This is a genomic window from Enterobacter cloacae complex sp. ECL411, from assembly GCF_021869665.1.
GTDB lineage: Bacteria > Pseudomonadota > Gammaproteobacteria > Enterobacterales > Enterobacteriaceae > Enterobacter > Enterobacter intestinihominis.
This window is the reverse complement of the sequence record NZ_CP091486.1, coordinates 2,235,733-2,292,817: the sequence shown is the minus strand read 5'-3', so window position 1 is coordinate 2,292,817 and position 57,085 is coordinate 2,235,733. Positions and strand designations below refer to the sequence as shown.

The following is a 57,085-nucleotide window of genomic DNA, read 5'->3' as shown; positions in this document are numbered from 1 at the left end:
CCAGGGCGCGATTGTCGATAACAAGCGTCTTGGCCGAACCCTGGAGTTTATCAGTCTGGTGCAGAGCAAGCGGGATAACACGCGCTCTCAGTCAATTCCCGCTGGAGATGGCCCTTCCCGACGACGGCCAAAGCAGGAAGGGAAGAAATCCCAGCGCTCACTGGATAATGATGACATGCTCGAAGCACTCAAACAGCTTCAGTCACGTTCAGAGGACATTTTTGGTAAAAGAGCCCGCTGATGGTACTCACTGGCCGGACAGTGGTTGCTCACCAGTTGATATTGTCCGGCCAGACCCATGATGTATTATTCATTTCGTTCAGCATCTTTATGTCCTGCTTTTCACGGGCATACTTACCCCATAATGAATGAAAAGAACGAACAATACTGATTAACTGCTTTTTTCTTTGCTCCGGAGATAGGCTGATAAAATAGCAGCACCTGCTGTCAATATTATCCTCAATGAAATTAAAATCAGAGTCTGATGCATATTTTACTGTTAGCATAATATCATTCGACGTTGTTCTCTCAGACTCTGTTAATGCTGATTCTATCAGGTATTCAAAGGCATACATGACAGACAGCTGGTTTTTGTCTGTCTGAATATAACCCATTGAGTTTCTGAGTATTGAGGACTGTACCAGGACCAGAGGCCATAAAAGCTCAACACCATAAAGCTTATATGTATCATGTTGATCATACTGATGTTGCTCAACACGACGATTACCTTCCCGTGCTTTACGAATATCATAGGCAAGGGATAACATAAATCCGTCTTTAACTTTAATCAGTGGGCTTTCATCCACGATGTAATGAATGAGTTCATGTAATTCATTCAGGGCTTCTGAATCTCCCCACAGTATAAAACCTGCATTGTTCGGCGTTAACTCGTATCGAAGCATGGGCTCAATCATCCTGTTGTTTCAGTCGGAGGAAAGTCTATCGGCTTTGTTGAATAAATCGAACTTTTGCTGAGTTGAAGGATCAGATCACGCATCTTCCCGACAACGCAGACCGTTCCGTGGCAAAGCAAAAGTTCAAAATCACCAACTGGCCCACCTACAATAAAGCCCTCATCAACCGTGGCTCCATAACTTTCTGGCTGGATGATGAAGCTATTCAGGCCTGGTATGAGTCAGCAACACCTTCTTCACGAGGCAGACCTCAGCGCTATTCTGACCTTGCCATCACGACTGTGCTGGTCATTAAACGCGTATTCAGGCTGACCCTGCGCGCTGCGCAGGGCTTTATTGATTCCATTTTTTCTCTGATGAACGTTCCGCTACGCTGCCCGGATTACAGCTGTGTCAGCAGGCGGGCAAAGTCGGTTAACGTCAGTTTCAAAACGGCTTTGTTGAATAAATCGAACTTTTGCTGAGTTGAAGGATCAGATCACGTATCTTCCCGACAACGCAGACCGTTCCGTGGCAAAGCAAAAGTTCAAAATCACCAACTGGCCCACCTACAATAAAGCCCTCATCAACCGTGGCTCCATAACTTTCTGGCTGGATGATGAAGCTATTCAGGCCTGGTATGAGTCAGCAACACCTTCTTCACGAGGCAGACCTCAGCGCTATTCTGACCTTGCCATCACGACTGTGCTGGTCATTAAACGCGTGTTCAGGCTGACCCTGCGCGCTGCGCAGGGCTTTATTGATTCCATTTTTTCTCTGATGAACGTTCCGCTACGCTGCCCGGATTACAGCTGTGTCAGCAGGCGGGCAAAGTCGGTTAATGTCAGTTTCAAAACGCCCACCCGGGGTGAAATCGCGCATCTGGTGATTGATTCCACCGGGCTGAAGGTCTTCGGTGAAGGCGAGTGGAAAGTCAAAAAGCATGGCCAGGAACGCCGCCGTATCTGGCGTAAGCTGCATCTCGCCGTTGACAGTAAAACACATGAAATCATCTGTGCAGACCTGTCGCTGAACAATGTGACGGACTCAGAAGCCTTCCCGGGTCTTATCCGGCAGACTCACAGAAAAATCAGGGCAGCATCGGCAGACGGCGCTTACGACACCCGGCTCTGTCACGATGAACTGCGGCGTAAGAAAATCAGCGCGCTTATCCCGCCCCGAAAAGGCGCGGGTTACTGGCCCGGTGAATATGCAGACCGTAACCGTGCAGTGGCTAATCAGCGAATGACCGGGAGTAATGCGCGGTGGAAATGGACAACAGATTACAACCGTCGCTCGATAGCGGAAACGGCGATGTACCGGGTAAAACAGCTGTTCGGGGGTTCACTGACGCTGCGTGACTACGATGGTCAGGTTGCGGAGGCTATGGCCCTGGTACGAGCGCTGAACAAAATGACGAAAGCAGGTATGCCTGAAAGCGTGCGTATTGCCTGAAAACACAACCCGCTACGGGGGAGACTTACCCGAAATCTGATTTATTCAACAAAGCCACGTTGTGTCTCAAAATCTCTGATGTTACATTGCACAAGATAAAAATATATCATCATGAACAATAAAACTGTCTGCTTACATAAACAGTAATACAAGGGGTGTTATGAGCCATATTCAACGGGAAACGTCTTGCTCGAGGCCGCGATTAAATTCCAACCTGGATGTTGATTTATATGGGTATAGATGGGCTCGCGATAATGTCGGGCAATCAGGTGCGACAATCTATCGATTGTATGGGAAGCCCGATGCGCCAGAGTTGTTTCTGAAACATGGCAAAGGTAGCGTTGCCAATGATGTTACAGATGAGATGGTCAGACTAAACTGGCTGACGGCATTTATGCCTCTTCCGACCATCAAGCATTTTATCCGTACTCCTGATGATGCATGGTTACTCACCACTGCGATCCCCGGGAAAACAGCATTCCAGGTATTAGAAGAATATCCTGATTCAGGTGAAAATATTGTTGATGCGCTGGCAGCGTTCCTGCGCCGGTTGCATTCGATTCCTGTTTGTAATTGTCCTTTTAACAGCGATCGCGTATTTCGTCTCGCTCAGGCGCAATCACGAATGAATAACGGTTTGGTTGATGCGAGTGATTTTGATGACGAGCGTAATGGCTGGCCTGTTGAACAAGTCTGGAAAGAAATGCATAAGCTTTTGCCATTCTCACCGGATTCAGTCGTCACTCATGGTGATTTCTCACTTGATAACCTTATTTTTGACGAGGGGAAATTAATAGGTTGTATTGATGTTGGACGAGTCGGAATCGCAGACCGATACCAGGATCTTGCCATCCTATGGAACTGCCTCGGTGAGTTTTCTCCTTCATTACAGAAACGGCTTTTTCAAAAATATGGTATTGATAATCCTGATATGAATAAATTGCAGTTTCATTTGATGCTCGATGAGTTTTTCTAATCAGAATTGGTTAATTGGTTGTAACACTGGCAGAGCATTACGCTGACTTGACGGGACGGCGCTTCCCTACCCTCATGGCCGCCTCCCAGGAATCGACCCAGGTGCTTATCGTGGACATAATCCTTTACTCATAAATTTATCTTATTCCATTATTGTACCTGTCGCGCAAAAGTTGCAGAAAAGCCATAAACGCAGGAGAATCCTGTCGGCGGTGAGGATAATAAATATGGTAGCCGTCAAAATATGGACACCACTCGGTCAGAACAGCAATCAGCTTGCCGCTTTTGATATATCCATCTGCAACATACTCGGGAATATAGGCAATCCCCAGCCCGTCTAATGCTGCATCGAGCTGATGAATCGTGCTGTTCGCAATATATTGCCCTTTGACTTTCAGACTGAATTTCTGAGCATCTTTCTCGAATTCCCAGGCGTACAATCCACTCGTATCAGAATAGCGGACGTTAATGCAGTTGTGGTTCAAAAGATCCTGCGGCTTCCTGGGCTTAGCATAACGCTTAAAATAATCTGGTGCAGCAACAACAAGCTGGCGCCAGTTCTGGCTTATTTTTGCGGCAATCATATCATTATTCAGAACATCGCCCGGACGAATCCCGGCATCAAAACGCTGATCAACAATATCTGTAAATCCATAGTCAATGCCGATTTCAATCTGAATATCTGGGTAGCGACTCAGAAAGTCCGGTAATACAGGACGGATCAAATACTGGATAACATCATCTGCCGCCGTGAGGCGTATGACGCCAGTGGGTTTTTCCCTAAGCTCACTCAACCGACTAATAGCATCATCAACCTGTTCCATTAACGGGCCAACTTCGTTAATGAGCCTTTCACCTGCTTCCGTAGTGGAGATACTGCGGGTGGTTCTGGCCAGCAGGCGGATCCCAAGCCTTTCCTCAAGAGATTTCACCGTGTGGCTGATGGCTGAGGGTGTCACACCTATTTCAGCTGCGGCTTTGGTAAAGCTTTTCAGCCTGGCCACTGTTAAAAAAACCTTTAATTCATCCACACGATTCCTCCTCCTCGGTCCCTACTGGAGACGTCAGCGTACCAGTCTGTCATTAATTATCAAATAAATTTCACAAGTAAGTGAAATTTATGTTGATTAATAAATAAAATTCAAAATGGTACTTTATATTCCACGACGTGAATATGTCCTCGTTGTAGTGACGGCTTTTAATTCTGAAAATGAGGTAATCATTATGCAAGATTTTATCTATCATAATCCGGTAAAAATTCTTTTTGGTCGCGATCAAATTTCTGCGTTAGCACAAGAAGTCCCGCAGGGTAAAAAGGTCATGATTGTCTATGGCGGGGGCAGCGTTATAAAACACGGTATATTGAAACGCGTAAAAGAGTCCCTGACAAACACCCTGGTTTATGAGTTTGGCGGTGTAGAAGCAAACCCTCATTATGAAACCCTGATGAAAGCCGTTGAGATTGTCAGAACAGAAAAAATTGATTTTCTTCTGGCCGTGGGCGGCGGTTCAGTGATCGACGGGACTAAATTTATTGCCGCCGCAGCCCTCTACGAAAATGATCCATGGGAGATCGTCAAGAGTTATGGCGGCGTGGTGAAACAAGCTCTCCCTTTTGGATGCGTGCTGACCCTGGCGGCCACGGGTTCAGAGATGAATAACACGGCGGTGATTAATCGGGTGACCACCCAGGATAAACTCTTTTTCACCTCCCCTTACGTTATGCCGAAATTTTCAGTGCTCGAACCGGAAATGACCTACACGCTGCCTGAACAACAAACCGCAAACGGGGTTGTTGATGCCTTTGTCCACGTTCTTGAGCAATACATTACTTACCCGGTTAACGCTAAGGTGCAGGATCGCCTGGCGGAAGGACTGCTGAGCACGCTGAAAGAAGAAGGCCCAGTAGCCCTTAAAAATCCACAGAACTACGACGCCAGAGCTAACATCATGTGGGCTGCGACGATGGCCCTGAATGGAATGTTGAGCGCAGGTGTCCCAACTGACTGGGCTTCTCACATGATTGGCCAGGAAATTACTGCATTATACGGAATCGACCACGCCCGTACCCTCGCTATCGTTATGCCTGCACTATGGCGCTTGTGCAAAAAGGAAAAAGCAGAAAAGCTGGCTCAGTACGGTGCGCGTGTCTGGAATATTCCTGAGTCTGATAGCGAAAAAATGGCCGATGAGGCTATCAATGCCACCGTGGAATTTTTTGAACTGATGGGCGTTAAAACCCGACTTTCTGATTATGGTCTGGGCGCGGAAGATATTTCAGCTGTTATCGGCAAGTTAAAAGAACATGGGCACATCGCATTAGGTGAACATGGAAAAATTACTGCTGAAGTGGCGGAAACAATACTGAACATGGCACTTTAATTGACTAACGATCTACTCTATTAGGCGCTAAGCCTGCGCACCTGGCAGGCTTAATTAAACATTAACGGTATTGCAAAATGCAGAAAATGAATGACACATTTCCCTATATGCCATTAATGGCTTTTGCGATGACCGGATTTATTTGCATCATGACGGAAACTATTCCAGCAGGATTATTGCCAGAAATCAGTAAGGGAATGAATATTTCGCTGGCTAGCGCAGGCCAGTGGGTCACCGTCTACGCCCTCGGGTCATTATTTGCCGCTATTCCGTTAACTATCGTTACCCGGTCGTGGAATCGGAAATATGTCTTATTAATGACCGTAGCGGGATTCTTCATTTTTAATACCATTACCGCACTTTCATCAAATGTTTACCTGACCCTGTTAGCGCGTTTGGGGGCCGGGGCGGCTGCGGGACTGGCGTGGAGCCTGCTGGCGGGGTTTTCACGCCGAATTGTTGAGCCGCTTCATCAGGGTCGGGCTATGGCGATAGCCATGGCTGGGACACCGCTGGCGCTCTCACTAGGCGTTCCGCTGGGAACCTGGCTTGGGCATTATCTTGGCTGGCGCCTGACGTTCGGTATTATGTCAGTACTTTCGCTGTTACTAATGATATGGATCCGTATCAGCGTTCCGGACTCTGCGGGGCGGCTTTGTTGAATAAATCGAACTTTTGCTGAGTTGAAGGATCAGATCACGCATCTTCCCGACAACGCAGACCGTTCCGTGGCAAAGCAAAAGTTCAAAATCACCAACTGGCCCACCTACAATAAAGCCCTCATCAACCGTGGCTCCATAACTTTCTGGCTGGATGATGAAGCTATTCAGGCCTGGTATGAGTCAGCAACACCTTCTTCACGAGGCAGACCTCAGCGCTATTCTGACCTTGCCATCACGACTGTGCTGGTCATTAAACGCGTATTCAGGCTGACCCTGCGCGCTGCGCAGGGCTTTATTGATTCCATTTTTTCTCTGATGAACGTTCCGCTACGCTGCCCGGATTACAGCTGTGTCAGCAGGCGGGCAAAGTCGGTTAACGTCAGTTTCAAAACGTTCACCCGGGGTGAAATCGCGCATCTGGTGATTGATTCCACCGGGCTGAAGGTCTTTGGTGAAGGCGAGTGGAAAGTCAAAAAGCATGGCCAGGAACGCCGTCGTATATGGCGAAAGTTGCATCTGGCAGTTGACAGCAACACACATGAAATCATCTGTGCAGACCTGTCGCTGAACAATGTGACGGACTCAGAAGCCTTCCCGGGTCTTATCCGGCAGACTCACAGAAAAATCAGGGCAGCATCGGCAGACGGCGCTTACGACACCCGGCTCTGTCACGATGAACTGCGGCGTAAGAAAATCAGCGCGCTTATCCCACCCCGAAAAGGTGCGGGTTACTGGCCCGGTGAATATGCAGACCGTAACCGTGCAGTGGCTAATCAGCGAATGACCGGGAGTAATGCGCGGTGGAAATGGACAACAGATTACAACCGTCGCTCGATAGCGGAAACGGCGATGTACCGGGTAAAACAGCTGTTCGGGGGTTCACTGACGCTGCGTGACTACGATGGTCAGGTTGCGGAGGCTATGGCCCTGGTACGAGCGCTGAACAAAATGACGAAAGCAGGTATGCCTGAAAGCGTGCGTATTGCCTGAAAACACAACCCGCTACGGGGGAGACTTACCCGAAATCTGATTTATTCAACAAAGCCAAGTCTATCAGTAAAGAGAATGAGAGATCAAAGTGGTCATTTTAATTGAGCTGGATAACGGACATTTCAATTGAGCCTTGACATAGATTGAATACGAGTAAATCCAGCCAGTTCAGACCCATCCTTGTTCTACTCATTCCGCGCATCATGTCCCTCTGTTCTATGCCATCAACGTTCATAACAGTCGTTACGGTCTTGCGTGATCTCCACGGCAGTCACCTGTACATCCTTAAAGCGCAGCCCATCCACACCAGAAATTTTCCCGAACTCTGACGCGTCAATCAAAATCCCCTCCAGCGTTAACCCAACCACAGGACGCTCCGGATATCCCTCGATGAAAAATGCCCGCGAAAAGCATTTGCTGTCTGATCGACGCGCCGTCATATTTTTAATCGTCAGTCCGCTGACCGCAGTAAGACCGGCTTCGCCCTCAACACCTTCAGCCAGTTTGCGCCAGTGTTCTGGTTTATCAGATAAATTGCTCTGGTCGCCATAGCTATACTGCGGAAACCAGTTCAGCTGGATCAGCACCGGAAAACGCACGTCCGTAAGCCGTAGATTTTGTACGGTGATATCACGGATAAATCCGCCCCGGTTGCGAGCAGATTTAATGCGAAACCCGACGCCCGTTCCGTTAAACGCGTTATCTTCTATCAGGACGCGTTCAATGCCACCTGAAGTTTCACTCCCCAGTGTGATCCCGGATACCTTATTCAGCGTACATCCTCGAATCACTATATCCCGCGCGGCACGAGCTTTTTGCGCCGCTTCGCGTCCTCGTCCTGATTTGATGCAGATATTGTCGTCATTGCAGGACACAATGCAGCGTTCAATCCGCACCTGTTCGCAGGAGTCGACGTCAATCCCGTCGGTGCTCGGCCCCGCAGAATTGCTGATTTGCACGCCCTCAACCGCGATATGGCGCGAATAACAGAGGTGCATGTTCCAGAATCCGGACTCCCGACTGGTAAAATCACGCAGCAGAATGCTCTGGCTTTCAAAGACCAGAATATTGCGCGGGCGCTGACAGTCATAATCAACAACCCAGCGCAATCCTCTTGCGCTGTAATCGCCGACCATGCCGCTGCGCTCGTCATCGCCCCAGTAGCGTTGCCACCAAATTGCACCCTGCCCGTCTATCGTGCCTGTACCGGTAATGCTGACGTTTTCACAATCGATGATATTAATAATGCCTGCCGGCCAACGCATATCAATGCCGGCTACCCGGGTATTTATCAGGGGATAATCAGCCAGATCCTGGCTTCCAACGAGCTGTGCGCCAGCGTCCAGGCGAAGTGAAACACCGCTTTTCAGAAACAACGCTCCGGTCAGAAAACGGCCTTGCGGAATAACGATGACATCGTTCTGTTGAGCACTTTTTATGGCCTGCTGAATGGCGGACGTTGCCAGGCGTTGAGCGGTTGGGTCCGCGCCATACGCCAGAATGGAGATCGCTTTCATGGCTTTTCCTTAAACAGATGAAAGCCTTAGTCTAGGAATCCGCGTGATGGATAACCTTTGTCTGTTTGACAGCCACGCAGGCAGGCTGGCAAAAAAGCGGATATTTACTGGCTGGCGATCACCGCAACGCCCTTTTCTTTCATAGCGTTGACCCAGCGTTCATCCGTTGTGTTTTCAACAACGAGCGTATTCACCAGCGACAAATCGCCAATCACAAACGCCGAGGCCGTGTTGATCTTTTCCGGTGAGGCCAATACCACCGTTTCCGCCGCTCTGCCGGAAAATGCACGTTTGATGCATGCTTCTTCATAATCTCCGGTGGTCAGCCCGGCCTCAGGATGCACGCCGGTGACACCCATGAAAAACAGATCCGCATGAATATTGTTGATGCCTTCAATAGCGGCCGCGCCGACCGTGACGATGGAGTGTTTATACAAACGACCGCCAATCAGGATCACCTCTATGCACGGATGGTTGACCAGCCCCAATGCAATACCCGGGCTGTGCGTCACCACGGTTACCCGCAAATCTGGCGGCAAGAAGGTAATAAGTTCTGAGGTGGTCGTCCCGCCATCAATGATCACCACCTGCCCCGGTGAAATGAGCTGCGCGCCCCGACGTGCCACGCGTTTTTTTGCATCCATTTTAACGGACTGACGCTCGGCAAAAGGCGCAATCGCTGAAGATGCCGGAAGCGCGCCGCCGTGGACACGCTGCAAACGCCCTTCTGCCGCCAGTTCACGTAGATCCCGGCGGATAGTGTCCTCAGACACCGAGAAAAAGAGGCTGAGCGCAGTTGACTGGACCTGGCCTTCCGCCTCCAGCTTTTCCAGAATCAACTGTTTACGCTGACTTGTGAGCATGAATTAGTCCTGATGTTGCACGATAATTATTGTAATTACACGAAAATGCTGTTTATGATGCATACTCTACGAGAGGAGAGCCAAACGTGCAATCAAAACGTGCAGATATACGCATCATCAACAGCGAAACGTTGTCCGACAACTGGTATAACCTGAAAAAATACACTTTTGACCTCCAGCGCAGCGATGGTGACTGGCAGCGGCAAGAGCGTGAAGTGTATGACCGCGGGAATGGCGCGACGATCCTGCTCTATAATCGCGACAGCAAAACAGTCATTCTTACACGTCAGTTTCGTTTCCCTGTGTTTATCAATGGTCACGAAGAGGATCTCATTGAGGCGGCTGCCGGGTTGCTCGATAACCTTGACCCGGAAAGCCGGATTAAGGCCGAAGCGGAAGAGGAAACCGGGTATAAGGTGACGCGCGTAGAGAAAATTTTTGAGGCCTATATGAGCCCGGGCTCCGTTACCGAAAAACTCTACTTCTATCTGGCGGAATATCACCCGCAGGATCGGACCAGCGCGGGCGGCGGCGTTAAAGCAGAGGGGGAAGATATCGACGTGCTGGAAATGACGCTGGACGACGCGCTTCGTGGCATCGAGAATGGCCAGATCGTCGACGGTAAAACCATCATGCTGCTTTATCACGTGGCCCTGAAAGGCATTTTATAATCTCACGTTTATCCGGATACCTGCCCCTGCGCAGGTATTTGCCTGTGCTATTCTTGCTGAACACCTCAACATGGAGATGCGAAAATGGCCGACTGGGATCCTTCTCTGTATCTACAATACAGCGCAGAACGCACACGTCCCGCCGCTGAGTTACTGGCCCGGGTGCCGCTTGCTGACATAACCTCTGGCGTGGATTTGGGCTGCGGGCCAGGCAACAGCACCGCGCTGCTGAAACAACGCTGGCCTTCAGCGCAGATAGCCGGTGTGGATAACTCCCCGGCGATGCTGGAGGAAGCCCGACAGGCCCTGCCAGACTGCCACTTTGTTGAATCGGATATCCGTCACTACAAACCTGACCAGCCTCTCAGCCTGATCTACGCCAACGCTTCCCTGCAATGGATCCCGGACCATTACCACCTTCTGCCGCATCTGGTTTCACTGCTCCAGTTAAACGGCGTGCTGGCGATACAAATGCCTGACAACTGGCTTGAGCCGACGCACGCCCTGATGCGTGAAGTTGCCTGGGAACAGGGCTACCCCGATCGTGGCCGCGAGCAGCTGCCGGGTATTCATGCCTACTATGATATTCTGACGGACGCGGGATGCGACGTGGATATCTGGCGCACCACCTACTTTCATCAGATGAGCTCTCATCAGGCGATTATTGACTGGGTCAGCGCGACGGGGTTACGGCCGTGGCTACAGGATCTCAACGAGAGCGAGCAGCAAAACTTTCTGAAACGCTACCTCGAGCTGCTGGAAGAGCAGTATCCGCTCCAGGAGAACGGGCAGATACTGCTGGCTTTTCCGCGCCTGTTTATGGTTGCTCAGCGGGTTCCGTAAGCCGAATCAGGAACGCGCTTCCTTGAGCAAATGCTGAATTACAGCCTCCTGCTTGTCGTAGTTGCCTTCGCCAAACGAGGTGTAACGCAGTTGTCCTTTCGCATCGAAATAGTAATGTGCTGGCCAGTACTGATTACCGAACGCGCTCCAGATTTTGTAGTTATTATCCGTCACTACGCGGTACGGCAACTGCCATTCGTTGACCGCGTTTTTCACCGATGATAACGGCTTTTCCCAGGGGTATTCAGGGGTGTGGACGCCAATCACCACCAGACCTTGTGACTCATATTTCTTCGCCCAGTCTCGAACATGCGGAAGGGTATGCTGGCAGTTGATACAGTCCCAGGTCCAGAAATCGATAAGCACAACTTTCCCCCGCAAGGCCTTAGACGTGACAGGGTCACCGTTTACCCAGCCCGTACCGCCGCTTAATGTCGGTAGCTGGCTGCTCGGCATTGCGTCAGCGATCGGTCGCAGTTTCACCTGCGTGGAGGTTGGTTGCGCAAGGCTCAAGAGAGCGTTTTCCAGCTGGTCGGTAATACCGCTGGCGCCTTTCAGGACTGACGTCATTCCTGAGGCGTTGAAAGCCACGGCGGCTAACATCATCACCCCTGCGCCCTGACGCAGACGCTCCATCAATGCGGATTTGGCTCTCAGAGGGGTTATCAGCTTACGGCCACCCGCGACAAGCAGCCCCAGCATCAACGCGCACCCACTGCCGTAAGCGGCTAACAGCGCTCCGGTTGCGATGGCCGAGTGGCCAGTAATGTTAATGCCGAAGATCGCCCCGAGAATCGGTCCTGCACAGGGGGACCACAGAAGTCCAACGGCCAGCCCTGCCAGAAAAGCCGAAAACATGCCGTGTCGCTGAACGCTGTGGGTGTTAAGAACGTTCCCCGCGCTGACCGCCGGGCTGGCAATGCGCTGAGCGAACTGCGGGAAGATCAGGGCCAGGGCGGCAATGCTCAGTACCAGCAGCGCAATCCAGCGACCGATAACGGTGGCGTCAGCGATCCAGTCACTGGCAACCGTTACTACCATCGCCACAAACGTGAACATCACTATCATTCCCGCCAGAAGCGCCAGAATGTGTTTGCGCTGCCCCTGAAAGCCGGCGAACAGCAGAGGAATAACGGGAAGCGTGCACGGACTGAGCAGGCTAATCATGCCGCCTAAAAAAGCGATTATCAGAAACATAACGACCTCACGATACAGTTGCTGCGAAGGTGCAGTGAGGTCATTTCACCCTGCGAATGTGTTCAGGCCGTGTGCAAAAAACTGAATTTTGTCTGCCTTCATATCCGCACGGCGCGCAGATACACAGGCGTACAATTAAACGCGCGGAAGAGTCACGCTTACGGCTAGCCCGCCCTCTGCCCGGTTTGCAAGATGCAATTTCCCGTCAAGCTGGGCGGTGAGCTGCGCGGCAATGGCGAGGCCTAACCCGGTGCCGCCCGTTTCGCGGTTGCGCGAAGTTTCAACCCGGTAGAACGGCTGTAACACCGCCCCCAGTTCTGCCTCCGGGATGCCGGGGCCGTTATCCATAATGCGGATCGCTACATGCCTTTCATCTTCATCAATCTCTATTACCGCGCTATGGCCAAACTTGAGCGCATTATCCAGCAGATTGGTCATTACCCGGCGCAATGCCTGGGGGCGGGTGACGATCGGCAGACGTGTACTGCGTGCATGAAACTGCACGTTTTTACCAATGTCCTGATAATCACTGGCGATGCTGTTAACCCACGCGTTTAGCTCCAGCTTGAGCGTGGTCTCTTTCAGTGATTCTGATGACCGGGCATAGGCAATACCTTCTCGTACCAGGCGCGACATATTATCCAGGTCGCTCAACAACTTATCGTGGAGTTCGGGCTGATCCGCCATTTCGACCCGCAGCTTCATACGCGTGATGGGCGTCTGAAGATCGTGAGAAATGGACGCCAGAATCTGCGCGCGTTCACGCAGATAAGTTTGTATCCGCGACTGCATCTCATTAAAAGCCTGCGCCGCCTGTCGCACCTCAACCGGACCTTTTTCAGTCATAGGAGAATGGGCCGCAGGATCGAGGGAATCAACCGCGCGCGTGAATTGCAGGAAAGGCCGGACAACCTGGCGCACGGCAATCCAGGAGCAGAGCGCGACAAGTAACAACTGAAGAACCAGCACCACGGGTAACCAGCTGGCGACTGGCGGCATGCGCGGGATCAGATCGATAGTGAGCGGTGCGCCGTCGCGGAGCGTCAGATGGGCCTGAATGTGGGAAACAGGCCCCGGCACTGCCGTAAACTGGAGCGGATATTGAACTGAAAGCGTCTCTTTCAGGGTGCGAATCGCATCCCGCGAGCGCTTGTCCATTGGCGCAGCGCCTGCCTCGCCGGGACCAAGGATATAACGATAATTACCGCGACCGAGCCGTTCCAGCCACTCTGGCCGCTCTTTGGCCGGAAGCCGGTCGAGAATGGCCACGCTGGTCGCCACGTCATTCTCAAGATTGCCCAGCATAACCGTGCGCGCGCTGTGCATTCGCTCAACCATGACCAGCGTCAGGCTGAGCGCGTTAGCCAGCAAGAGTCCAAGCAGCACAATGATCAGCAGCCGGGCCAGTAAGGTGCGGGGCCACAGCGTCATTCATTGGCCTCGACGATGGTCACCGGCATAGTAAAAACGTAGCCTTCGCTGCGAACGGTTTTAATGTAGGCTGGCGAGCGGGCATCTTCATTCAGGCGCTGTCGCACGCGGCTCACCAGGAGATCAATCGAACGCTCAAACAGCTCGGCATCACGTCCCTGCGTCAGGTTCAGCAGTTGATCGCGGGTCAGCACCCGTTGAGGATGATCGAGAAATACACGCAGAAGGCGATATTCCGCCCCGCTGAGCGCCACAACCATCCCCTCGTTATCAATCAGATGACGCGCCACGGTATCCAGCTGCCATTCACCGAACACCACCAGGCGCCCTGCCTCGGTCACCTGAAGATTAGGCGGCATAGTACGAAAACGGCGCAGGATAGTTTTGATACGCGCCAGCAGTTCGCGGGCCACAAACGGTTTTACCACATAATCGTCGGCGCCCATCTCCAGCCCCAGGATCCGGTCCATGTCCTCGTTGCGCGCGGTGAGCATCAGGATCGGCAGATCCTTATGCCTGCTGCTGCGCAGCTGTCGACACACCGTCAGGCCATCATCACCGGGCATCATCACGTCCAGCACCACCAGGTCGATATGCTGTTTGTCGAGCACCATGCGCATCTCTTTTCCGTTCGCCGCACCAGAGGCGTGATAGCCGGATTTCACGAGGTAATCGACAATCAGTTCACGAATATCCCTGTCGTCATCGACGACAAGGATGTGATTAATATGCTCCACCGCAGGCTCCTGATTAAGAGGTAACGGATTGAAAATAGCACATATCAGAGCTTATCCGCGTCGACAACGGCTTTAACAAAGTCCTGCGGATCTTCTTGCGGCGGGTTGTGGCCCACCGTTGCGCCGAAAGTACGGTGCTCATATTTTCCGGTAAATTTCCCGGCATAGGCCGCAGGTGCAGGGTGTGGCGCCCCGTTATTACCGCCTTCGATGGTGATGGTCGGCACCGTAATGTTCGGCAGCGTCGCCAGTTTTTGTTCATAGGCGTCATATTTAGGCTCCCCTTTTTCCAGACCCAGACGCCAGCGGTAATTACTGAGCGTGACGGCAACGTGGTCCGGGTTATCGAGGGATTTGGCGCTGGCATTGAAGGTGGCATCGCTGAATTTCCAGTCCGGCGAAGCCTGGGACCAGATCAGCCGGGCAAAATCGTGCGTATTTTTAGCATAGCCTTCCGCCCCGCGCGGCGTGGCGAAATAGAACTGATACCACCACTGAACTTCTGCCTTCGGCGGTAAAGGCTGTTTGCCAATCGCCTGGCTGCTGATCAGGTAGCCACTTACCGAGACCAGCGATTTCACCCGTTCCGGCCAGAGCGCCGCAACGATATCCGCCGTACGTGCACCCCAGTCATAACCGGCAAACACCGCCTGTTTGATATCCAGGGCGTCCATCAGGTTGACGATGTCTTTCGCCATTGCCGAAGGCTGGCCGTTTCGCGGCGTTTTATCAGAAATAAAGCGCGTGGTGCCGTACCCGCGCAGGGACGGCACAATGACACGATACCCTTTCGCGGCCAGCGCGGGGGCCACTTCAGCGTAGCTGTGAATGTCGTACGGCCAGCCATGCAGCAGGATCACCGGTTGCCCCTCTTTCGGCCCGATATCGACATAACCGACGTTAAGATCGCCAGCGTTAATCTGTTTTACCTGGTTGAAGGCCGACGCGTAATCCTTGCCCATCGCTTCCGCCTGACAGGACATCACGGTGCCAAGCGAAACGGTCAGGGCGACTGCTGAGTATGCGAGTTTGTTAAACATGATGTTATCTCCGGGTGAGTTCAGTTGACGGAGATATAACACCATGCGTTTGTATAAAGGATGTGTGCAGATGCGGTTTTATTGCATACCTGTGTATGTATCACAGACGCAGATACAGTGTGATACAAACCCGGTTAAGGGGTGATTCGGTACCGGACGTAATCGTCGGCTTCACCATAGTGGTCATACAGCTTACGCGCCGGATTGTGCATGCGGGTTACCCAGTAGAGTTTTGACCACCCTTCCCGCTTACCCTCATCGATCAGGGCGTCGATAAGCGCTTTACCCGCCCCTGCGCCACGTTCGGCAGCGTCAACAAATAGATCTTCCAGATAGGGGTAAGTTTGGATATCGAAAATTATGTACGTTAAGGTTAATTTTTTGCCATCACGTCATTAGTATATTCACAAACAGACTCGCCATTATTGACTGTATGCTGGAGATTCAGCTCCGTTAAGTAGCCGTCTGCCAGATACAAAACCCGATCTGCAGAGGCTATGGTTTCCGGGCGATGGGCTATCAGCAGAACAGGAAGCCCCAGTTGACGTAAGGTCTGGCTTATCCGGATTTCACTCTCAACATCAAGGTGGCTGGTCGCTTCATCCAGTAACAGGAATCCCGGTTTCTTGTACAACGCCCTTGCCAGCAGAATGCGTTGTTTTTGTCCTCCGGAAAGCCCTCCGCCGGTTTCACCAATCAGCGTCTGATACCCCATCGGCATTGCCATAACATCGCTGTCGATAAGTGCCAGTCTTGCGCACTGGATCATTCGTTTATAATTTCGGTCATCACTGAAAAAAATAATGTTATCTGCTACAGAACCTTTGAAAAGATGGTCATCCTGCAGTACGGTACCGATACGCTGACGAACCTGAAAATAATCCGGATGCGTATGCAATATGCCAAATGCCCTGATCCTGCCCTCATCAGGGATGTGGATCCCAAGGATAAGCTTCACCAGTGTCGTTTTCCCGCATCCGGATTTACCTGTAATGGCAACGACTTCTCCGGGATTGAGTGTCAGCGACACCCCGCCGATTATCGGATTTTCCCCTCCCTTGTGGCTGAAGATGATGTGCTCAAGTACTAGAGGAGCATGAGCATATTCATCCATCTCCCTGCGGGATACAGAAGGAATGTGCGAAGCGTTGTTATGCTCACGAAAAGGCTGTTGCTGAAGGCCTTCTGTCGGGGTCAGTACAATATCAGCCAGTCGTTCGTTGTAAACATCGAGCATACGCCAGGAAAAAAACTTATCAGTCATGCTACTGATACTGGAAGAAAAACGCGTCTGATAGGATAAATAAGCAACCAGCATGCCGACGGTGAAGGTACCATTCAATACCTCCCCGGCGCCTTTCCACAAAATGATTGCTGATACCACGCTGCCGGTAAGAGTGTGAGCAATGTCATAGCACATCAGCAGACGGCTCTGACGCAACTGCGTATTTCTGCGGGCAACGTTGAGATTCAGCCAGGCGGCCTCACGATGTGCCGTCACACCGTTAATTCTCAGGCTGAGGATCCCGTTGAGTGTTTCAAGAAAATGCCCGGACTCCTTGGCACCTGCATCCCAGGCATCTTCTGCCGACTGTCGAAGGGACGGATACCACAGTGCCCTCAACACACCATAGAAAATGGCTGCAAGTACGGCGATCAATGTCATTTCAGGACTGTACAGCAGCATCATGCAAAGCGCAGTCACCACGAGCAACACATCCAGAATACCTTCCAGCACTTGCGTAGTCAGCGCCTGCTGGATGGTATCTACCGCCTCAAAACGAGCATTAATACTCCCCTTACTGCGTGCATCAAACCAGGCCAGAGGAAGATGGACCAGATGATGGAAAACCCGTGCTGTCCACTGCATGTTAAAATTGACGGACAGTGTAATACTCGCCCACTGGCGGGCCAGTGACAGCAGCATCTGGGTCAGTGACATCAGCAGAAGCGCAATAATAATGACGGTCAACAAACTCTGGTCGGCAGCCACCAGGACTTCATCAATCACCAGCTGGTTGAGAAGCGGGCTTCCCAGTGTCAGGATTTCGAGTGCCACGGCAAAAACGATAATTCGCGACATTGCCGACAACAGACCCGGTGTTTTACCTGTCAGTTGGCGCAGATGGATTTTTTTCCTTTCATCCCGAGCGGTAAAATCACTGGCTGGCATCAGCTCCAGCGCGACGCCGGTGAAATGTTTTCCAGCATCCTGTAGGGAGAGCGTTACTTTTCCCTTTTCCGGATCATGAATAACCAGCCTGCTTCCGCGAACTTTATGTAGCACAACAAAATGATTCATGTTCCAGTGGAGAATACACGGGAGAGAAAGGGATCTTAGGTCCTCAAGCTCCAGCCGAACTGCCCGGCTGGATAATCCGATACCGGCCGCACATTCAGTCAGTCTCTGCAGGGTCATCCCTTGTGAGCTGATACTGAAACGTTCGCGCAGTGTGGGTAAGTCTGTTTGCAGACCATGCCAGCAGGCCATCATGACCAGGCATGCCAGACCACATTCCGCTGACTCTGTCTGTCGGGTGAGAGGAAGCTGTTTTCTCCCGGTCCATTTGAGTGTATCCATCACAGCTTTCCTTTCAGGCTCCAGAGCGGCTCAGTCAGCCACTCCCACAAATTGCGGGTATCCAGGCTGACATCCCCCTCAAGAACCATGCCGGGGCGCAGGGCTTCCTGTTTCCCATAAGCCAGAATAAAAGTATTTTCAGGTTCAACGATGACGCGGTAATGACCTTCATTCTCCTTCCAGGTCACAGGAGATACGGAGAGTAAATCAGAAGATGTCAGCGTTGTATGGCTTATTTCACGGATAGTCCCGTACTGCACACCAAACTTCTGATAGGGGAAGGCAGAGAACCGCAGGGCAACACGCTGCCCCGCCTGAATAAAGCCAGCATTCTGACTGGTAGCATAGAGTTCTATCTGCAAACGGGCATTGTCGGGAATGAGGGTCATGACAGGTTCAGATGCCCTGACAGACTGTCCCTGTCTGACCAGCACGGCAGCAACGGTTCCGGATACCGGTGAAGTCAGCGTGAAATTTTCCTTACCTGCCAGTTCGTCCTGCTGTTGCCTGATAACCTGCAACTGCCTGTCCATTTCAGCCTTCCGGCTTTCACCCTGAACGATGAGATGGTCAAGGTCGTCTTTAGCAGCCTCCATCGCGGTGTGCAGTTGCAGAAGCCCCTGACGCTGATCCTCAACGTTTTGCTGTGACGTTGAAACGTCAATCTGCTTCTGCTGGTATTCGATATCTGATACGTAATGCGTATCAGCAAGTTTCTTATAGCGCTCCATAACAGACACGGCCAGCGCAGCCTGATGCACGGCAAGTGACAGACGCTTTTCTGCACTTTTAACCTGAGGTTTCAGGGAAACTATTCGCTGTTGTATGGCATGCTGCTGCTGACTGTTGTCACGCAATTCCAGGGTCTGTTGAGAAGTCAGCATTGTAAACTGAGTTTGTAGGGAAAGTCTTATAGCAGCGAGTGTACCTGCCCCCTGTTCGTTGAAATGTTCACCGCTGATATGATAAAGAGTCTCACCGGCAATAATGTGTTGACCTTCTGAGGCGGTCAATTTGGTTACGTAGCCAGCATATTGAGGAGTGATTTTTACCAGCCCGGATGAGGGCATAACGATTCCGGAAAGGTGAGCCTTACGTGTATAGCTACCATAAAGAATAAAGAGTATCAGGCACAGAAATATGAATAACGTTGTGAGTGCGCTTACTGATAAACCGAATGACGCAGGTAAGACAATCTAACCATAATCAGAATCTGTTTGATGATTTAAAGCCTCTTCCCTGAAGATATTCATATCCCAAATACCCTTCAAAAATTTAACGACAAAACAAAAGCATTCATGCACGAATGAATTATAATAGGATAAAAAAGCCCTCTGCTTCTTATTCTAACTATTAATAGCAATATTGACACCAAAAAAAGAATGGATTGATCTAAAATGTTATAATACTGTCCATGCATCAGACAAAAAGACAATGAAGTCAATATACATGGGATAATATACTTTTTATTAAAAATTGAGTGGAAAACACCGAAGATACAGCCCCTGTATATAATCTCCTCATAATATGGGACTACGAAGGTGGCTATTATAAATGCTATAAAACTAATATGGGAAGGTCCATAATGATATAAATTATCCCTGTAAAGATAAACATTATACTGAACCAGCAAAATGACAAACAACACAACAATAGAAAATTTTATTGAAGTTAAATCTCTACTTGGGCGTAATTTAAAACCATCCAACTTCCTTAAGTAAAAAATATACAAGAAAAATGCAATTGAAAATTCCGCAATAAACAATAAGAAAAATGACACATCGAGAGTAAGATAGCGGAGGGTTATGGATGGCGATAACGTAATTATTATTGAGATAACAGACGCAATAAAAAGAACAATTACGTTTTTCTTACTATAAATGAATGGATAGACATGCCTAAAGATTATCATGTTCAACCTATTATTAATTCATATTTTATATAAGAATCAACAAATATGGTTATGATATCGTAATCATTTTTTGATATCATGCACTTTAACTTCAGTGAACATTTGTAATGATTCCATTCTGCAACACAACAATTTTTATCGGAGTGTACTTTATTTACTTTTAAACCTATTCATCAAGTTAACGCCCCATCGAGTTACTGCTATTAATACAATCAACGCAATAAGAAACCTTGATATAATCCCTGGCCGTGATACTTCGTCAAACTCAAGAACTTCAGCGTATTTCAAAAGGGTAAATGCGATAATGAAAAAAAATAAGTAAATTAGGAAATTTAAAAATTGTTTCATGCTTAACCCGATACTTGTGATTACATTAACTTTATCAAAAATAATAGCTCATCATGACTACTTCGAATAATCATTAAATATCGAAACACCTAGAATAACATTCAGTTATAATGAGCTTTTAAATTATTATCACACACAACTCAAATTACTTACCAACGGCATTGTCCGGGGCCGTTGTAATTATTACTTTTATCTTTACTACCACGATCTGAAAAACTATCTTTTGTGCACTGGCCAGCTATAGCTCCACCAATTACCCCAGCGGTCATACCCACTGGCCCCCCAGGAGAGCCGGCGATTAGACCACCGATGATTCCTGCGCCGCATGAGTCAACGCCCTTGTAAATAGAGCCATTGTTTCCTTTTGAATTACCAGATTTAGAGCTGGTGTTACGACTACCGGCACCTTCATAATTACCGCTTCCATTGCCGCCACTTACTAATGCTATCTCATTAAGGCTTAATGCTCTTATATTCGACATAAATCATCTCCATTTAATTTAGTTTTGCATTTTGTGCTAAAAAAATATCTTACATTACTTAATGTAAAGAAAGTGTATTTATGTAAGCAAATGTAAATAAGCTATTGAATTTCGTAAACCGTAGCTCCATTTGGGAGCAGTTCAGCTCCTGCATGGGCAGGCCTATAACACGAAATCGACCTGGAGGTACGGTAATGTTCAGGCATCTTTTCTGACGTCCAGCGCGCAATCACTTCTGCGTCGTAACAGATTTTACAGCCATGGCGCATCGCTTCGTTACGGACGTGCCAGAGTGTTTCGGCTTCTTCGGGCCTGGCTTTTCTTGGCATTACATACTCCTTTATGGATAAATCTGAATAACAAAAGCACGACCAACTGGAATGTGATATTGATGAAATATCAGAACCCAAACAAATGATAACGCTCAAATATGGAGATCACCGGATGACGATACCCACGCTTACGACAGAACGCTTATTACTTAAACCCCTTGTTGCCGCCGATGCCGTCCAGATCCAGCAACGCTATCCGCGCTGGGAAATTGTCCGCTATATGGTGGCTTCAGTCCCCTGGCCCTACCCGGAAAACGGTGCAGAAAATTATGTCAACAACGTTGCACTGCCCGACATGGCCAAAGGGATTGCGTGGTTCTGGACGATTCGCCGTCGCGAAGCGCCTGATGAACTGATGGGGTTAATTTGCCTGTACGACGTCGAAGACAACAACCGGGGCTTCTGGCTCGCGCCGGAATTTCAGGGACAGGGATATATGCGTGAGGCGAGTATCGCGGCAACGGATTACTGGTTCAATACGCTTAACAAAGCGGTGTTACGCGCGCCGAAAGCGGCGGCCAACAGCCGCTCCCGACGTATTTCAGACAGCAGCGGCATGCGACTCATCAGGACAGAGAAGAAAGCCTATGTCAGCGGCCTGCTGGATTCGGAGCTGTGGGAAATCACCCGCGACGAGTGGAATGCCCGTCAGGTCAGCTGATAATGCTTATCCGGCATTAGCCTTTCAGGGATGTTCTCTTCATCGTTCATCTGCAACAGATCGCGCTCCATCATGTTGCAGATGGCGTCCAGCGGCAGATCGTTATCTTCCGTCCCAAACGGATCTTCCAGCTCTTCCGCCAGCGTATCAAGTGAGATAAAAGTGTAGGAAATCAGCGCAGAGACAAAGGGCGTCATGTAATGCAGATCAACAACCAGCGCAAACGGCAGCATGATGCAGAACAAATACACCGTCCGGTGCAGGATCAGCGTATAGGCAAACGGGACTGGCGTATTAGCGATACGCTCACAGCCTGCCAGCACGATGGACATATCGTTCAGGCGGTTGTTGAGGCTGTGAAACAGGATGTCTGAAAGGTGCCCGCTGCGCCGCCGCACGGCCAGCCACTCCCCCATGATCAGCAGGATACGGTTCGCCGGCGAGTTGGCATCCATCACTTTGCGTAAATCGTCTGGAGCCAGATAGCGGGACAGTTGATCGGCATTGGTTTCTCTGCGCAGTGTCATACGCAGACAGTTAGCAAACGCGATTTGCAGGCGTACAAACTCTCCAAGATGTTTATCATCCGACAAGGTGTTTTTTACCTCGCGAAACAGCGAGCGCGCCGCTATCATCAACTGCCCCCAAAGCAGACGCGCCTCAACGTAGCGCGAATAACAGGCGTTATTGCGAAATCCCAGGAAGATGGCGATAGCCACGCCCAGAATGCTGAACGGCGCGACGGTAAAGCGGATACCCAGCGAGGTGTACCACGGCAGCATGACAATCACGGCGATGGAAAGCAGGAAGTTAAGCAGCAGTCGGGTATAAATTTTGGGAAGTACCGAACCATGCCAGACAAAAATCAGTTGCAGCCAGTGCTGTTGAGGACGAACAATCATAATCAGCTTCAGAAAAGTAAAGAGCGCGGCTATTAAACGTGATCCTCATCACGGTTGCAAGCATGTTAATAGTTCATTGCATTTTCTGACCTGTTAAGCCCTCACCGCATGGTGCTGCCTGTGCTTTTTAAAAAAAAGATGTATAGTATGTTGTAACTAACACTGATCTGTAAAAAACCCGGCAAACGCCGGGCATTATGATTAGCAGAGCGGTTTCACCGCCTCGCGCATGCCTTTGCTTAAAATTGCATCCAGATCCTGCGCAACCTGGTCTACCAGTCCGTTCACCAGAGTGAGATCCTGTTCCCAGTGCTCGCTCACGCTTAACACCGACGATACCAGTTCACGGGTAGTGACTTGTTTGTCGTGATGTTGCGTCCACAGCTGCTGGTAACGTTCAAGCCAGTGCGCATCGTCCTGCACCGGATAGCGCTCGGCACGGTAAAATGCAATCAGCGCCGCCAGGGCAAAGGTCAGACGTGCTGGCAGTTCACCGGTCGCCTTCTGCCCTGCCAGCAGTTGCGGCAGAATGCGGGTGCGGTACTTGGTCATCCCGTTCAGTGCAATCGACAGCAGCTGATGCTTAATATACGGATTACGAAAACGCCCCGTTACGGCACTGGCGAAGGAGTGCAGCTCGTCGCGCGGCAGATCCAGGACCGGAATAATCTCCTCATAAATAGCCTTCTCTACGAACGCGCAAATCTCCCCGTCGTTCATGGCTTCCCCTACCGTATCCAGCCCGGCCTGAAAAGCGACCGGAACCAGCGCCGTGTGTGCGCCGTTGAGGATCGCCACCTTACGCTCTTTATAAGGTTTGATGTCGTCAACAATCAGGACGTTGAGCGGGTATTTATCCAGGCGCAATTCAGCTGAAAGTGATTTTGGCCCCTGAATAACAAACAGGTAGAAATGTTCTGCCGTGTCGAGGAAGCTGTCGTGATAGCCCAGCCCGGCTTCCAGCTCTGCCACCTCATCACGCGGATAGCCGGTAACAATGCGGTCAACCAGCGTCGAGCAGAAGGTGTTAGCGTTATTCAGCCACGCAATGAATGCCGCTGGCAGCGCCCACTCCTGTGCATAACGCAGCACCAGTTCACGCAGGGCATCGCCGTTATAGTCGATAAGCTCACAAGGAATGATGATCCAGCCTTTATCCGCAGCCCCGTTAAAGTGGGTAAAGCGTTCGAACAGCAGACGCGTCAGTTTGGCCGGATAGCTGACAGCTGGCGCATCGTCAAACTTATCGCCTGCGTGATAGCCGATCCCCGCCTCCGTGGTATTGGAGAAGACAAACCGCATCTCCGGGTTATGGGCGAGTTTCAGGAATTCATCGTACTGGCTATAGACGCTGATTTCACGATTCACGGAACGAATAAGACGCGCATCGCTTACCGCTTCCCCCTCCTCATTCAGACCACGAATAATCGTGGTATACAGACCATCCTGGGTGCTCAGCGACGGCGGAAAATCACTCTGGATCGGCCGTACAATCACCACACCTGCATTGAGATCGGTATGCTCGTTTAAGAGGTCGATTTGCCAGTCAACGAACGCGCGGAGGAAGTTACCTTCGCCAAACTGGATGATACGTTCAGGGTAGCGCGCACCGGGGAAATCACGACGGTTGAGTGTGTTCACAATGGAGGTCCTTTATGATTAGTCATACAGCCTGATAAGATTGGTGTGATAACTTATCAAAACTTCAGGACCAGAACCCCTGTCTGGATCAACTCAGGACGCGATGGTGAAAAATATCAAAGAAATTTATAGAACACCGAGGTCGCCGTCATGTCCCCGTTCGGCATCAGGGCGTAGCGTGGGATCTCCCCCGCCTTTTGCCAGCCCGCTCTCTGATAAAACGTCTCCGCGCCGCTGCCGGTCGAGGTATCAAGCACCAGCACCGTAAGCGCTTTTTCACGCGCAACCGTCTCCACGGCTTCCATCAGCGCCATTGCCGCACCTTTACGGCGCGCCTTCTCATGTACCAGAAGTTTCGCGACATCTGCGCGGTGCGGCTGGTTTTCCGGCTGGTCGGTGATCAGCTGGACCGTGCCAACCAGCCCCTGCTCCGCGTCAAAACAGCCCAGGACGGTACGCTCGTCGCGCCCGACGCTGTCTGCGACGCCGAGCCAGAAGGTTTGGGCTTTCTCGGGAGAAAAAGGCAGCATAAAGCTGACGGAGGCGCCGCCGTTGACACAGTTGACGAGGATATCGCTCAGGGCATCAATGTGGGTGAGGATGTCCTGTCGGGAGAGAGGTTTAATCAGCATGGGAGAGTTCATTGCGCGTCCTTAGGTTGAATCTCTCCACTTTGCTATTAACATTTTTGTTACGCAATAAGCGATGACATAGGATTTCGTTATGTCATTTTTCGCCGTGATGTTGCCGCTTCATGGCGTACATTTGCGCATCCGCGTGTTTTAACCATGCCTGCATATCGTTGCGGTGATGATCGAACTCGCTCAGCCCCCAGGAGAACTGTAACGACCAGGGATGCAGCTGACGCGCGTTATACTTCTCCGTTTGTTCGACAAGATACTGCATGGCGATCCAGGCGCCAGGCTCATCGGTATCCGCAAACAGCACCGCGAACTCATCTCCCCCGAAACGCACCAGCATATCGGCCTCGCGGAATGAGGAGCGCATCAGGGCGGCCATCGCTTTCAGGGCCTTGTCGCCCTCCTGATGCCCGAAGCGATCGTTAATGGTTTTGAAATGGTCCAGATCCAGCCAGCCAAGCGTTAACGGTTCTGCCCTACGCTGCGAAACCGACAGTGCAAACTGCGCAAACTGGTTAAACCCGCGTCGGTTAAACAGGCCCGTGAGTTCATCGGTCGTGGCGGCGCTAACGGCTGCAAATTCATCTTCTGCCAGCGCGCTGAGATCGGCCAGTACGGCGGAATCCGCCGCGGTAAACTCACGCGGTGCGTAATCAATGAGACACAACGATCCTACGCACGCCCCGTCACGTAAACGCAGCGGGAAACCGGCATAAAAGCGCACGCCCGGATCTCCCGCCACCTGCGGATTATCCGCAAAGCGTTCGTCCAGCAGCGTGTCAGCCACCACCAGCGGCGCGTCACCCAGGATCGTATGACCACAAAACGAGAGATCGCGAGGCTGGCTGGCGAGTGCCCGCCCGTCGGCAGATTTCACGATCGCAGCGTGGTCATCCACCAGCGTAATCATCGCCAGCGGCACCCTGAAAAAGCGTGTTGCCAGCCGCGTGAGACGATCAAACGCGGGATAATTGTCGATCTCAAGCAGACCGGACTCGCGCAGCGCATTCATGCGCTCCGTTTCATTCACGGGAATTAGAGGTGCTTTCATGACGTCTCCTGACGCTGAGCATTAGTAAAAGCGTAGCTTAAACAGAGACATTGTCAGTTCAGGAGGCACGATTTACCTCAGTGACCAGCCAATGATGGATCACGTTGACGATATACTGTTGCTGCTGCGCACTCAGCGGCACGCCCTGCGGGATAGCATGCCACTTAGCCAGACAGCCCCGGCAGCAGGTTGCCGTGGCATGCTGGGCGATAAAAACCGGATGGCCGCGCATCGGCGTCTGCTTACCGTCATTCACCGGGTGTGCAGGCGCCAGCCGCGCGGCGATAAAATCAGCGGCATGCTTATCGATAGTGTCCGCGCCCTTATCCCAGCAGTATTGCCGCTCTTTCATCCCTAAATGAAATCGTGAACGAAACGTGGAGCGAGCCAGTCGCGTAAACAGAGGATCTAACGTGGACATCAGTATACGGACCGTCCAAGGCGTTTGGTCAGCTGTTCCAGCGCCGCGACGCCCGCCAGTGAGTTGCCGGTCTCGTCCAGTTCCGGGCTCCAGACGGCAATCGCCATCTCGTGCGGAACAATGGCCACAACGCCGCCGCCAACGCCGGATTTAGCCGGCAGCCCCACGCGCCAGGCAAACTCCCCGGCGTTCTGATACATTCCGCTGGTTGCCATTAAGGCGTTGATCTGCCGGGCCTGCATCGGGGAGACAACGTCCTCGCCCAGATGCGGGGCATGGCCCTGATGCGCCAGAAACAGAAAAGTCTGCGCCAGTTCAACGCAGTTCATCTTCAGGGCGCAGTAATGAAAATAGTTTTGCAGAACCGTGGCGACATCATTATGAAAGTTGCCGAAGGACTTCATCAGCCAGGCGATGGCGGCGTTACGTGCAGAGTGTTCAAACTCAGAGCGCGCTACCACCGGATCGTAGGCGATGTCCTGCACGCCGGAAAGCTGCCGCACAATCTGGAGCATATGCTGGCGCGGCGCGCTCAGCCGGCTTTGCAGCATATCGCACACCACCAGCGCCCCGGCGTTGATAAACGGGTTGCGCGGCTTACCCTGTTCGATTTCAAGCTGGAGAAGGGAGTTGAAGGGCTGACCGGAGGGATCTTTGCCCACCCGCTGCCAGATCTCCTGCTCGTCATACTGGCGCATGGCGGCAACGAGGCTAAGCACTTTTGAGATCGACTGAATTGAAAAGCGCTCCAGTGCATCTCCCGCCTGAAAACGCTGCCCGTCGACAGTACAAATGGCGATGCCGAGCTTATTACCGCTGATCGAGGCCAGCGCGGGAATGTAATCGGCAACCTTACCCTGCCCCAGTAACGGACGAACCTGCGCCAGAATCTCGTCCAGCATCTCATTATGGATGACCGCAGCCACACTTTGCTCCTTGCCCTCAGGCTAAAACGGGCTGCGAGTATAACAGAGGCTTATACGTCACGTCAGGCAGGGAGACGAAAACGCGAGACGGCCTGCAACAAAAGATCTGACTCCCGATGCAGGCGCTCAGAGGCATTCGACGCTTCGCTAACCAGCACATCTGTCTGACGCGATACCTGATTCAGCGCCTGAAGTTGGCGCGTCATCTGATGAATGCTTTCCCCCTGATTTAGAGTGGCCAGCGAAATATCATTCAGCAGGCTACTCAGATTGGCCACCAGCCCGGTGACCTGCTGGAGATTTTCTTCCAGACGGTTTACCACCTGAGAACCTTCTTCAATGCCCTGTAGCGAGTGGTTAATTAGCGACTGGATGGTTTGCGTAGAGTGACTGCTTTTTCTGGCCAGCAGCCCCACTTCACGGGCGACCACCGCGAACCCGCGCCCCTGTTCTCCCGCATGGGCGGCTTCAATGGCAGCGTTGAGGGCCAGAATATTGGTCTGAAACGCCACGCTGTCGATCATGGCGACGATCCCACGCATCTCTGAGGATCGGTCGACGATCGTCTGCATCGAGCCATTCACCGCTGTCATCATTTGCTCCCCGCCGACGGCAGCCTGTCGGGCTTCATCCGCGCGCGAGCGGGCGAGTTTTGCATAACCCGTGTTCCCCTCAACGTGGGTTTCGAGATCGGCGATATGCGCGGTCACCTCCTCCAGCTCTTTGGCCTGTCGCGTGGACTGCTGATAAAGCTTCTGGTTCCCCTGCGCAAGTGACCCGATATTTTCGACCATAGAGGTAGTGGCCTCGCTGACCTGAGTCACCAGTTGCTGGAGCCCGCGCTGCATGGCGGTAATACTGCCGCTGAGCTGGCTGATTTCACGGTTAAAACGCACAACGTCAGGGGGTATTCCCGACAAATCCCCTGCCGCAAGCTGGTTAATATGGACAATCAGACGGCGTAGCGGGGATATCACCCATTTCGCCATTGCAAACCAGACGGCAATGGCAATAGCCAGCAGCACCAGCGGCGCAAACAGGAACAGCCGTTGCAGGCCTGAGAGTTGTTCCATGAGCGACTGACGCCCCTGTATCGCCTGCTTCTCACTCCGTTGCTGATAACGTGCAAAGTTGTCATTAAAATCGGTCTGAAACGCCTGGGCGGGTACGGCGAAAAAGAGGTCGATGCTGTTGGTTTTCACCAGCCCTTCCGCCTGCTCGCTAATGGCACCGAAGAACAGCTGATAGCTATTAACAAGCCCCTCGTCCTGCCGAGGATTAAGCGCGAGCCAGGCTTGCCATGCCTGCTGAGACGCCGCCAGGGATTTTTGCGCCTCGTCCATCAGGCTATGCCAGCTCCCTTCCGAACCGGTCTCTTTATCCTGCATAAAGTACACCCCGGAGCGGTTGAGCAGATCGCTCGCCGCAAGCAGCGAAATACGCGCCTGATCCAGTCTGCTCTGTTGCTGCCAGGCCAGCTGATTGCGCTGTTCGTTACGCTGGGCTTGATTCAGGGAAGCGGTAAGCAGGAAGGAGGATGAAAGTTGCAGGGCGGAGAAAAGGCCGATAATACAAAAGATGCCGGTCAGCAGGCCAAACTGACGAGGAAAAAAGCGCTGCGCAAGACGACGAAAAATTTGCGTTAGGTTCATAATTTTCTTCTGTAACAATACGTTAGACGCAAGCGAGTCTACGAAACGAAAATGACAGAACCATTGCAAAATAATGACAGGAAACGTGAATTGCCGGGTAGCGGCCTTGCCCTACCCGGCATCAACATTACACGCGATCCTTCCAGACCGTCTGAACGTTACAGAACTCATGCAGACCGAAATGTGAAAGCTCTCGCCCGAAGCCGCTCTTCTTCACTCCGCCAAACGCAACGCGCGCATCGCTTGCGCTGTAGCCATTGATAAAGACTCCGCCGCACTCCAGCTCGCGAGAGAAGGTTTCAGCCAGCGCATCGTTCGCGGTAAAGACCGTCGCTGATAAGCCAAAGTCGCTGTCGTTAGCCAGCTGCAACGCGTGCGACGCATCATTGGCGACGGTAATCGCGGCCACCGGGCCAAACAGCTCCTGACGGAAGGCCGTCATCTGTGGGGTGACGTCGCCGAGTACGGTTGGCGCATAATAGTTACCGGTCCCGGCAAGCTTCTCGCCGCCGAGCAGCAGGGTCGCCCCTTCCGCCAGCGTAGCCTGTACCTGCTGATGCAGTTCATCGCGAAGATCAAATCGCGCCATCGGGCCAATATAGTTATCTTCCTCATCCGGTGCGCCCATTTTCAGCGCCTTGACCGCGTCAACAAAGCGTTGGGTAAAGGTGTCCGCCACGCCCGCTTCCACAATAAAGCGTTTCGCCGCCGCGCAAACTTGTCCGGTATTCTGATAACGTCCGGCCACGGCCGCGTTGACAGCCAGATCCAGATCGGCATCATTCAGAACGATAAACGGATCGGAGCCGCCCAGCTCCAGCACGCATTTCTTCAGCGCCGCGCCCGCCTGCGCGCCAATTGCCGCACCAGCCCTAACGCTGCCGGTTACGGTCACCGCCGCGATACGCCGATCGTTAATCGCCTGGCTGACGCCGTCATTTGTCGCGTTCACCCAGCCAAAGATCCCCTCCGGGAAACCGGCATCCGCGAACACCTTCCCGATCAGCTCCGCCGAGCCGAGCACATTTGGCGCATGTTTAAGCAGATAGCTGTTCCCTGCCAGCAGGATCGGCACCGCACCGCGCAGCACCTGCCAGAGCGGGAAGTTCCACGGCATCACCGCCAGAATAGGCCCCAGCGGACGGTACTCAATCACCGCATTGTCGACCTGGGTAGATTCCGGGCGCAGCATTGCCGGGCCGTATTCAGCGTACCAGTCGCAAAGGCTGGCGGACTTAGCCACCTCCGCACGCGCCTGCACAATGGGCTTGCCCATCTCCCGGGAGATAGTCTGCGCCATCTCTTCCGCACGGCTACGCAGCGCCGCACCCAGATCGCGAAGTTTTTGCGCCCGGTGCGCCACGCTTTCGCGTCGCCACTGACGAAAACCGGTATCCGCCTGCGCAATGGCACGCTCAACGTCACCGGACGTTGCCCACGGGTAAGCAGCCAGCGTTTCGCCGGTAGCCGGGTTGACAGAGTGGGCATGGGTAGCAGATGAATACGTCATGAAGTTCTCCATGTAATAACAGTTGATTGATTGTGGCCCACTCTGCTATTTCTTAAAAATGAATAATACTCAGCACCTTGTTCACGAATCGAGAACGGTATGGACTTAACACAGCTTGAGATGTTTAACGCCGTCGCACTGACCGGCAGCATTACCCAGGCGGCGCAGAAGGTACACCGGGTGCCGTCAAACCTCACCACCCGCATCCGACAGCTTGAAGCGGATCTCGGTGTGGAGCTGTTTATTCGCGAGAATCAGCGCCTGCGGCTTTCCCCCGCCGGGCACAATTTTTTGCGCTACAGCAAGCAGATCCTGGCGCTGGTCGACGAAGCGCGAATGGTCGTCGCCGGGGATGAACCGCAGGGATTATTCTCGCTCGGCGCGCTGGAAAGTACCGCCGCCGTACGCATTCCGGAAAGTCTGGCGCGGTTTAATCAACGCTATCCGCGCATTCAGTTTGCGTTATCCACCGGGCCTTCCGGTACGATGATTGACGGCGTGCTTGAGGGGACGCTCAGCGCCGCCTTTGTCGACGGGCCGCTCTCACACCCCGAACTGGAAGGAATGCCGGTTTACCGGGAAGAGATGATGCTGGTCACCCCGGCGGGTCACGCGGAAGTGTCAAAAGCCACGCAGGTGAGCGGTAGCGAGGTTTATGCCTTTCGCGCCAACTGTTCCTACCGGCGTCATCTGGAAAGCTGGTTTCATGCTGACCGCGTAACGCCGGGAAGGATCCACGAGATGGAGTCCTACCACGGGATGCTCGCCTGCGTGATTGCCGGGGCAGGCATTGCGCTGATGCCCCGCTCCATGCTGGAGAGCATGCCGGGGCATCATCAGGTGGCGGCGTGGCCGCTGGCGGAAAACTGGCGCTGGCTCACCACCTGGCTGGTGTGGCGACGCGGGGCGATGACCCGCCAGCTTGAGGCGTTTATAGGGCTGCTAAACGAACGTCAGCCACCAGTGTCTTCTCCATAAACAGGCTCAGCGGATCCTCGTTGTAGGGGGCAAACGCGGGGCGCCGTTCGTATCCACACTGTTGATACAGACGAATGGCGGCATGTTGTTTGATCCCCGTCTCCAGCCGGACGGTGTGGCAGCAGCGGCTGAGGGCTTCATCTTCCAGCGCCGCCAGTAATTTATCACCCAGCCGTTGCCCGCGATGGGTTGGATCAATATAGACCCGTTTCATTTCCCCGGTCCCGTCCCCGTTCAAAACAACAGCGCCACACCCGACAGCGTTAAGCTGAGTGTCACGAATAATCATCAGGATCAGCGAGTCGTCCGGCAGTTCGGTTAAATCCAGCAGATGATTACTTTCCGCGGGATAGAGAACGCTTTGATAACGGTCCAGCGCCGTAATCAGGGCGAGAATATCTGGATGATGGGCGGATTCAGCGGTAATAGAATACATGGCAGGCTCCTTGTCGTTTTCGTTCAACATACCGCCCGCCCTGTATACCGGCGTCATAGTTTTTAATGATGACCGTAATCCTGGAGACGAAGGAAAATTTTCCCCTTCATATACAGCGTGGCCTGCCCGCCAATCAGCACGCGGTCGCCTTTCAGCTCGCAGCGCAGATCCCCGCCGCGCAAGGAGACCTGGCGGGCCGACATCTGCGTTTTTCCAAGCTTTTCGCTCCAGTACGGGATCAGCATGCTGTGCGCTGACCCCGTCACCGGATCCTCCGGTACCCCTTCCCCCGGGCAGAAGAAGCGGCTGACGAAATCATACTCATCTCCCGGCGCCGTAACGCAGACCATTTTCCCCAGCGGGAGCATGGCTGTGATATCCGGCGTTAGCGCCTCCACCTGCCGCTGGCTGTCGAGCACCACCATGTAATCGCGCCCTGCACGCACCTCTTTTGCCGCGTTAATGCCCAGCGCGCTGAATAGCACTGGGGGTGGAGTATCGACAACCTCGGTTGACCACGCCGGGAAATTAAGCGTCAGCCAGTCGCCGCTGCGTTGTACCGTCAGTTCGCCGACAAAGCGCGTGGTGAAGGTGATTTCCGTATGCGGATAATCTAGGTATTCGAAAATAACGTGAGAAGCCGCGAGGGTTGCGTGGCCGCAGAGGTTAATTTCATCCTGCGTGGTAAACCAGCGCAGTTCAAACCCGTTATCCGTTCGGACAAAGAACGCCGTCTCTGACTGATTATGCTGCTTCGCCATCTTCAGCAGCGTCTCATCCGGCAGCCACGCTTCCAGCGGACACACCGCCGCCGCATTGCCGCCGAACACCCTGTCGCTGAAGGCATCCACCAGATAAAAATCAATTTCCTGCATCGTTGGTTCCTCTTAGATTTATTCAGCGCAGAAATACTGTGCCCTTCAGATACAGCGCCGCCTGCCCGCCCATCCGCACGCGGTCGCCTTTCAGTTCGCAGCGTACGTCGCCACCACGGGCAGAAACCTGACGGGCAAACATCTGTGTTTTGCCAAGCTGTTCACTCCAGTAAGGGATCAGCATGGTGTGCGCGGAGCCGGTGACAGGATCTTCCGGCACGGCCACGCCCGGCGAGAAGAAACGACTGACAAAGTCGTATTCCCCTTCGTCCCGGGCGGTGACGGCCACTTTATGCTCCCCCGGCGTCATGGCGGAGAAATCCGGATTAATGGCTTCCACTTGCTCGCGGCTCTCCAGTACCAGCACCCAGGCGCGGCCTTTTCGCGCCTCGACGTAGTGGCTGATACCGAGTGCGGTGAGCATCTCCGGTGGCGGCGTCTGTGCCTGCGTCGGGCAGGCCGGGAAGTCCAGCGTCATCCAGTCACCTTCACGGCTGACGGTCAGGCGACCAGAAGCGGTGTCAAAATGAAGGCGTGAGTCCGGATAATCCAGTTCGTTAAACAGAACATACGCCGCGGCAAGCGTCGCGTGACCACACAGATTAACCTCGGTGAGCGTGGTGAACCAGCGCAGCTCAATCCCCCCTTTGGTGCACACAAAAAACGCGGTTTCCGACTGGTTATGCTGTTGTGCCATCCGCAGTAACGTCTCATCCGGCAGCCACGCGTCGAGCGGGCACACCGCCGCCGGGTTGCCGCCAAAGGAGGACTCGCTGAACGCATCTACCAGATAAAAATCAATCTCCTGCATCGTGTTACCGCCTGTTTTTGTTGTGTAGTTCTTTATCTTCAATGAAAACAACCGCGTTCGCTACCGCTGCATGAAGGTAAATTTTGTGATTCACATCACATAACGGTTGAGTTTTCGCCGTTTAAGGCTTTAAGATCGTCTCCTCATCTTTCAGGCAACGAATCCCAGATATCCCTATGACAACACACACGGTTTCCCGCAGGGTCGCGTGGCTACGCGTGGTCACGCTCGCCATCGCAGCGTTTATTTTCAACACCACGGAATTTGTTCCGGTTGGGCTGCTGTCCGACATTGCAGCCAGCTTCCATATGGAAACGGCACAGGTTGGCATTATGCTGACCATCTATGCATGGGTGGTAGCGCTGATGTCGCTGCCGTTTATGCTGCTGACCAGCCAGATGGAACGTCGTAAGCTGCTGATTGGGCTGTTTGTGGTGTTCATAGCCAGCCATGTGCTGTCATTTATGGCATGGAACTTTACGGTGCTGGTGATCAGCCGCGTCGGCATCGCGTTTGCCCATGCCGTTTTCTGGTCGATCACCGCATCGCTCGCCATTCGTCTCGCCCCGGCGGGGAAACGCGCCCAGGCGTTGAGCCTGATTGCCACCGGAACGGCGCTGGCGATGGTGTTAGGCCTGCCGATCGGGCGCATTGTGGGTCAATACTTCGGCTGGCGCACCACCTTCTTTGCCATCGGCATGGGGGCGCTGATCACCCTGGTGTGTCTGATCAAACTGCTGCCAAAACTGCCTAGCGAACACTCCGGCTCGCTGAAAAGTCTGCCGCTGCTGATGCGTCGACCAGCGCTGATGAGCATCTATCTGCTGACCGTGATTGTGGTGACCGCCCATTACACGGCCTACAGCTATATTGAGCCGTTTGTTCAGGTTGTGGCGGGCTTTAGCGCTAACTTCGCCACCGTTCTGCTGCTGATCCTGGGCGGCGCGGGTATTATCGGCAGTATCCTGTTCGGGAAGCTGGGCAATAAGCACGCGTCTGCGCTTGTAAGCAGTGCGATTGGCCTGCTGCTGGCGTGCCTGCTGTTACTGATGCCTGCGGCAGGCAGCGAGAGTCATCTGGCGATCCTCAGTCTGTTCTGGGGCGTGGCGATCATGATTATTGGTCTGGGAATGCAGGTCAAAGTGCTGGCCCTGGCCCCGGACGCCACGGACGTGGCAATGTCGCTGTTCTCGGGAATTTTTAATCTGGGAATTGGGGCCGGTGCGCTGGTGGGAAATCAGATCAGCCTGCATGTATCGATGTCGGCCATTGGCTATCTCGGGGCGATTCCCGCGCTGATTGCGCTGATCTGGTCGGTGCTTATCTTCCGTAAATGGCCGGTCGCGATGGAAGAACAGACCAGCCACGGTTGACGTTAGTTGTGCCGGGTGGCGGCTTCGGCCTACCCGGCCTAGGTTATTACGGACTTGTAGGCCGGGTAAGCGCAGCGCCACCCGGCGATGTCCTCAGTGATACGTCTTAATGATCTCCAGCACGCCGTTAATAATAAACTGCACGCCCATACAGACCAGCAGGAAGCCCATCAGACGGGAGATAGCTTCAATCCCCCCCTTGCCCACCCAGCGCATAATCGCCCCGGAGCTGCGCAATGACCCCCAGACGATAATGGCGATAAGCGCAAAAATGATCGGCGGCGCAACGGTAATAACCCAGTGCGGAAAAGTAACACCATCACGCACCGTTGAGGCGGAACTGATGATCATCGCAATCGTTCCCGGCCCCGCCGTGCTCGGCATGGCTAACGGCACAAACGCGATATTGGCGCTCGGTTCGCTTTCAAGCTCCTCCGATTTGCTTTTGGCTTCCGGCGATTCATGCGCTTTATGCGCCGGGAACAGCATCCGGAAACCAATAAACGCCACAATCAGCCCACCGGCGATACGCAGACCGGGAATCGAAATACCAAAAGTATTCATCACCAGTTGTCCGGCGTAATAAGCCACCATCATAATCGCGAAGACGTAGACGGAGGCCATCCTCGACTGCTGGTTGCGCTCCGCGCTGTTCATGTTACCCGCCAGCCCCAGAAAGAGCGCCACGGTCGTTAACGGGTTCGCCAGCGGAAGCAACACCACCAGCCCAAGCCCCACTGCTTTAATCAAATCCAACATAATGCACCGCAGTCCTTATCCTTATTCATTACCGCAATTATAGGGGGAAAGTCTCGTCCTGAGCTATCCGCGCAACGTAACCATAATTGTCCCGCGTAACTAATAACCCCAGATTATCTATATGATTTAAAAGCGTACAGAAAAAGTTCCTGAAGCGTTTTAGCAATTCGTGGCATCGGCTGATCCATTCAGTTGACTTATACTTGCCTGAGCAATAATATCTGCCGTGACTAAACTACTTGCCAGGGCAACCATTGTGAAAAGCACCAGTGATCTCTTTAACGACATAATCCCACTGGGTCGTCTTATTCATATGGTTAACCAGAAAAAAGATCGCCTGCTCAATGACTACCTGTCACCGCTGGATATCACCGCAACACAGTTCAAAGTGCTGTGTTCCATTCGCTGCGAAGTGTGTATCACGCCGGTTGAGCTGAAAAAGGTGCTCTCTGTCGATCTGGGTGCGTTAACCCGCATGCTGGATCGTCTCGTCTGCAAAGGATGGATAGAACGAAGCCCTAACCCGAATGACAAACGTGGCGTACTGGTGAAACTGACCAGCGATGGCGCGGCCATGTGTGAGCAATGTCATCAATTAGTAGGACAAACACTGCACCAGGAACTGACAAAAAACTTAACGGCAGATGAAGTGGCAACGCTTGAGCTTTTACTCAAGAAAATCCTGCCGTAAACAGAAAAAGAGGTATGACGATGTCCAGACGCAATACTGACGCTATCACCATTCATAGCATTTTGGACTGGATCGAAGATAACCTGGAATCTCCACTTTCCCTTGAGAAAGTGTCTGAGCGTTCAGGTTACTCAAAATGGCACCTGCAACGGATGTTTAAAAAAGAGACTGGCCATTCATTAGGACAATATATTCGCAGCCGTAAGCTGACGGAGATTGCCCAAAAACTGAAAGAAAGCAATGAGCCGATCCTCTATCTGGCGGAACGCTACGGATTTGAATCGCAACAAACCCTGACGCGTACGTTCAAGAACTACTTTGACGTGCCGCCTCATAAGTACCGTATTACCAGTATGCCGGGTGAATCCCGTTATCTGTATCCGCTGAAACATTGCAGTTAATCATCGCCTGTTAAGACGTAACCGAGGAAATCATGAAATTTATCGCCTCCGCCGCCCTCACCTTGCTGGTGCTGGTTTCCGGCCAGAGCTTCGCGGAGCAAACCCCCAGTGCGGGGCAGCAAAATAATCGTGACACCATGATTATGCCGTCCACGCAAAACCAGTCGCCCTGGGACTTCAATCACATGGGCGCTGGCAGCGACAAATCCGACGAATTAGGCGTGCCGTATTATAATCACGACCTGTAATTCGTTTTTGCCCCGCTAATGCGGGGCTTTTTTCTGCCTTAACTCCGCACCCGCGTCGCCCGACGCACCCGCAAGCCAAAGACGTTGATATACTGCCCGGCCATAATCAGCCCTGCGCCACACAGTTGCAGCGCGCTGAGCGTTTCATCCAGCAACAGTGCGGCGCTGGCAAGCCCGACTACCGGTACCAGCAGCGATAACGGCGCCACGCGCCAGGTTTCATAGCGTCCGAGCAGCGATCCCCAGATGCCGTAGCCAATGATTGAGGCGACTAATGCCAGGTAGATCAGCGACAAAATGGTCGTCAGGTCGATCTCCACCAGGCTTTTCAGCATCACCTGCGGTCCATCCAGAATAAACGACGCGACCATAAACGGCACAATGGGGATCAACGCGCTCCAGACCACCAGCGACATGATCCCAGGACGCGACTCATGCTGCATTATCAGCTTGTTAAAGATGTTGCCGCACGCCCAGCTCAGCCCCGCCGCCAGGGTGAGCATAAAGCCCAGCAGCGCGACATGCTGACCGTTGAGGCTGCCTTCTATCAGCACCAGCACGCCAAAGACCGCAAGGCTAATGCCCGCCAGCTGTTTGCCCTGCAAACGTTCGCCAAAGACAAACGCGCCGAGAATAATGGTAAAGAAAGCCTGCACCTGAAGCACCAGCGAAGCCAGACCCGCAGGCATACCGAATTTGATAGCGCAAAAAAGAAACGCAAACTGACCAAAGCTGATGGTGAGGCCGTAGCCCAGCAGAAGCTTCAGGGGAATCTTTGGGCGGGCAACGAAAAGCAGCGCCGGGAAGGCCACCAGCAGGAAGCGCAGACCCGCCAGCATGAGTGGAGGCATGTTGTGCAACCCCATTTTGATGACCACAAAATTGAGTCCCCACACCACGACAACCAGTAACGCTAACAGCCCGTCTTTCCGCGTCATTTTCCGCCCCTGAATTATTAAATTTTTGTAAACACTTCAAGGTAACAGAAAAAATACCCCCGCGAGAAGATCATTAATTCTGGTACTGAGGAGAAGCACTTGCGGATAAATTGGGTGCTATACAAGCTGCCGATCCCATGATAATCCTGTAATAACACAACAAAAAAAGCATAAGCATTTGTCGGGCAGGAAAATGAAACCATCAATCAGGCTCTCAACCGCAGCGCTACTGGCATCGTCATTGTTATTAACAATTGGCCGCGGGGCAACGCTGCCCTTTATGACCATATATCTCACACGCGTGTACGATATGAGCGTGGAGAATATTGGCTATGCCCTTACCGTGGCGTTGACCATTGGCGTGGTGTTTAGCCTGGGGTTTGGCATCCTGGCGGACAAGTTCGACAAAAAACGCTATATGCTGGTCGCCATCGTGGCCTTTATCGCCGGGTTTGTGGCCATTCCGCTGGTGAATAACGTGACGCTGGTGGTGTTGTTCTTTGCCCTGATTAACTGCGCCTATTCCGTCTTCTCAACGGTGCTGAAAGCGTGGTTTGCCGACGTGCTGACCTCCAGCGAAAAGGCACGCGTTTTCTCACTCAACTACAGTTTCCTGAACATCGGCTGGACGATTGGGCCGCCGGTTGGCACTCTACTGGTGATGTACAGCCTGCAACTGCCGTTCTGGCTGGCGGCCTTCTGCGCCGCACTGCCGCTCGGGTTTATCCATTTCTTTGTGCAGAAAAGCGTAGCGTCTGACAGCGTGGAGGAAAAAGCGCCGTGGCAGCCCTCGGTGCTGCTGAAGGACCGGGCGCTGTTCTGGTACACGCTCTCCGGCCTGCTGGCGTCCTATGTGGGCGGATCGTTCGCCAGCTGCATTTCCCAGTATGTCCTCGCCGCGTATGCGGACAGCGATTTCGCAGAAAAGGTGGTGGCCGTTGTGTTGCCCGTCAACGCGGTGGTGGTGGTCACCCTGCAATACGCGCTTGGCCGCAAGATCTCCGCCAGCAACATCCGCCCGCTAATGACAGCCGCAACGCTCTTTTTCATCCTCGGGCTGGGCGGGTTTATGCTTTCCGGCGAGAACCTGCTTTACTGGGGGATTGCGGCGGCGATCTTCACCCTGGGTGAAATTATTTATGCCCCGGGTGAATACATGCTGATCGACAATATCGCCCCGCCGGGCATGAAGGCGAGCTACTTCTCCGCCCAGGCGCTGGGCTGGCTGGGCGCAGCGGCGAACCCGATGATCACCGGGCTCATCCTGACCCATCTGCCGCACTGGTCGTTATTTATTATTATGATGGCCGCCATTATTGCGGCGTGGCTGATGGTTTTGCGCGGGATGCGCGTGAAAAGTGAAGATAGCGTGTCGGGTGGCGCTGCGCTTACCCGACCTACGAAACCCTAATCCCACGCCGGGTAAGGCTAAGCCCCCACCCGGCAAATCCAACAGCCTAGTGGTGCAACATCTCCTCCACCACCTGCTCTTTGTACATCTCGTTCGGGTAGTAGGTCGGCCAGTTATCCATCTCTTTCAGCAGCGCCTCGTGGGAGGTGTTGCCCATAAAGATATGGAAGTGTGAAGAGGCTTTCGGCCCGATGGTATGATCGCTGAACTGCACAAACTTAGGCGCCTGGCTTGCCTTATCCTTACATTCAAACAGGTAGCGCACGCCTTTTTTCCCCGACGCATAGGTCAGAATTTTATAGCCGCTGTAGTCGTACCGGCAGCTGCTCACCGTTTTGCCTCTGTGGAATTCCATCACGTTGTTTTCAATGCCGATGGCGTCCACGTCCGTCGCGTAGCCCTTACGGTAGTAGGCTTTCACCTCGGCAGCGGATTTTTCCCCCTTCTGCGCTTTCTTTTCGAAAACCGGATCCAGCGAACCATCAAGCAGGAACGGGTAAACAGACTGCCAGGTCCCGTCCCAGTCAGACAGCGTCCTGTCCCTGACGTCTTTATCCTCAAAGACGCCGTTTGCCGCCTTCTGTTCCGCCTCCGTCATCTGATGACCGTGCGAATGGGCAAAAAGCGAGCCGCTTACCAGCAGCGTTCCCAGAGTCAGCGCAATTTTTCCAAGTTGTGCAGCCACAGCAAAACCCTCATTCCGTGTTATAAGAATGAGGATGTTATAGTATAACATTTCAGATCGCAACCAGTCCGCGAACCCCCTCCTGCTCCATGTTCTCACCGCGCCCCTGCTGGACGATGCTGCCGCGCGACATCACCAGATAGCTGTCGGCCAGCTCCGCCGCAAAATCATAAAACTGCTCCACCAGCAGGATCGCCATATCCCCCCGGTTCGCCAGGCTGCGGATCACCTGCCCAATCTCTTTAATCACCGACGGCTGTATACCTTCCGTGGGTTCATCCAGGATCAGTAACCGTGGACGGCTCGCCAGCGCGCGACCAATCGCCAGCTGCTGCTGCTGACCACCGGAAAGATCGCCTCCGCGACGGTGTTTCATCTCCTTCAGCACCGGGAAAAGCTGCCAAATCTCCTCCGGCACGCTCCTTGCGTTTCCCGCGGAGAAGCGCGACAGTCCCATCAGCAGGTTTTCTTCTACGGTCAGACGCGGAAAAATCTCCCGCCCCTGCGGAACATACGCCACGCCGGACTGCACCCGCTGGTGCGGTTTACTGTGAGTGATGGTCTTTCCCTGCCAGACCACCTCCCCGGCTTTCACCGGGATCAGCCCCATCAGGCACCTCAGCAGCGTGGTTTTCCCCACCCCGTTGCGCCCCAGCAGGCAGGTAACTTCCCCGACCACCGCCTCAAAGCTCACCCCGCGCAGAATATGACTTCCGCCGTAGTACTGATTCAGCTCGTTAACCTGTAACATCCCCTCTCCTTAGCGTCCCAGATAGACGTCAATCACCTGCTCATTGGCCTGTACCTCGCGAAGCGAGCCTTCGGCCAGTACGCGCCCCTGATGCAGCACCGTGACGTGGTCGGCGATGGTCTCGACGAAGCCCATATCGTGCTCAACCACCATCAGCGAATGCTTGCCTGCCAGAGTTCGGAACAGCTCGGCTGTGTATTCCGTCTCTGCGTCGGTCATACCGGCGGCGGGTTCGTCCAGCAGCAACAGATGCGGATCCTGCACCAGCAGCATGCCGATCTCCAGAAACTGCTTCTGCCCGTGGGAAAGCAGCCCGGCGCGGCGATCGCGCTCGCTGCCAAGCCGCAGCAAAACCAACATCTCGTCAATGCGGTCGCGCTGCTCGCCGCTGAGTGTTGCCCGCAGGCTCGCCCAGACGGACCTGTCCGCTTTCATGGCGATTTCGAGGTTTTCCCCTACGGTCAGCGCTTCAAACACGGTCGGTTTCTGGAACTTACGGCCAATGCCCTGACGGGCAATGGCCGCCGGTTCAAGGGCTGTCAGATCGATGGACTGATCGTAAATAGCCTTCCCGCTTTTTGGCCGGGTTTTGCCGGTGATCACGTCCATCAGCGTAGTTTTACCGGCGCCGTTAGGGCCAATGATGCAGCGCAATTCACCGACGCCGATATTAAGTGAGAGATCGGTCAACGCCTGAAAACCATCGAAACTGACGTTAATGGCCTCAAGCTGTAACACCGGATCGGTCTGCTCACGGTAACGATCGCCCGGTAGCTGGCGGGTAAAGAGTCCTTCAGAGGGCTGCATTAATTCTCTCCCTTACGAAACAGACCGAACACGCCGCGCGGTAAAAAGAGCGTCACGGCGATGAAAATCAGCCCAAGAAACAGTTGCCAGTACTCCGGCATCGCCACGGTGAAAAAGCTCTTCGCACCATTGACCAGCGCCGCACCAATCACCGGGCCTACCAGGGTGCCGCGCCCGCCCAGCGCCACCCAGATGGCCGCTTCAATCGAGTTGGTCGGCGACATTTCACCCGGGTTGATAATGCCCACCTGCGGAACGTACAGCGCTCCCGCCAGGCCACACAGCACGGCGGAAAGCGTCCAGACCAGCAGCTTGAAGCCGCGCGGATCGTAGCCGCAGAACGTCAGACGGTTTTCCGCATCGCGCACCGCCGTTAAAATGCGGCCAAATTTACTCTTCGCCAGGGCGTAGCCTGTGCCCAGGGCCAGAAGCAGCAGCATGACCGTTGCGAGAAACAGCGCGATCCGCGTGGTAGTCGCCGTAACGGAAAACCCGAGCAGCGTGGTAAAGCCGGTAAAGCCGTTATTGCCGCCAAAACCGGTTTCGTTGCGAAAGAACAGCAGCATGCCCGCATAGGTCAGCGCCTGGGTCATGATGGAAAAATAGACCCCTTTTATCTTCGAGCGGAAAGCAAACCAGCCGAAGACCAGCGCCAGCAGGCCGGGGATCGTCACGATTAACACCAGAGCCCAGGCGAAATGCTGCGTTCCCCACCAGAACCAGGGCAGTTCGCTCCACGAGAGAAACGACATAAACGCGGGCAGCCCGTCCCCGGCCGCCTGGCGCATCAGGTACATGCCCATCGCATAGCCGCCCAGGGCGAAGAATATGCCGTGCCCCAGCGAGAGCATACCGGCATAGCCCCAGACCAGATCGAGGGCCACGGCGACAACCGCGTAGCAGAGGATCTTGCCGATAAGCGTCAACATCCACGTCGAAACGGCCAGCGGATGGGTGGCGGGTAACAGCGCGAGAAAAGGCAGCACCAGCAGCGCCGCAACCAGCAGACTGCCGAAGATTTGCGCGGTGCGCGGTGCTCTGCGCGCCAGTGTTAAGGTCAATGGCTGGCTCATCAGTCTGTCACCCTCCCTTTAAGTGCGAATAACCCCTGCGGACGTTTCTGGATAAACAGAATGATCGCCACCAGAATCAGGATCTTGCCCAGCACGGCGCCCATCTGCGGTTCAAGAATTTTATTGAAGATCCCCAGACCAAAGGCCGCCGCGACGCTACCGGCCAGCTGGCCGACGCCGCCGAGCACCACAACCAGGAACGAATCGATGATGTATCCCTGGCCCAGCTCCGGCCCCACGTTCCCCAGCTGGGACAACGCCACGCCGCCCAACCCGGCAATGCCGGACCCGAGACCAAATGCCAGCATATCTACCCGTCCGGTGGGAACGCCGCAGCAGGCCGCCATGCTGCGGTTTTGCGTCACCGCCCGCACGTTGAGACCCAGACGCGTTTTGTTCAGAATGAGCCAGGTGAAGAACAGCACCAGCAGCACAAAGCCGAGCACCACAATACGGTTCCAGGGCAGCGTCAGGTTGGCGAAAACCTGCACCCCGCCGGACAGCCATGCCGGGTTAGCGACCTCAAGGTTCTGAGCGCCAAAGGTCATGCGGACCAGCTGGATAAGCATCAGGCTTATCCCCCAGGTGGCGAGCAGGGTTTCCAGCGGGCGGCCATAAAGATGGCGTATCACCGTGCGCTCCAGCACCATTCCGATGCCTGCGGTCAGGCAAAACGCCACCGGCAGCGCCACCACCGGATAGAGCGCCAGCCACTGAGGCATCCACTGCGCCATTACCTGCTGCACCATCCAGGTGGCATACGCCCCGAGCATCAGCATTTCACCGTGAGCCATGTTAATCACCCCCAGCAGACCATAGGTGATAGCCAGCCCGAGCGCGGCCAGCAAAAGTACCGACCCCAACGACAGGCCCATGAAGGCCTGCCCCAGCAGTTCGCCCCACATCAGCCGGTGCTGAATACGCTCCAGGCTCTCAGCGGCGGCGGCACGTACCCGTGCGTCCGGCTCGGTTTGCGTTTGGGTGAACGGCGTCAGCGTGGCCTGCACGTCCGGATCGTCAGACTGTCCCAACAGCTCAACAGCCTTGAGCCGTACTTCAGCCTGTGGGCTCGTCAGCTGGAGGTTTGCCAGCGCCAGCATCAGCGACTGTCGGGTGACGTCGTCCGTTTCGCTACTGGCCCGCTGTTGCAGAAAGCCGAGCATATCCGGCCGGGCGTCACGCTGAAGTTGCCGCGCGGCATGACGCCTTTCGGTGACACTGTCACTGACAAGCTGATGCGTCGCCAGCGCCGTGACGGTTAACACGCGCAGTCGGTTGGTCAGCCGCACGGCTTTGGTCGATCCTTCGGCGCTTTTTGCCGCGCCCAGGGCAACCATTTCGCCGTCGATGCGGGTAAATGCCTTCTTCTGGCTGTCGGTATAAAGGTTCTCCTGTTGCAGCGCCTTAAGCAGCGGCAAACGTGCAGGTTCCGGCGTGGCTGCCCAGCGGGTCAGCATGGCGGTTTGCTGGCTGCGGCTAGCGGCAACGAAATCATCGGCATCCGATGCCTGCGCCATCCCTGGCAGCAGTCCGGTAAGCCACACAATCGCAATCATCATGCGTATGGCGTTCATGACGTCTCTCCCTGGTGGTGGCTTAGTTGCTGGCGGTTTTCATCGGCTGGTCAGGCTTTTTGTCATTCCCGGCGATAAACGGGCTCCACGGCTGAGCGCGTACCGGCTGTTCGGTTTGCCAGACGACGTTGAACTGGCCGTTGCCTTCAATTTCACCAATCATGACGGGCTTATGCAGGTGGTGGTTGGTGGCGTCCATGGTCAGCGTAAAGCCGGACGGCGCGTTGAACGACTGGCCCGCCATTGCCGCGCGCACTTTGTCCACGTCGGTTGTTCCCGCTTTTTCAACCGCCTGCGCCCACATATGCAGGCCAACGTAAGTCGCTTCCATCGGATCGTTGGTGACCACGTTATCGGCATTCGGCAGCTTATGGGCTTTCGCGTAGGCTTTGTAAGCCGCGACAAAGGTCTGGTTGGTCGGGTTGTCGACGGATTCAAAGTAATTCCACGCCGCCAGGTTACCCACCAGCGGTTTGGTATCAATGCCGCGCAGTTCTTCCTCGCCCACCGAGAACGCCACCACCGGCACGTCCGTGGCTTTCAGCCCCTGGTTCGCCAGTTCTTTATAGAAAGGCACGTTGGAATCACCGTTGATGGTGGAGACCACTGCCGTTTTGCCGCCCGTGGAGAACTTTTTGATACTGGCGACGATGGTCTGGTAATCGCTATGTCCAAATGGGGTGTAGACCTCTTCAATATCTTTATCTTCAACGCCTTTCGAGTGCAGGAAGGCGCGCAGGATCTTGTTCGTAGTGCGCGGGTAAACGTAGTCCGTACCCAGCAGGAAGAATCGCTTCGCGCTGCCGCCGTCCTCGCTCATCAGGTACTCCACCGCCGGGATCGCCTGCTGGTTAGGCGCCGCGCCGGTATAGAAGACGTTAGGTGACATCTCTTCCCCTTCATACTGCACCGGATAGAACAGCAAACCGTTCAGCTCCTCAAAAACCGGCAGAACCGATTTACGCGATACGGAGGTCCAGCAGCCAAACACCACGGCGACCTTATCCTGGCTCAGAAGCTGGCGGGCCTTTTCGGCAAACAGCGGCCAGTTGGATGCCGGGTCAACCACCACCGGCTCCAGCTTTTTCCCGAGCACGCCGCCTTTAGCATTGATTTCATCGATGGTCATCAGGGCGACATCTTTCAGGGGCGTTTCTGAAATGGCCATCGTGCCGGAGAGAGAGTGCATAATCCCGACTTTAATGGTCTCTGCGGCCTGGACGCCAAAGCTCATTCCCATGGCGATGACGGAGGCGGACAAGGTGAACGCTTTAATAAAGGTACGACGGTGCATATTTTCACTCCTGAAAAGAAAGCTGTGCGAAGACGTCCGTTACCGCCGGACGCAGAAAAAAGTAACGCCAGTTTCAGGAGAGCAAAAACAGTGCCCGGTTGCAGAGACAGGATTTTAAAGGGATCGAAGAGAGGAGTGACGGGAAACGACTCAGAATGGTACAGCGCTGCACTGTAATAATGCAGCGCTGTAAACGGCGTTACCAGACGTCGCTGGCGATTTTCGTCACGAGGCGAACTTTATCCCACTGCTGGGCTTCGCTCAGGCTGTTACCCTCTTCCGTAGAAGCAAATCCGCACTGCGGGCTGAGGCAAATCTGCTCTTTCGCCACGTAGCGCGCAGCCTCTTCCAGACGCGCTTTCACCCCTTCCGGGTTCTCCAGTTCACCGTGTTTGGTGGTGATCAGCCCCAGAACCACCTGCTGTTTACCCGGGCGCACAAAACGCAGTGGCGCGAAGTCCCCGCTACGGTCGTTGTCGTACTCCAGGAAGAACGCGTCGACGTTCACCGTGCCGAACAGCACCTCCGCCACCGGCTCATAGCCGCCCTCGGAAATCCAGGTTGAGCGGAAGTTGCCGCGGCAGACGTGCAGCCCGACGGTCAGATCGTCCGGTTTGCCCTCCAGCGCCTTATTCAGCACCCGGGCATAAGTTCGGGCAAGTTCGTCTGCATCGTCACCGCGCTCGCGGATCTGGCGGCGCTGGTCCTCCGAACAAAGATAGGCCCAGACGGTGTCATCCAGCTGCAGATAGCGGCAGCCTGCATCGTAAAAGGCCCGAATGGCATCGCGCCAGGTGGTCGCCAGATCGTCAAAGTAATCTTTCAGATCCGGGTAGACCGTGGCATCAATATCCTTGCGGCCACCGCGGAAGTGCAGCACGCTCGGGCTCGGAATGGTCATCTTCGGCTGTGCGTTACCGCTGATGCTTTTGAGGTAGCGGAAATCTTCCAGCATAGGATGATCGCCGAAGCCCAGTTTGCCCGTTACGCGCACGCCGTGGGCTTTGGTCTGCACCCCGTTGAACTGAATGCCCTGCTGGGAATCATAACGCTCCACCCCCTGTAGCCCGTCAAAAAAGTCAAAGTGCCACCAGGCGCGGCGGAATTCACCGTCCGTTACCACATGCAGACCGCAGGCGCACTGCTGCTCGACAACATGACGAATGGCCTCGTCCTCAACCGCGCGAAGCTGCCCGGCATCGATTTCACCGCTGGCAAATTGCAGACGGGCCTGTTTAATGGCATCCGGGCGTAAAAAACTGCCGACTACATCGGCGCGGTACGGGGCATGGTGTCGCTGCATGGAAATCTCCTCTGTCTGTCGGCGTTAATTGCCCACAGTGATAATTCATCTCTTGAATCTTTAGACTTCTGGATGTCTAAACGTCCTGAAAAGATGTCATACCGGCTCGCCGCCGACAAACGAGAAAATTTCATCTGTGTTGAAATAAATTCATGTTCACAGAGCGGGTGATGAAGATCCTGCAAACGCGAACCGCTCATCTTCCCAGCCGGTCATGCCCCCGAGCATAATCTTAACCGGCAGACCCAGACGCGCCAGCTTCAGCGCCGCCCTGTCCGCCCCGTTGCAGTGCGGGCCTGCACAATAGACGACAAACAGCGTGCCCTCCGGCCACGCTTTCATCCGCTCTGCGGTGATCTGGCTCCAGGGTAAATGCAGCGCGCCGGGCAGATGCCGCCGGGCAAAATGTTCAGGCTTTCCGACAACGTGCAGCAGAACAAAGTCCTGCTCACCGCCGGATACCGCGTGATGGACATCGGCGCAGTCCGTCTCGACACTCAGACGACGCAGAAAATGTCCCACAGCTTCCTGCGGCTCAGCAGCCGGAAATTCAGTAACATAGCTCATGAATCTTCCTCATTTGTGGTGTTTGTGTTAACACTACTCTATCCCTTAACTCAGCCCATGAATGCGTCCGCCTATGCCAGAAAACAGCAAAAAGATGACAAACTTAAGACATCCCTCGCCGCGAGCGGTCGTGCTGGCATATGACGGTTTATGTACCTTTGAGTTTGGCGTGGCGGTAGAAATCTTTGGTTTGCCGCGCCCGGAGATGGGCGATGACTGGTATCAGTTTGCCGTGGCGAGCGTGGATGATGGCGAACTCCGGGCAACGGGCGGGATCCGTATTCTGGCCGATGGCGATCTGGGTCTGCTGGAGACGGCGGATCTGGTTGTCGTTCCCGGCTGGCGAGGGCTGGACGAACCCGTACCGGAAGCGCTCTGCCAGGCGCTCCGCGCGGCGCATGCCCGCGGCTGCCAGCTACTCTCGATCTGTTCTGGCGTTTTCGTTCTGGCAGCCTCAGGCCTGCTTGACGGGCGGAAGGCAACCACCCACTGGCGCTACACGCAAGCGCTGAAAACACGCTATCCCGCCATTACCGTGGTCGAAGATGTGCTCTACCAGGACGAAGGCGATATTCTCACTTCCGCCGGAAGCGCCGCGGGGATTGATCTGTGCCTGCACGTGGTGCGCCGGAATTATGGTATGGAAGTGGCAAACCGCGTGGCGCGTCGGCTGGTGATCCCGCCCCATCGGGACGGCTCGCAAACCCAGCAGCTTAGCCGACCGGTGGCTCAGTTGCGGGAGAGCCAGCGCCTCGGCCAGTTGTTTGATTATCTTCACCAGCATCTGGCTGTTTCCCATACCGTCGAATCGCTGGCCCTGCGGGTGGGTATGAGTCAGCGCACCTTTCTGCGCCGTTTCCAGGACGCGACCGGAACAACGCCCGCGCGCTGGTTATTGACTGCGCGATTGCAGCGGGCAAAAGATTATCTCGAAAACAGTCGGCTCAGCATCGACAATATTGCGGAACAAACCGGATTTGGACAAAGCGCCACGCTGCGCCACCATTTCCGGCAGCAATTTGCGCTTTCACCCGCGCAATATCGCAAACAATTTTTACAGCCGGTACGATAAACGGGCAAAAAAAAACCGCCATAATCTGGCGGTAAATGCTTGCATGGATAGATTTGTATTTTGGTATCTACGCTCCGGTATTCCATACCGGGATGTGGATCACCTGCAATCTACCACTGTGAGCCTCAACGAAGCATAAACGAATCGATTAACCCGCTTTGGTATTAATTTGCAGATAACGCATCAGCCCCTGCTCTGCACTCTGGCGGGCATCATCATTAATCGCTTCGAGATAAAACGCACGAGAGACCCCATACGGCGCCTGCTCGGATGGGTAAACAGCGAACTGGAAGGTTTTGCCCCTCGCCTTATTGGTACAGCCCAGCTCCCAGCGTTCTTCACTTACCTGGGTGCTATTACATTCGACACGTCCGTAATCGCTGGTTAAATACGATCCGACACGGCTTTTTGCTGACTGAATATATTCTGGTTCTTCATTTGAATAGATGCTGGCCACAGCACCCACCGCAACCACTACGCCCAGAAGTGATAGCACGATTATTTTTTTCATTTATTCGATCCAATCCTTAGCCAGAAAAATCTTATTGTAAATGATTTCCCAATAAATCTAGCTTCTCTTTGCATACCAGAAATGGGAGTTTACAACGGCGATATTGCTTTTAAGAATAGTCTTAAGTGAGTTTTATGGCGACCACAATTTTTGACAGTCTATTTTCTCAAATTTAAAGAATCGAATAATTACTCTATGAAATTATCCCTACGATGACCGTAGCGTATTTTCGGGGGTAAAAGATGTTCAGAAAAGGCTTTTCGCTACTGCTGCTGATTAGTGCACTGTTCTCGGGGCAGATTATGGCGGAGCACAAAGGGCATGAATTTGTGTATGTGAAAAACGCCGACCATCAGCTTCGTCATGAAGCTGACAGCGACGAGTTACGTAGCGCGGCAGAGGAGTCTGCGGAGGGGTTGCGCGAGCACCATTCATGGCAGAAATCGCGCAAACCGGATACCCACTCTGCGGGTTAGCTGCCTTTACGCTTTGGCAGGGTCTTCATCAAATCGTCAGGGCTGACGGAGGCCACAATGCTGCCCGGAGACGGCATTTTGAAGATGTGATTCTTCATCTTGCCGATAACGTGCATTTCACACGGACGGCAGTCAAACTTCAGCGTCAGTACTTCATCGCCATTCACCAGCTGCATCGGCGTCGCTTTCCAGCTTTTAATATTGCCTTTCGCCTGTTTCGGACAAAGGTTAAAGGCAAACCGCAGGCAGTGTTTGGTGATCATCACCGGCACATCGCCCTTCTCTTCATGCGCTTCATACGCGGCGTCAATCAGTTGCACGCCGTGACGATGGTAAAACGCACGCGCTTTGTGGTTGTAAACGTTCGCAAGGAAAGAGAGATGCGTGTCCGGGTAGACCGGCGCAGGCACCGCTTCGGCCTTACGACTGCCGCGCGGATAGTTTGCCAGGCGTGCTTCATCCAGCATCTCAGCCGTTTCACGGCGGAACTGGTTCAGCAGGCTGTTCGGCACGAACAGCGCGTCCGGCAGATTCACCTCAATATTGCGCGCATAATAAATGGTCTGCCCGAGCTTCGCTACGCCATCCTTGAGGTTGCTAAACGCTTTCTCCGCATTGTTCGCCACCTCGAACAGGCCATCGAGCGTATGCGTCACGCTGATGCCGTCTTCGCAGGTCATGGTCAGGATCAGCTGCTCTTCCCAGCCACCCAGCGCGATATCCACCGCAATGCGACGCTCGCTGGAGGTCTTGAGCAAGGCCTGCTGCCAGTTGTGATCCAGGTTACGGTTCAGCGCCGCATTCGGGCGGGCTTTGTAAAGGTCGGCAGGCATTTCGTTCGGCCAGACGCGATAACGATTTTCGCCGGTTTTCTCCACCGTATTGGCGCGAAAACCAACCACTTCACGTTTGATCATCACGTTGAGGCCATCGCCGTTCGCCAGCGGCTCTGTAACCTGAACGTCAAGATGATCCTTCGCCACTTTCAGCACTTCCCCCACCGGCAGACCGATAAACTTCGGTGAATCGAACGCGCCAATATCCCCTTTGCGCGCATTAACGAAATAATCCGTACTGCCGCGGTGGAACGTTTTGTCCGTCGATGGAATAAAGAAATGCTCTGTACGACCGGCGGACGCGCGCGCCAGGTCACCGCGATCGTCGATGATGGCATCCAGCATCTGACGATAATGGGCGGTGATATTTTTCACGTAGCTCATGTCCTTGTAGCGGCCTTCAATTTTGAAGGAGCGTACGCCGGCATCGATCAGCGCGCCGAGGTTTGCCGTCTGATCGTTATCTTTCATCGACAGCAGGTGTTTCTCGAATGCCACCACGCGGCCCTGATCGTCTTTCAGGGTATACGGCAAACGGCAGGCCTGAGAGCAGTCGCCGCGGTTAGCGCTGCGCCCCGTCTGGGCGTGAGAGATATTACACTGCCCGGAATAGGCCACGCAAAGCGCACCGTGGATAAAGAATTCAATGGTCGCGTCGGTGGCCTGGTGGATATCGCGGATCTGGTTCAGGTTCAGCTCACGCGCCAGAACAATCTGCGTAAACCCGACGTCTGAAAGAAACTTCGCCTTCTCAACGGTGCGGATATCGCACTGGGTGCTGGCGTGCAGCTCAATTGGCGGGATATCCAGTTCCAGAACACCCATATCCTGAACGATCAGAGCGTCAACGCCGGTCTGGTAGAGATCGGTAATAAGACGCTGCGCGGGCTCCAGCTCATCATCATGAAGAATGGTGTTCAGGGTCACGAACACCTTCGCCCCGAAACGGTGAGCGAACGGTACCAGTTCGGCAATGTCGCGCAGGCTATTGCTGGCGTTATGACGGGCACCGAAGCCTGGGCCGCCAATGTAGACGGCATCCGCACCGTGAAGAATGGCTTCACGGGCAATGGCGGCGTCGCGGGCCGGGCTTAGCAGTTCAAGATGATGGGGGTGCAGGCGCATACTTCGTCGTTATCCGTTATGGTCAAAATGGCGGCTATTGTAGTCAGAAGTCTGTGCCAGTGAAACCGTTTTGCAACGCTTTAGCGGGGATAATGGATCAGAGAGTGAAAATGCACCGTCCGGGTGCTGCTGTTACGGTACGCGTGCGGTTTATCGCCGGCAAAACGCACGCCGGAATCAGCGTATAGAGTGCGCCAGACACCGTCGATATGCATATCCAGCTCACCGCTTATCACCACCACGTGTTCAATCACCCCGGCTTCGTGCGGCGTGGACTCACTCAGCGCGCCGGGCGACAGGGTGATGGAGAAATGGTCGAACTTAAGCTGTTCATCCCAGGGGAAAAGCGGTTTCACCACCATCGCTTGCTGCTGCGGATCGAACACCGCCTGCGGTTCGCTCTCTGGAGTGATAAACGCCGAAAAAGGTACGTTCAGCCCGGTGGCAATTTTCCACAAGGTTGAGACCGTCGGGCTGGACTCATTGCGTTCGATTTGCCCAAGCATCGCTTTCGACACGCCCGTCTCTTCCGCCAGTTTCGACAGGCTCCAGCCCCGCGCCTGACGCAGCGCTTTCAGTGTGGTTGCCAGATGTTGAGTGATATCCATGGTTCCTCCCGTTGCAGCAAAGCATACCACTTGTACGCTATAGCGCACAGTGATACCTTATCCCGGACGTTATAACGCACAACGGAGTTCACATGCGATCGACTGCCTCTCTCTTTCCTGCCGTGCTGGCTGGTTTTGTTGCCGTTCTGGTGGGCTACGCCAGCTCTGCCGCCATTATCTGGCAGGCGGCTGCGGCGGCGGGCGCCAGTACACAGCAAATCGCCGGATGGATGACCGCGCTGGGGCTCGGGATGGGGATCAGCACGCTTGCATTGTCGTGGTGGTATAAAGCCCCGGTGCTGACCGCCTGGTCGACTCCTGGCGCGGCGCTGCTCGCCACCAGCCTGCAAGGCGTGACGCTGGCGGAAACCATAGGGGTATTTATATTTGCGAATGCGCTGATTCTGCTGTGCGGCGTCACTGGCCTGTTTGCCCGGTTGATGAAACTGATCCCGCACTCGCTTGCCGCCGCTATGCTGGCAGGCGTGCTGTTACAGTTTGGCCTGAAGGCATTCAGCAATCTTGAGGGACACGTGCTTCTTTGCGGCAGTATGCTGGCCGCCTGGCTGGTGGCTAAAGCCGTGGCGCCCCGGTATGCCATTGTCGCCACGCTGCTGGTGGGGGTGTTCGTGGCCTGGGCTGGAGGTGACGTTGTCACGAATAAAATGACGTTATCGGTAATCATGCCGGAATTCATTGCCCCTGCGTTCACCTTCACCAGCCTGATCAGCATCGGCTTACCCTTCTTCCTGGTGACCATGGCGTCGCAGAATGCGCCCGGCTTCGCCACCATGCAGGCATCGGGCTATCCGCTGGCGGTCTCACCGCTGATCGTTGCCACCGGCGGGCTGGCGCTGCTGTTGTCCCCCTTCGGCGTCTATTCCATCTGCATCGCCGCCATCACCGCCGCCATCTGCCAGAGCCCGGACGCCCACCCGGATGCCAGTAAACGCTGGCTGGCAGCGACGGCCGCAGGTGGGTTTTATCTGCTGGCGGGGGTGTTCGGCGGGTCGATTTCGGGGCTGATGGCCGCCCTGCCGCTGAGCGGCATCCAGACGCTGGCCGGGCTGGCCCTGCTCGGCACTATCAGCGGGAGTTTGTATCAGGCACTGAATCATGAAGCAGAGCGCGACGCGGCGATCGTCACCTTCCTGATGACCGCCAGCGGCGTCACGCTCCTGGGAATTGGCTCCGCTTTCTGGGGGCTGGTGCTGGGTGGGATCTGTTACGCTGTCTTCTCACGCCTTCGCCGCGCGTAGCTGTGACGGCGTGATGCCGGTCATGCTGCGAAAACGGTTACTGAAATGGCTGGCGGAGTTAAATCCGCAGGCCAGCGCGATGTCGGTGAGCGGCGTGGTCGTGTGCAGAATCAGCGCTTTGGCCTTCTCCATGCGGCGCTGCATGACGTACTGATGCGGCGCCAGCCCCATCGACTGGCGGAACATCCGCGCAAAGTGATACTCACTGAGTGCGGCCTGGCCCGCCAGTTCCGCCAGCGTTAAGGGTTGCGCCAGATTTTCCTCGATAAAGGCCAGCACGTTGCGCAGCACAAACGGCGATAGCCCGCCGGTGACCACCGGTAACTTCCACTGGACGCTGGAATAGTGCTGGACCAAATGCGTCAGTAATAAGGTCGACGCAGTGCTCAGGGTGAGCTGATTGGCGTTTTGCTGCCAGTCGCAGCCGAGCAAAAACTGGCGATAAAGGGCGGTGATTTTCGGATCGCTGCCGAAGATTTTTTCCTCCAGCGTCAGCGATAGCGGTCGTTTATCCCAGATTTTCTCCCCCACGTCCCGCAGGTGTTCATCGGTGCAGTAGAGGTGCACGAACGACAGGTCATCACGAATATCCCATGTGGATTCGCTCTCTTCCGGCATCAGACAAAAACGGTCCGGCCCGCCGCCATTTTTCCAGCCACCCGGCGTTTTTTGATAGCTTTCATAGCCATCCGCCACGTACAGGCTAAGGGTGTGATGGTTGCTTTTCACGGTGATCGTGTCGTGCTTGTTGTACCACGCCGCCAGTTGAATGCCAGTATTGAGCGCGACGGTTTCCCGCAGCACTGCATTTTTTTGGCGTAACGTTTCAAAGGTGTCGTAAACGAGAGACATGGCCGTAAACAGGTGATTAATCAGACTGTCAGTCTAAGAAGTGTTGCAGCCTGTTACCAGCCATTGTGCGAGAAAAAAGCGCAAGAATTTGCAAGTCCGGCGCAAGGCGATGAAAGCCGGGGCCCCCTTCTTTCGCCACACTGTTGTTTTCCGCGGTATGAGAAGAGAGACACCATGAACGCATTACTCTATGGGCTGGTTGTTGTTATCTGGGGCACGACCTGGATCGCCATTTTTTTACAACAGGGGCCGGTTGCAGCGCCGGTCTCCATTTTCTGGCGCTTCGCCGTGGCCAGCGCCACGATGATGATCGTCCTGGTCGCCCTTCGTCGCCTGCGCAGGCTGGCGCTGCGGGATCATCTCTATTGCATGCTTCAGGGTTGCTGCGTTTTCTGTTTCAACTTCTGGTGCTTTTATACCGCCGCCGCCCATATCAATACCGGCCTTGAGTCGGTGATTTTCTCGATGGCCGTACTGTATAACGCCATCAACAGCTTTATCTTCTTCGGCCAGCGTCCACCCGCGCGCTTCTGGACGGCGGCAGCGCTGGGGCTTATCGGGATCATTACCCTGTTCTGGAACGATCTGCTCGCCAGCGGCTGGAGCGCGTCATTGCTGACGGGCATCGGGCTTTCCGCCCTCGGCACCTACGGCTTCTCGCTGGGGAATATGATCAGCATGCGTCATCAGCGAAACGGGCTGGAAACCATGACCACCAACGCCTGGGCGATGCTGTATGGCACCGTCGTGATGGGCCTTATCGCTCTATTAAGGGGCGAAAGCTTTATGCCGGAATGGACGGTGAGCTATATGGGGGCGCTGCTCTATCTTGCTCTGTTTGGCTCGGTGATTGCCTTCGGCGCCTACTTTACGCTGGTAGGCCGCATTGGTCCCGGTAAGGCCGCGTACAGCACCCTGCTGTTCCCGCTGGTGGCGCTGTCGATTTCAACGGTGTACGAGGGTTACGTGTGGCATATCAACGGGATCGTCGGCCTGCTGTTGATTTTAGGGGGAAATATGGTGATGTTTACGAAACCGGAAACCTGGTTCCGCCGCCTGCTGACGGCATAAAATAACGGCCTGCGTAGATGCAGGCCGTTTTTATTATTTTGCTGTCTGATGGACATCAAACATGGTGGCATCGGTCGCCATATCATCCACAACCTGTTTCAGTGTGGCGAATCCCAACGGCGTGTTCTCGTTGGCAAGCTCTTTACCTTCACCTTTACGAACAACTTTAACTACCGGTTTGTTCGTGGCGGCATCAATCAGCTCACCTTCAAAGAAAAGATGCGTATCCATGGTGCGATGGCCAGTTGCCATCTGCGTACCCGCAACCAGCAGCGCGACGGGCACCACTTCATAGAACTGCAAACCTTCTTTCTCTGAGCTCACACCCGTGATGGCGCCGCGGAAGATCAGGCTATGTTTGCCCGGCTTCGTCACAATTGGCTTACGCTGGCCAATCGCGTTTTTTAATGTGTTATTGGTGTAACTCAACAATTCATCAAGCGTTTATTGCCCAAGCTGTGTGGTTGGCTTTGGTGTCGGATAATAGGTTATCGGGGTCCAGATAATACTGTCGTAGTTCGCCGGATCATAGGAAGGATCGACCCAACGCAAGGTTGGTTTCCCGGTTGCTGATGTCATCTCCTGCAAGTCAGAGTAATCTTTTAAAAAGCCTGAATATTGATCGGGGGCTGCGACTTTTGACGCACAGCCAGAAAGGGCCAACAGGCCAGAAAGCACTGCAACTTTAAAAAAAGTGGAAGTACGCATGATGGAGTTCCGAGTTATCTGCAAGTATGCACTTGAAGTTATAACAAAAAACAGAGGGAAATGTTGTGGCAAAAAATGACGGGGAAGGCACAAATTGTAAAAATAGTGCCCGGACGGGATCCGGGCAGAAAAATATTACTGTTTTATATCTACCTGCCAGAACAGATGTTTGCCGAAGGGATCGATTTCATAGCCCGTGACCTCTTTTCTGACTGGCTCAAAAATGGTCGAGTGGGCAATCATAACCGCCGGCATTTGATCGTGCATCATCTGCTGCGCCTGCTTGTACAGCGCCACGCGTTTTTCGCGATCGGTTATCGATTTTGCTTCGGCAATCAGGTTATCAAACGGCTTATAGCACCATTTGGCCGAGTTCGACCCGCCGTTGGCGGACGTACAGGTAAACAGTGGTCCGAAGAAGTTATCCGGATCGCCCGTCGCCGTTGTCCAGCCCATCAGCGCAGCCTGATGCTCCCCGCCCTTCACGCGCTTCAGGTATTCGCCCCATTCGTAGGTCACGATTTTGGTCTGCACGCCTACTTTCGCCCAGTCCGCCTGGATCATTTCAGCCATACGCTTCGCGTTCGGGTTATACGGCCGCTGCACGGGCATAGCCCACAGATCGATGCTTACGCCGTTGGCAAATCCCGCCTCCTTTAACAGCGTTTTCGCTTTTTCTGGATCGTAATCGTAGTCTTTCAGCTCGCTGTCGGCACTCCAGACGCCAGGCGGCAGCAGGTTTTTCGCCGCCGTGCCGGTGCCGTGGAAGACCGCCTCAATGATGGCCGGTTTGTTAATCGCCATCGCCAGCGCCTGGCGCACTTTTACGTTATCCAGCGGCGGCTTTTGCGTGTTAAATGCCAGGAAACCGGTATT

57 protein-coding genes and 3 pseudogenes (2 of these 60 running past the window's edge) are annotated in these 57,085 nt (G+C 54.0%); 20 read left to right on the top strand and 40 right to left on the bottom strand.

Annotated elements, in window-relative coordinates; all coding sequences use genetic code 11:
* Positions 1-241: the 3' end of an ISNCY-like element ISKpn21 family transposase gene (locus tag L3069_RS10965; protein WP_001567368.1), read on the top strand. The gene continues 1,163 nt to the left of window position 1, outside the view; 241 of the gene's 1,404 nt are visible here — the last part of the coding sequence; the start codon falls outside the window, past its left edge; the stop codon is at positions 239-241.
* A 28-nt stretch (positions 242-269) separates the two neighbouring features.
* On the opposite strand, the gene L3069_RS10960 is transcribed toward L3069_RS10965, so the two are convergent.
* The gene (locus L3069_RS10960; protein WP_001567369.1) at positions 270-902 is read right to left on the bottom strand and encodes a hypothetical protein; all 633 of its coding nucleotides are present in this window, start codon (positions 900-902) and stop codon (positions 270-272) included.
* A gap of 74 nt (positions 903-976) precedes the next feature.
* On the opposite strand from L3069_RS10960, the pseudogene L3069_RS10955 reads away from it, so the two are divergent.
* From L3069_RS10955 to L3069_RS10945, 3 genes and pseudogenes are all read left to right on the top strand, one after another.
* A pseudogene (locus tag L3069_RS10955) lies at positions 977-1,348 on the top strand (IS5/IS1182 family transposase); the annotation flags it as partial.
* Positions 1,349-1,379: 31 nt separating this feature from the next.
* Positions 1,380-2,348, top strand: coding sequence for an IS5-like element IS903B family transposase (locus L3069_RS10950; protein ID WP_013815099.1), 969 nt, complete (start codon positions 1,380-1,382; stop codon positions 2,346-2,348).
* A 160-nt stretch (positions 2,349-2,508) separates the two neighbouring features.
* Positions 2,509-3,324 carry an aminoglycoside O-phosphotransferase APH(3')-Ia gene (locus L3069_RS10945; RefSeq protein WP_012695470.1) on the top strand — a complete coding sequence of 272 codons (816 nt, stop codon included), beginning with the start codon at positions 2,509-2,511 and terminating at the stop codon, positions 3,322-3,324.
* Positions 3,325-3,460: 136 nt separating this feature from the next.
* On the opposite strand, the gene L3069_RS10940 is transcribed toward L3069_RS10945, so the two are convergent.
* Complete coding sequence (locus L3069_RS10940) at positions 3,461-4,354, bottom strand: LysR family transcriptional regulator (protein WP_012695469.1); 894 nt, start codon at positions 4,352-4,354, stop codon at positions 3,461-3,463.
* Positions 4,355-4,547: 193 nt separating this feature from the next.
* Here L3069_RS10940 and L3069_RS10935 point away from each other — a divergent pair, with 193 nt between their 5' ends.
* The 3 genes and pseudogenes from L3069_RS10935 to L3069_RS10925 all read left to right on the top strand — a co-directional run bounded on the left by L3069_RS10935 (position 4,548) and on the right by L3069_RS10925 (position 7,357).
* A complete protein-coding gene (locus L3069_RS10935; RefSeq protein WP_021243026.1) occupies positions 4,548-5,705 on the top strand; it encodes an iron-containing alcohol dehydrogenase in 1,158 nt (385 codons plus the stop codon).
* Positions 5,706-5,791: 86 nt separating this feature from the next.
* A pseudogene (locus L3069_RS10930) lies at positions 5,792-6,358 on the top strand (MFS transporter); the annotation flags it as partial.
* 30 nt (positions 6,359-6,388) lie between these two features.
* Positions 6,389-7,357 carry an IS5-like element IS903B family transposase gene (locus L3069_RS10925; RefSeq protein ID WP_022652343.1) on the top strand — a complete coding sequence of 323 codons (969 nt, stop codon included), beginning with the start codon at positions 6,389-6,391 and terminating at the stop codon, positions 7,355-7,357.
* Positions 7,358-7,581: 224 nt separating this feature from the next.
* On the opposite strand, the gene L3069_RS10920 is transcribed toward L3069_RS10925, so the two are convergent.
* Positions 7,582-8,874: a glycoside hydrolase family 28 protein gene (locus L3069_RS10920; RefSeq protein WP_038416063.1), complete on the bottom strand. Its 1,293-nt coding sequence runs from the start codon at positions 8,872-8,874 to the stop codon at positions 7,582-7,584.
* Positions 8,875-8,978: 104 nt separating this feature from the next.
* On the bottom strand, positions 8,979-9,737 hold the full coding sequence (locus tag L3069_RS10915; RefSeq protein WP_022648129.1) for a DeoR/GlpR family DNA-binding transcription regulator: 759 nt from the start codon (positions 9,735-9,737) through the stop codon (positions 8,979-8,981).
* A gap of 86 nt (positions 9,738-9,823) precedes the next feature.
* Here L3069_RS10915 and L3069_RS10910 point away from each other — a divergent pair, with 86 nt between their 5' ends.
* Positions 9,824-10,408 (top strand): NUDIX domain-containing protein, encoded by a 585-nt coding sequence (locus tag L3069_RS10910; protein ID WP_022648128.1) that lies wholly within the window; start codon positions 9,824-9,826, stop codon positions 10,406-10,408.
* Between the two features lie 84 nt (positions 10,409-10,492).
* A complete protein-coding gene (tam, locus tag L3069_RS10905) occupies positions 10,493-11,251 on the top strand; it encodes a trans-aconitate 2-methyltransferase (protein ID WP_032624253.1) in 759 nt (252 codons plus the stop codon).
* A 6-nt stretch (positions 11,252-11,257) separates the two neighbouring features.
* Here the strand turns inward: tam and L3069_RS10900 are convergent, their stop codons facing one another.
* The 9 genes from L3069_RS10900 to L3069_RS10860 all read right to left on the bottom strand — a co-directional run bounded on the left by L3069_RS10900 (position 11,258) and on the right by L3069_RS10860 (position 20,979).
* On the bottom strand, positions 11,258-12,448 hold the full coding sequence (locus L3069_RS10900) for a cytochrome c biogenesis protein/redoxin (RefSeq protein WP_023300111.1): 1,191 nt from the start codon (positions 12,446-12,448) through the stop codon (positions 11,258-11,260).
* A gap of 135 nt (positions 12,449-12,583) precedes the next feature.
* Positions 12,584-13,879: an ATP-binding protein gene (locus tag L3069_RS10895; RefSeq protein WP_038416062.1), complete on the bottom strand. Its 1,296-nt coding sequence runs from the start codon at positions 13,877-13,879 to the stop codon at positions 12,584-12,586.
* A complete protein-coding gene (locus L3069_RS10890) occupies positions 13,876-14,616 on the bottom strand; it encodes a response regulator (protein ID WP_038416061.1) in 741 nt (246 codons plus the stop codon). Before L3069_RS10890 ends, L3069_RS10895 begins: the two co-directional genes overlap by 4 nt.
* Positions 14,617-14,660: 44 nt before the next feature.
* Positions 14,661-15,656: an alpha/beta fold hydrolase gene (locus L3069_RS10885; protein WP_038416060.1), complete on the bottom strand. Its 996-nt coding sequence runs from the start codon at positions 15,654-15,656 to the stop codon at positions 14,661-14,663.
* Positions 15,657-15,790: 134 nt separating this feature from the next.
* Positions 15,791-16,018 (bottom strand): N-acetyltransferase, encoded by a 228-nt coding sequence (locus L3069_RS10880; protein WP_254909581.1) that lies wholly within the window; start codon positions 16,016-16,018, stop codon positions 15,791-15,793.
* 11 nt (positions 16,019-16,029) lie between these two features.
* Positions 16,030-18,237: a peptidase domain-containing ABC transporter gene (locus tag L3069_RS10875; protein WP_038416059.1), complete on the bottom strand. Its 2,208-nt coding sequence runs from the start codon at positions 18,235-18,237 to the stop codon at positions 16,030-16,032.
* Positions 18,237-19,433 carry an HlyD family efflux transporter periplasmic adaptor subunit gene (locus L3069_RS10870; protein ID WP_309148956.1) on the bottom strand — a complete coding sequence of 399 codons (1,197 nt, stop codon included), beginning with the start codon at positions 19,431-19,433 and terminating at the stop codon, positions 18,237-18,239. The genes L3069_RS10875 and L3069_RS10870 overlap by 1 nt, the downstream gene beginning before the upstream one ends.
* A 71-nt stretch (positions 19,434-19,504) precedes the next feature.
* Positions 19,505-20,149 carry a CPBP family intramembrane glutamic endopeptidase gene (locus tag L3069_RS10865; RefSeq protein ID WP_023300106.1) on the bottom strand — a complete coding sequence of 215 codons (645 nt, stop codon included), beginning with the start codon at positions 20,147-20,149 and terminating at the stop codon, positions 19,505-19,507.
* Positions 20,150-20,646: 497 nt separating this feature from the next.
* Positions 20,647-20,979 carry a hypothetical protein gene (locus tag L3069_RS10860; RefSeq protein ID WP_023300105.1) on the bottom strand — a complete coding sequence of 111 codons (333 nt, stop codon included), beginning with the start codon at positions 20,977-20,979 and terminating at the stop codon, positions 20,647-20,649.
* A 444-nt stretch (positions 20,980-21,423) separates the two neighbouring features.
* Here L3069_RS10860 and L3069_RS10855 point away from each other — a divergent pair, with 444 nt between their 5' ends.
* Positions 21,424-21,972 (top strand): GNAT family N-acetyltransferase, encoded by a 549-nt coding sequence (locus L3069_RS10855; protein WP_023300104.1) that lies wholly within the window; start codon positions 21,424-21,426, stop codon positions 21,970-21,972.
* Here the strand turns inward: L3069_RS10855 and L3069_RS10850 are convergent.
* From L3069_RS10850 to sad, 8 genes are all read right to left on the bottom strand, one after another.
* A complete protein-coding gene (locus tag L3069_RS10850; protein ID WP_038416058.1) occupies positions 21,960-22,874 on the bottom strand; it encodes a bestrophin family protein in 915 nt (304 codons plus the stop codon). The two genes, L3069_RS10855 and L3069_RS10850, sit on opposite strands and share 13 nt — an antisense overlap.
* A gap of 201 nt (positions 22,875-23,075) precedes the next feature.
* Entirely contained in the window at positions 23,076-24,515 is a 1,440-nt protein-coding gene (locus tag L3069_RS10845) for a tagaturonate reductase (protein ID WP_038416057.1), read from the bottom strand.
* A gap of 116 nt (positions 24,516-24,631) precedes the next feature.
* Positions 24,632-25,159, bottom strand: coding sequence for a GNAT family N-acetyltransferase (locus L3069_RS10840; protein WP_038416056.1), 528 nt, complete (start codon positions 25,157-25,159; stop codon positions 24,632-24,634).
* A gap of 82 nt (positions 25,160-25,241) precedes the next feature.
* Positions 25,242-26,207, bottom strand: a complete 966-nt coding sequence (locus L3069_RS10835) for a sensor domain-containing diguanylate cyclase (protein WP_022648115.1) — start codon at positions 26,205-26,207, stop codon at positions 25,242-25,244.
* Positions 26,208-26,265: 58 nt separating this feature from the next.
* Positions 26,266-26,628: a DUF4186 domain-containing protein gene (locus tag L3069_RS10830; protein WP_038416055.1), complete on the bottom strand. Its 363-nt coding sequence runs from the start codon at positions 26,626-26,628 to the stop codon at positions 26,266-26,268.
* Positions 26,628-27,554: a glutaminase B gene (glsB, locus tag L3069_RS10825; protein WP_100167679.1), complete on the bottom strand. Its 927-nt coding sequence runs from the start codon at positions 27,552-27,554 to the stop codon at positions 26,628-26,630. Before glsB ends, L3069_RS10830 begins: the two co-directional genes overlap by 1 nt.
* Before the next feature lie 62 nt (positions 27,555-27,616).
* Positions 27,617-29,206, bottom strand: coding sequence for a methyl-accepting chemotaxis protein (locus tag L3069_RS10820; protein WP_038416053.1), 1,590 nt, complete (start codon positions 29,204-29,206; stop codon positions 27,617-27,619).
* A 127-nt stretch (positions 29,207-29,333) separates the two neighbouring features.
* Positions 29,334-30,716: a succinate-semialdehyde dehydrogenase gene (sad, locus tag L3069_RS10815; RefSeq protein ID WP_038416052.1), complete on the bottom strand. Its 1,383-nt coding sequence runs from the start codon at positions 30,714-30,716 to the stop codon at positions 29,334-29,336.
* A 99-nt stretch (positions 30,717-30,815) separates the two neighbouring features.
* Between sad and L3069_RS10810 the strand changes: the two genes are divergently transcribed.
* Positions 30,816-31,694, top strand: coding sequence for a LysR family transcriptional regulator (locus tag L3069_RS10810; protein ID WP_022648110.1), 879 nt, complete (start codon positions 30,816-30,818; stop codon positions 31,692-31,694).
* On the opposite strand, the gene L3069_RS10805 is transcribed toward L3069_RS10810, so the two are convergent.
* From L3069_RS10805 to L3069_RS10795, 3 genes are all read right to left on the bottom strand, one after another.
* Positions 31,648-32,130, bottom strand: coding sequence for a GNAT family N-acetyltransferase (locus tag L3069_RS10805; protein WP_032622224.1), 483 nt, complete (start codon positions 32,128-32,130; stop codon positions 31,648-31,650). The two genes, L3069_RS10810 and L3069_RS10805, sit on opposite strands and share 47 nt — an antisense overlap.
* 62 nt (positions 32,131-32,192) lie before the next feature.
* On the bottom strand, positions 32,193-33,005 hold the full coding sequence (locus L3069_RS10800) for a PhzF family phenazine biosynthesis protein (protein ID WP_038416051.1): 813 nt from the start codon (positions 33,003-33,005) through the stop codon (positions 32,193-32,195).
* A gap of 22 nt (positions 33,006-33,027) precedes the next feature.
* A complete protein-coding gene (locus L3069_RS10795) occupies positions 33,028-33,816 on the bottom strand; it encodes a PhzF family phenazine biosynthesis protein (protein WP_022648107.1) in 789 nt (262 codons plus the stop codon).
* 176 nt (positions 33,817-33,992) lie between these two features.
* Between L3069_RS10795 and L3069_RS10790 the strand changes: the two genes are divergently transcribed.
* Positions 33,993-35,189, top strand: coding sequence for a sugar transporter (locus L3069_RS10790; RefSeq protein WP_022648106.1), 1,197 nt, complete (start codon positions 33,993-33,995; stop codon positions 35,187-35,189).
* A gap of 93 nt (positions 35,190-35,282) precedes the next feature.
* On the opposite strand, the gene L3069_RS10785 is transcribed toward L3069_RS10790, so the two are convergent.
* Positions 35,283-35,948, bottom strand: a complete 666-nt coding sequence (locus L3069_RS10785; protein ID WP_022648105.1) for a MarC family NAAT transporter — start codon at positions 35,946-35,948, stop codon at positions 35,283-35,285.
* 256 nt (positions 35,949-36,204) lie between these two features.
* On the opposite strand from L3069_RS10785, the gene marR reads away from it, so the two are divergent.
* The 3 genes from marR to marB are packed head-to-tail and all read left to right on the top strand — an operon-like array spanning position 36,205 to position 37,288.
* Positions 36,205-36,639, top strand: coding sequence for a multiple antibiotic resistance transcriptional regulator MarR (gene marR, locus L3069_RS10780; protein WP_020884159.1), 435 nt, complete (start codon positions 36,205-36,207; stop codon positions 36,637-36,639).
* A gap of 20 nt (positions 36,640-36,659) precedes the next feature.
* Entirely contained in the window at positions 36,660-37,040 is a 381-nt protein-coding gene (gene marA / locus L3069_RS10775; protein WP_001303241.1) for an MDR efflux pump AcrAB transcriptional activator MarA, read from the top strand.
* 32 nt (positions 37,041-37,072) lie between these two features.
* Entirely contained in the window at positions 37,073-37,288 is a 216-nt protein-coding gene (gene marB / locus L3069_RS10770; RefSeq protein WP_003857184.1) for a multiple antibiotic resistance protein MarB, read from the top strand.
* A gap of 38 nt (positions 37,289-37,326) precedes the next feature.
* On the opposite strand, the gene eamA is transcribed toward marB, so the two are convergent.
* Positions 37,327-38,226, bottom strand: a complete 900-nt coding sequence (gene eamA, locus L3069_RS10765) for an O-acetylserine/cysteine exporter (RefSeq protein ID WP_038416050.1) — start codon at positions 38,224-38,226, stop codon at positions 37,327-37,329.
* Positions 38,227-38,419: 193 nt separating this feature from the next.
* Between eamA and ydeE the strand changes: the two genes are divergently transcribed.
* The gene (gene ydeE / locus L3069_RS10760) at positions 38,420-39,637 is read left to right on the top strand and encodes an efflux MFS transporter YdeE (protein WP_100167678.1); all 1,218 of its coding nucleotides are present in this window, start codon (positions 38,420-38,422) and stop codon (positions 39,635-39,637) included.
* A gap of 46 nt (positions 39,638-39,683) precedes the next feature.
* Here the strand turns inward: ydeE and zinT are convergent, their stop codons facing one another.
* The 8 genes from zinT to L3069_RS10720 all read right to left on the bottom strand — a co-directional run bounded on the left by zinT (position 39,684) and on the right by L3069_RS10720 (position 47,691).
* Positions 39,684-40,322: a metal-binding protein ZinT gene (zinT, locus tag L3069_RS10755; protein ID WP_023306187.1), complete on the bottom strand. Its 639-nt coding sequence runs from the start codon at positions 40,320-40,322 to the stop codon at positions 39,684-39,686.
* A gap of 52 nt (positions 40,323-40,374) precedes the next feature.
* Entirely contained in the window at positions 40,375-41,073 is a 699-nt protein-coding gene (urtE, locus tag L3069_RS10750; RefSeq protein ID WP_023300094.1) for an urea ABC transporter ATP-binding subunit UrtE, read from the bottom strand.
* Between the two features lie 9 nt (positions 41,074-41,082).
* Positions 41,083-41,880, bottom strand: coding sequence for an urea ABC transporter ATP-binding protein UrtD (urtD, locus tag L3069_RS10745; protein ID WP_015570541.1), 798 nt, complete (start codon positions 41,878-41,880; stop codon positions 41,083-41,085).
* Complete coding sequence (gene urtC, locus L3069_RS10740; protein WP_023306186.1) at positions 41,880-42,953, bottom strand: urea ABC transporter permease subunit UrtC; 1,074 nt, start codon at positions 42,951-42,953, stop codon at positions 41,880-41,882. Before urtC ends, urtD begins: the two co-directional genes overlap by 1 nt.
* Positions 42,953-44,527 carry an urea ABC transporter permease subunit UrtB gene (urtB, locus tag L3069_RS10735; protein WP_038416048.1) on the bottom strand — a complete coding sequence of 525 codons (1,575 nt, stop codon included), beginning with the start codon at positions 44,525-44,527 and terminating at the stop codon, positions 42,953-42,955. Before urtB ends, urtC begins: the two co-directional genes overlap by 1 nt.
* Before the next feature lie 22 nt (positions 44,528-44,549).
* Positions 44,550-45,821 (bottom strand): urea ABC transporter substrate-binding protein, encoded by a 1,272-nt coding sequence (urtA, locus tag L3069_RS10730; protein WP_038416047.1) that lies wholly within the window; start codon positions 45,819-45,821, stop codon positions 44,550-44,552.
* 199 nt (positions 45,822-46,020) lie between these two features.
* A complete protein-coding gene (locus L3069_RS10725) occupies positions 46,021-47,124 on the bottom strand; it encodes a cobalamin-independent methionine synthase II family protein (RefSeq protein WP_023306183.1) in 1,104 nt (367 codons plus the stop codon).
* Positions 47,125-47,280: 156 nt separating this feature from the next.
* Entirely contained in the window at positions 47,281-47,691 is a 411-nt protein-coding gene (locus L3069_RS10720) for a rhodanese-like domain-containing protein (RefSeq protein WP_023306182.1), read from the bottom strand.
* Positions 47,692-47,764: 73 nt separating this feature from the next.
* On the opposite strand from L3069_RS10720, the gene ftrA reads away from it, so the two are divergent.
* Positions 47,765-48,763: a transcriptional regulator FtrA gene (gene ftrA, locus L3069_RS10715; RefSeq protein ID WP_032624271.1), complete on the top strand. Its 999-nt coding sequence runs from the start codon at positions 47,765-47,767 to the stop codon at positions 48,761-48,763.
* Between the two features lie 148 nt (positions 48,764-48,911).
* Here the strand turns inward: ftrA and L3069_RS10710 are convergent, their stop codons facing one another.
* On the bottom strand, positions 48,912-49,274 hold the full coding sequence (locus L3069_RS10710; RefSeq protein ID WP_038416046.1) for a hypothetical protein: 363 nt from the start codon (positions 49,272-49,274) through the stop codon (positions 48,912-48,914).
* A gap of 242 nt (positions 49,275-49,516) precedes the next feature.
* On the opposite strand from L3069_RS10710, the gene L3069_RS10705 reads away from it, so the two are divergent.
* On the top strand, positions 49,517-49,750 hold the full coding sequence (locus L3069_RS10705; protein ID WP_038416045.1) for a DUF2554 family protein: 234 nt from the start codon (positions 49,517-49,519) through the stop codon (positions 49,748-49,750).
* Here the strand turns inward: L3069_RS10705 and L3069_RS10700 are convergent.
* Together L3069_RS10700 and L3069_RS10695 are read right to left on the bottom strand one after the other, a co-directional pair.
* Positions 49,747-51,711, bottom strand: coding sequence for a U32 family peptidase (locus tag L3069_RS10700; RefSeq protein ID WP_063135882.1), 1,965 nt, complete (start codon positions 51,709-51,711; stop codon positions 49,747-49,749). The genes L3069_RS10705 and L3069_RS10700 overlap by 4 nt on opposite strands.
* Before the next feature lie 80 nt (positions 51,712-51,791).
* Positions 51,792-52,319 (bottom strand): helix-turn-helix domain-containing protein, encoded by a 528-nt coding sequence (locus L3069_RS10695; protein WP_032624275.1) that lies wholly within the window; start codon positions 52,317-52,319, stop codon positions 51,792-51,794.
* 92 nt (positions 52,320-52,411) lie between these two features.
* Here L3069_RS10695 and L3069_RS10690 point away from each other — a divergent pair, with 92 nt between their 5' ends.
* On the top strand, positions 52,412-53,578 hold the full coding sequence (locus L3069_RS10690) for a benzoate/H(+) symporter BenE family transporter (RefSeq protein ID WP_038416043.1): 1,167 nt from the start codon (positions 52,412-52,414) through the stop codon (positions 53,576-53,578).
* Here L3069_RS10690 and L3069_RS10685 read toward each other — a convergent pair.
* Positions 53,558-54,430 carry a helix-turn-helix domain-containing protein gene (locus L3069_RS10685; RefSeq protein WP_038416042.1) on the bottom strand — a complete coding sequence of 291 codons (873 nt, stop codon included), beginning with the start codon at positions 54,428-54,430 and terminating at the stop codon, positions 53,558-53,560. The two genes, L3069_RS10690 and L3069_RS10685, sit on opposite strands and share 21 nt — an antisense overlap.
* 174 nt (positions 54,431-54,604) lie before the next feature.
* Between L3069_RS10685 and L3069_RS10680 the strand changes: the two genes are divergently transcribed.
* The gene (locus tag L3069_RS10680; RefSeq protein WP_038416041.1) at positions 54,605-55,501 is read left to right on the top strand and encodes a DMT family transporter; all 897 of its coding nucleotides are present in this window, start codon (positions 54,605-54,607) and stop codon (positions 55,499-55,501) included.
* Between the two features lie 33 nt (positions 55,502-55,534).
* On the opposite strand, the pseudogene L3069_RS10675 reads toward L3069_RS10680, so the two are convergent.
* Positions 55,535-56,209, bottom strand: a pseudogene (locus L3069_RS10675) (DUF3313 domain-containing protein).
* Positions 56,210-56,344: 135 nt separating this feature from the next.
* Positions 56,345-57,085, bottom strand: partial view of an ABC transporter substrate-binding protein gene (locus L3069_RS10670; RefSeq protein WP_038416040.1) — the end only. 855 nt of this gene lie beyond the right edge of the window; the window shows 741 of its 1,596 coding nt (coding positions 856-1,596); its start codon lies beyond the right edge, outside the window; the stop codon is at positions 56,345-56,347.

Coding starts and splice junctions, on each gene's coding strand:
- L3069_RS10960 (WP_001567369.1), bottom strand. CDS start 902: ATGCTTCGATACGAGTTAACGCCGAACAATGCAGGTTTTATACTGTGG.
- L3069_RS10945 (WP_012695470.1), top strand. CDS start 2,509: ATGAGCCATATTCAACGGGAAACGTCTTGCTCGAGGCCGCGATTAAAT.
- L3069_RS10935 (WP_021243026.1), top strand. CDS start 4,548: ATGCAAGATTTTATCTATCATAATCCGGTAAAAATTCTTTTTGGTCGC.
- L3069_RS10920 (WP_038416063.1), bottom strand. CDS start 8,874: ATGAAAGCGATCTCCATTCTGGCGTATGGCGCGGACCCAACCGCTCAA.
- L3069_RS10915 (WP_022648129.1), bottom strand. CDS start 9,737: ATGCTCACAAGTCAGCGTAAACAGTTGATTCTGGAAAAGCTGGAGGCG.
- tam (WP_032624253.1), top strand. CDS start 10,493: ATGGCCGACTGGGATCCTTCTCTGTATCTACAATACAGCGCAGAACGC.
- L3069_RS10900 (WP_023300111.1), bottom strand. CDS start 12,448: ATGTTTCTGATAATCGCTTTTTTAGGCGGCATGATTAGCCTGCTCAGT.
- L3069_RS10895 (WP_038416062.1), bottom strand. CDS start 13,879: ATGACGCTGTGGCCCCGCACCTTACTGGCCCGGCTGCTGATCATTGTG.
- L3069_RS10885 (WP_038416060.1), bottom strand. CDS start 15,656: ATGTTTAACAAACTCGCATACTCAGCAGTCGCCCTGACCGTTTCGCTT.
- L3069_RS10875 (WP_038416059.1), bottom strand. CDS start 18,237: ATGGATACACTCAAATGGACCGGGAGAAAACAGCTTCCTCTCACCCGA.
- L3069_RS10865 (WP_023300106.1), bottom strand. CDS start 20,149: ATGATAATCTTTAGGCATGTCTATCCATTCATTTATAGTAAGAAAAAC.
- L3069_RS10860 (WP_023300105.1), bottom strand. CDS start 20,979: ATGTCGAATATAAGAGCATTAAGCCTTAATGAGATAGCATTAGTAAGT.
- L3069_RS10855 (WP_023300104.1), top strand. CDS start 21,424: ATGACGATACCCACGCTTACGACAGAACGCTTATTACTTAAACCCCTT.
- L3069_RS10850 (WP_038416058.1), bottom strand. CDS start 22,874: ATGATTGTTCGTCCTCAACAGCACTGGCTGCAACTGATTTTTGTCTGG.
- L3069_RS10840 (WP_038416056.1), bottom strand. CDS start 25,159: ATGAACTCTCCCATGCTGATTAAACCTCTCTCCCGACAGGACATCCTC.
- L3069_RS10835 (WP_022648115.1), bottom strand. CDS start 26,207: ATGAAAGCACCTCTAATTCCCGTGAATGAAACGGAGCGCATGAATGCG.
- L3069_RS10830 (WP_038416055.1), bottom strand. CDS start 26,628: ATGTCCACGTTAGATCCTCTGTTTACGCGACTGGCTCGCTCCACGTTT.
- L3069_RS10820 (WP_038416053.1), bottom strand. CDS start 29,206: ATGAACCTAACGCAAATTTTTCGTCGTCTTGCGCAGCGCTTTTTTCCT.
- sad (WP_038416052.1), bottom strand. CDS start 30,716: ATGACGTATTCATCTGCTACCCATGCCCACTCTGTCAACCCGGCTACC.
- L3069_RS10810 (WP_022648110.1), top strand. CDS start 30,816: ATGGACTTAACACAGCTTGAGATGTTTAACGCCGTCGCACTGACCGGC.
- L3069_RS10805 (WP_032622224.1), bottom strand. CDS start 32,130: ATGTATTCTATTACCGCTGAATCCGCCCATCATCCAGATATTCTCGCC.
- L3069_RS10800 (WP_038416051.1), bottom strand. CDS start 33,005: ATGCAGGAAATTGATTTTTATCTGGTGGATGCCTTCAGCGACAGGGTG.
- L3069_RS10795 (WP_022648107.1), bottom strand. CDS start 33,816: ATGCAGGAGATTGATTTTTATCTGGTAGATGCGTTCAGCGAGTCCTCC.
- L3069_RS10790 (WP_022648106.1), top strand. CDS start 33,993: ATGACAACACACACGGTTTCCCGCAGGGTCGCGTGGCTACGCGTGGTC.
- L3069_RS10785 (WP_022648105.1), bottom strand. CDS start 35,948: ATGTTGGATTTGATTAAAGCAGTGGGGCTTGGGCTGGTGGTGTTGCTT.
- marA (WP_001303241.1), top strand. CDS start 36,660: ATGTCCAGACGCAATACTGACGCTATCACCATTCATAGCATTTTGGAC.
- marB (WP_003857184.1), top strand. CDS start 37,073: ATGAAATTTATCGCCTCCGCCGCCCTCACCTTGCTGGTGCTGGTTTCC.
- eamA (WP_038416050.1), bottom strand. CDS start 38,226: ATGACGCGGAAAGACGGGCTGTTAGCGTTACTGGTTGTCGTGGTGTGG.
- ydeE (WP_100167678.1), top strand. CDS start 38,420: ATGAAACCATCAATCAGGCTCTCAACCGCAGCGCTACTGGCATCGTCA.
- urtE (WP_023300094.1), bottom strand. CDS start 41,073: ATGTTACAGGTTAACGAGCTGAATCAGTACTACGGCGGAAGTCATATT.
- urtD (WP_015570541.1), bottom strand. CDS start 41,880: ATGCAGCCCTCTGAAGGACTCTTTACCCGCCAGCTACCGGGCGATCGT.
- urtC (WP_023306186.1), bottom strand. CDS start 42,953: ATGAGCCAGCCATTGACCTTAACACTGGCGCGCAGAGCACCGCGCACC.
- urtB (WP_038416048.1), bottom strand. CDS start 44,527: ATGAACGCCATACGCATGATGATTGCGATTGTGTGGCTTACCGGACTG.
- urtA (WP_038416047.1), bottom strand. CDS start 45,821: ATGCACCGTCGTACCTTTATTAAAGCGTTCACCTTGTCCGCCTCCGTC.
- L3069_RS10725 (WP_023306183.1), bottom strand. CDS start 47,124: ATGCAGCGACACCATGCCCCGTACCGCGCCGATGTAGTCGGCAGTTTT.
- L3069_RS10720 (WP_023306182.1), bottom strand. CDS start 47,691: ATGAGCTATGTTACTGAATTTCCGGCTGCTGAGCCGCAGGAAGCTGTG.
- ftrA (WP_032624271.1), top strand. CDS start 47,765: ATGCCAGAAAACAGCAAAAAGATGACAAACTTAAGACATCCCTCGCCG.
- L3069_RS10710 (WP_038416046.1), bottom strand. CDS start 49,274: ATGAAAAAAATAATCGTGCTATCACTTCTGGGCGTAGTGGTTGCGGTG.
- L3069_RS10705 (WP_038416045.1), top strand. CDS start 49,517: ATGTTCAGAAAAGGCTTTTCGCTACTGCTGCTGATTAGTGCACTGTTC.
- L3069_RS10700 (WP_063135882.1), bottom strand. CDS start 51,711: ATGCGCCTGCACCCCCATCATCTTGAACTGCTAAGCCCGGCCCGCGAC.
- L3069_RS10695 (WP_032624275.1), bottom strand. CDS start 52,319: ATGGATATCACTCAACATCTGGCAACCACACTGAAAGCGCTGCGTCAG.
- L3069_RS10690 (WP_038416043.1), top strand. CDS start 52,412: ATGCGATCGACTGCCTCTCTCTTTCCTGCCGTGCTGGCTGGTTTTGTT.
- L3069_RS10685 (WP_038416042.1), bottom strand. CDS start 54,430: ATGTCTCTCGTTTACGACACCTTTGAAACGTTACGCCAAAAAAATGCA.
- L3069_RS10680 (WP_038416041.1), top strand. CDS start 54,605: ATGAACGCATTACTCTATGGGCTGGTTGTTGTTATCTGGGGCACGACC.